Below are 56,826 nucleotides of genomic sequence, written 5' to 3' on the forward strand. Positions count from 1 at the left end.
AAACTCTGCAACGCTCGTTCCTATCTCCGAAACTAGCGCCCGCTACTACCTCCGCTTCACGTCCCGTGACGCCTGCGGTGTGCTCGCTAAGATCACGAAGATTCTTGCAGACAACAACATCTCTATCGAAACGATTATCCAGAAGAACGTGAACGACCCGGGCAAGGTGTCCATCGTCGTCATTACGGAAAAGACTCTCGACAGCAAGCTTTCCAAGGCTGTCGATGCAGTGAACTCTCTCTCCGAAATCGTTGAGAAGAGCCAGGTCATCCGCTTCCTCGCTTAATTAAAGGTCGTATATGATTCGCGCAACTACTTTGGAACGAGTACTTCTGATCCTCTCGGATTTTGCCGCTTTGTCGATTTGTTTCGCCTTGGCGTTTTGGGTTCAGTTCCATAGTGGCTGGATTGTAGATAAGTTTGACCCGAGCAAGACGTTCGAAAGCTATTGGCAGTACGGACTTGTCTTGAATATCGGGTGGCTTACTCTATTTACCTTTGCCGGATTGTATCGCTCCTGGTTGTTGCTTTCAAGAACGCACCAAGTCTTGCGCGTCCTCAGGGCCGTTGTCATTGGTGTGGTCTTGGTGATTGTCTGTCTTTTCGGTGCTGAATTCATGGGGAAAGTCTTCACGAACCAACCGCTCAGCGAAGGCTATCTCTATGGATCTCGGTTCCCGTGGATATTTATATATGGCGGTTTAGCCATTTTGCTTGTCGGCTTTTTCCGTATGCTCATCTATATCTTCTTGCGGGCTTTGCTCCGTTTGGGATATGGTGCGAACAACATCCTTGTGCTTGGCGCTACGGAAGCGGGCCGAAAGATTGCAGAAGATTTGGCAAAGACTCCAGCCCGTGGTCAGCGTGTTGTTGGCTTTGTCGATGAACGTTTCCAGGTGTTGCCGAAGACGTTTGCAAATGTTCCTATTCTCGGAAAGTATTCCGATTTGCCGGCTCTTGTCAAGAAGTACAAGGTCAGCGGCATTATCATTGCGCACGAAAGTACCTCTCCGCAAGAGATTATGCGTGTGCTCGTCTGGATTTGCGAACTCCCGCTCCACATTTATATTGTTCCTGAACTGTATAGCGTTGTGAATGGACGCTTCAAGGCTAACCTTGTTTACGGCTTTGAATTGCAGGAACTTTTTGCGTTTACGATGCCGCCTTGGCAGGTGCGTGTCAAGCGCATTATCGATATTGCTTTTGGCTTGTTCCTCGGGCTTTTGTCGCTTCCGGTTTGCTTGTTTGCAGCCATTGCGATTAAGCTAGATGACCATGGCCCTGTTTTTTATTCGCAGGAACGCATTGGCCTTTATGGCAAGCCGTTTACGGTCTACAAGTTCCGCACGATGCGTACCGATGCCGAAAAGTTCGGTGCCCAGTGGGCCACCAAGAAGGACCCGCGCATTACGCGAATTGGACGCTTCTTGCGCAAGACCCGCATTGATGAACTTCCGCAGATTCTTTGTGTTTTGAAAGGTGACATGAGCATGGTGGGTCCGCGTCCGGAACGCGCTGTGTTTATCGGCAAGCTCCGTGAACAGATTCCGTTCTACATCAGCCGCCTCAAGATGAAACCGGGCCTCACTGGCTGGGCTCAGGTTTGCCACCACTATGATACGAGCATCGAAGATGTGCAGATCAAGCTCCAGTACGATATGTATTACTACGAGAATATGAGCTTGCTTTTGGACTTCCAGATTCTTGTACGAACAGTTTACGTTGTTTTAACCGGAAAAGGCGCACAGTAATGTACGGCGATAATTCTACTCCAGTATTCCCAACCGAAGATGCTTTGACCATGATCCGCCTCGCTTTGGCGGAAGACGTTCGCACGGGTGACGTGACCAGTGAATGGACCATCCCCGCGGACCAGAAACAGCATGCCCGTCTCATCGCTAAAGAAGATGGCGTGCTCGCCGGCCTCCCGATTATTGAACTCGTGTTCCAGGAACTCAAGGCAAACGCCAAGGTGACGCTCCACAAGAAAGATGGTGACGTCGTGAAGAAGGGCGACCTGATTGCCGAACTCGATGGAACAACGCACGAACTTTTGACAGGCGAACGCACGCTCCTGAACTTCATCCAGCAGCTCTCCGGTGTGGCAACCGTGGCTCACACGTTCCAGGAAGCCTTGAAGGGCGGTAAGACCAAGGTTCTCGACACCCGCAAGACGATTCCGGGTTTCCGCACGTTGCAGAAGTACGCCGTTCGCGTCGGTGGCGGTTCCAACCACCGCATGGGCCTCTTTGACATGGTGCTTGTGAAGGACAACCACATTGCAGCCGCCGGTGGCGTGCTCGAAGCTCTTGAAGTCGTCAAGAAGAACAACAAGCAGGGCTTGATGGTCGAAATGGAAGTCGAAAACTTCGACCAGCTCCGCGCTCTTCTCAACAAGGGCGTTGACGTCATCATGCTCGACAACATGAGCAACGAAATGATGGCTGAAGCCTTGAAGATTATCAAGGAAAGCGGCGACAAGTGCCTCGTGGAAGGTTCTGGCAACATGACGCTCGAACGTGCGAAGCAGATTGCAACGCTCGGTCTCGACTTCATCTCTGTCGGTGCCCTCACGCACAGCGTCAAGGCCCTCGACATCTCGATGCGAATTTAATTCGAATTTGTTATGGCGGGCGTTGCCCCGCCATCTAGCTGTCATGCCCGATGCTGAATTGTCATGCCCGCCGGAGCCTGTGCTGAGCGCAGTCGAAGTAAGCGGGCATCTCCTTTATTATTCTCCTTTACTATATTTCCACTATACTGACGCTTTATGGGAGTTTTTATGCGTTGTTTAGTTACTGGTGGTGCTGGATTCTTAGGAAGTCACCTTTGCGAAAGACTTTTGAATGACGGTCACGAAGTCATTTGCCTGGACAATTACTTCACAGGCCGTATGGCTAACGTAGCCCACCTGCGCGACAACCGCAACTTTGAACTCATCCGTCACGATGTGACTGAACCGATTCTTTTGGAAGTGGACCGCATTTTCAACTTGGCCTGCCCGGCAAGCCCGATCCATTACCAGTTCAATCCGGTAAAGACCATCAAGACAAGCGTCATGGGCGCAATCAACATGCTCGGCCTTGCCAAGCGCGTGAAAGCCCGCATCTTGCAGGCTTCTACAAGTGAAGTCTACGGCGACCCGGCTGTGCATCCGCAGACCGAAGACTACTGGGGAAACGTGAACCCCATTGGCATCCGCAGCTGCTATGACGAAGGCAAGCGCGTCGCCGAAACGCTCTTCATGGATTACCACCGCCAGAACAAGGTCGACATCCGCATTGTCCGCATTTTCAATACATACGGCCCGCGCATGCTCCCGAACGACGGCCGCGTTGTTTCGAACTTCATTGTCCAGGCGCTCAATGGCGAAGACATTACCATTTACGGTGATGGTAGCCAGACGCGTAGCTTCTGCTATGTGGATGACCTCATCGAAGGTTTTGTCCGCATGATGAACCAGGACAAGATTATCGGACCGGTGAACATCGGCAATCCTGGCGAATTCACGATGCTCGAACTTGCAAAGGAAGTTCTTGAACTCACGGGTTCCAAAAGCAAGATTGTCTACAAGCCGCTACCGGGTGACGATCCGAAGATGCGCCGTCCGGACATCACGCTTGCCAAGAGCGCTCTCAAGTGGGAACCGACCATCCCGCTCCGCCAGGGCCTCGAAAAGACAATCGTCTACTTCGATAACTTGCTCAAGTCGAAGTAACCATTTATCTTAAATATTTGTCGTTCATTCTCTAGTTTAGGGGAGTCGTCGAGACTCCTCTTTAAATTTTTTGACAAAGTTTTAGTTTTTGCGAAAAAGAGAGAGTGATATGTTTCGCAAACTGTTGTCATCGCTGTTATTTTTGTCTGTAGCCGCTTGGAGCGCACCCTTGTTTTCCGACCAAACGCTTCCTGAAGATTCTATCAATGTCGAATATTTTATAACCAATACGACGTTTGAAGATACCCTTGAAATCGATGCTTTGAACAATCCCACGGAGCTTTCTCCGTTTATTGTTTTAGGTGAAATTTTCGGATTTAACGGGTTTATCTGGGCGTGGGACCGTTACGTTCTCGATAAGGATTATGCGCGCACCGGGCCTAGCTATTGGAAGCGCAATTTCAAGGAAGGTTGGGAATGGGATCACAATCATTGGGCGATTAATTTTTACGGGCATCCTTATCAGGGCTCTGTTTATTACAACCTTGCGCGTGGTGCAGGTTATGGATTTTACGCAAGCCTCCTGTTTTCTGCCATCGGAAGCTACACGTGGGAAATGTTTGCCGAGACGGAATACCCTGCGCCGAATGACCTTATTGCGACATCTATCGGCGGTGCCGTTTATGGCGAAGTTTTGTACAGACTTTCAAGAAAATTCTATGGTGTAGATGAATCATCTTGGTATAATCAAGTGGGGGCTTTTGGAATTTCTCATGCCGCTTATTTGCAAAGAAAGGTATTTGGCAATCGCGACGGCATCACAGGGAATACTCCGATGGACCTGTCTATTTTCTTGGGAACTGGCTCGCACTTTGGAAACATTTATCGCTACGGTGGCCGCAATGAAGATGACTTGGACCAGCGCTGGGACGATAAGCATGTCATGTACGGTGCCGAAATTGAATACGGCAAGCCGTTCCGGAAGGTTAAGCGTCCTTTTGATTACTTTACTTTGTTTACTCGTGGCGAAGTTGGCCCCGATGGAACGCTGTTTCAGCTTGACGTGACGGGCAAACTCATGAACGCCGGTGTTCATGGCCGTGGGCATTGGGTGGACTTTGCGACGTATCTCGACTATTGCACATTCTATGGCGACTTTGCGACGGTCGGTACAATTTCTATCGGTACAGGCATCGATTTCTCGCTTTGGCTTTTACCCTCGTTGCGGTTCCGCATGTACCACCAGATTTATTTCATATTGCTCGGTACGACGGACATGGGCTACGATGATCTAATTCGTGAAGTCCATCCGGATTATGAATCGAACATGGACAATTACCAGTACAATATGGGTGCAAAGTATGTTTTGGGTATTGAAGTTCTGATAGGCAAGAAGTTCCGGATTAAGAACAAGACGATTGTCGATGCGCTGCACACGATTCCGGGCTCGCTCCCGCACTATGGCGCCGATGGCTGGGACATGTTGCTGATGAACCACGCTTCTATGGAATACGATTTGACGGATAAAATTGCTATGGGCGGGCGCTTGGATGCTTATGCCAAAATTGCCGCCTATTCCTCCGAATTCTTTGAACCCATGAGCCGTGGCGTCTTCGCGTACACCCTGTACTTCAGCTATAAACTATTCTAAAAATCTAGCCTTGTTGTCATTCCGGCCTCCGAGCTCTTTGACCACTTAGAGCTTCAGCTCTTATGTGGTCATGATCCGCGAATGGGGACGGGGCGGAATCGCCATCTTGTATTAGAACATACTTCCATTTTCATTAATTGACGTTTTCTCAACTTTTTTCTATGATGTTTATATAATGAATGATCTTCCTTTACATAAAAATGCGAATATCCGCACTGCGGATTTTTCGATGTTGAATTTTTTGTGTCAAGCAAACGTGTTGCCCGATAAGATTGCCATGTTCAGCAGCCTTAAGGAATTCGGGCTTGAAAATTATGTAAAAGTTCAAGCGGCGGTGCTCCTCTTGGTGAAACGCGGCTCTGTGGATGTTGAACTCGATCTCAAGACTTATCACCTTGAAGCGGGCGCCTTGTTCGTCGTTTTTCCGGAACAGGTGTTGCGTGCCAAGAAGGCGTCAGAAGATTTTGACCCCATCTGCATTGCATGCTCCAAGAACATGATTGATGAACTGATCATTCGCTTTGATGACAATACGCGATTGATCTTAAGGTTCCGTGAAAATCCGTTGCAACAGCTCGACAAGGGCAAGTTTGAACAATTGAATGCAAGCTTCGAGTTCTTGAAGAAAAAGTTTGAAACGACGGAAACGAACGCTTGCCGCTTGCAGGTCCTCAAGAATCACTTGATTGGACTTTTGTACGAATGTATCGGCTTTGTCGATGAACCGCTCACGACGGATGTCGTCAAGAGCCGTGGCCAGGTGCTATTCGCGCAGTTCATTGATCTCGTTGTCGAAAAGCATCGCGAGCAGCATTCCGTGAAGTATTATGCCGATGAACTCGGCATCACGCCGAAGTATCTCTCTGCTGTCGCCGAAGAGCAGACCGGGAAGAACGCCAAGCGCTGGATTGATGAGCATATCGCGCTCGATGCAAAGGTGCTGTTGCGCTCGTCTTCTCGAGACATCCAGAAGGTCTCCAAGATTCTGAACTTCCCGGACGTCTCGTTCTTTGGCAAGTTCTTCAAGCGCCTCGTCGGAGTCTCGCCCAAAGCCTACCGCAAAACAACGGATTAAACTTTCATCGCATCGACTTGATTCACGATTGCGGTAACGGCTTCGATGTGCTTGTTGATGTTTTCTAGAATCACTTTTTTGTCATCGGTCATGTTAGGAATGCGCACGCCCGGGAACATCTCGTAAACTTGTTCGTGATTTTCAGGATATTTGCCGGTCGAAAGGTAATAGACTCCGTAAAGCAAGGGCAGGAGCGTTATTGTAGAACGCACGTAAATCTCGTGCGGATTGCGGTATTCCTTGAGGTAAAGAAAAAATTGGTGCAAATGCACGAGCAACCCGCGTAGTTCGCGTTCGCATTCCATACGCAGTTCCGCAAGATTTGGGCTGAAATTTGCAAGCGGCGATTCGCCACAAATCGTTACATTTCGGCTTTTGATATGCAAAAATTCCAGCGGGAACACATCTTGCGAGGTCTTGATTTCATAACGGGTGAATACGTGATTGAACTCGATGTTCTCGCGCTTTGCCTTTGCTGTAAGCTTCTGCAAAGGGAGCAAGTCTTCGACGGAATTGGACTTCAAAATAAAGCTGACCGTCCACGGAAATTCCAGCGCAGAATATCCTTCCATAAGGCAATCGCCGTGAATGAATGCCGATACGAGATTGTCGCCGAACGCTTCTTCAAAGAGCTTCGGCCATTCCGAATTCTGAAATTCTGCAACACTTAAAATCTTTCTCATAGGGAACCTCTAAATTACCAGCTTCCGCCGGAGCCGCCACCGCCAAAGTGGCCTCCACCAAATCCACCGCCGAAACCGCCTCCAAAGCCGCCTCCGCCAAATCCCCCGAATCCACCGCCGAAACCGCCGCGGTGGTGACCACGACTGCTATTGCTAAGGGCGTTTCCGAGCAAGAACCAGAGGCATCCGTTTCCGCGTCCGCCGCCGTTCTTCGAAACGAGCAAAAATAGGATCACGAAAATAATGAGTGCGAGTCCGAACGGGCTGCTTTCTTCTTCTTGCGGGAGCTGGTCTGTGTTGACCTCGATCGTAATGCCTTTTTCCTTGGCGACGACTTGCGCAATTTCCCAAGCGAGCGTTATGACTCCTTGACCGTATTTTTCAACCCTAAATGCAGGGACAATTGTCTTTTGCTGGAGCCGTTCCACGAGTACGTCGGGCAAGTAACCTTCGGCGCCATAGCCGACTTCGACACTGCGCCTGCGCTGCTTCATCGCCGCAAAAATCAGGACACCTTCGTTCGATTTACCGCCAACGCCCCAGCTTTCGGCAATGTTCAAGGCGTAATCTCTAAAGTCCGCATAGCCGATGTCATGGATGAGCGCTACCGCAAGCCCAAAGCCTGCTTTTCTGTAAAGCTCTTCAGAAAGAGCGTTGATGAACTGCACTTCTTGCTTTGTGAGCAGGCGGTCTTCATCAAGCACATAGCTATTCTGCGGGCGCTTGGGGAGTCCCGCCTTGTTCACCTTAAAACCTGCCGCAACCGGGATGGCGAGCAACAGAATGAACAATATCGATAAAATTCTTTTTGGCATAGAAAAAAGCCGCCAAACAGCGGCTTTGTAAAGATACATTTTTAGTTTGGAATCATTCCGACTACTTTCCGCAAATCGGCATCAGCTGCTTCTGGAGGGCGCTGAAGTCCGTCTTTCGGAGAGCGCTGATGGTTGCATCGACTTCGTTTCGGCCGACTCCCTTTGCCGTCGTAAAGAAGTTGATCTTGTCGCCCTTGATAGAAATGGTAAAGTCAAATGACGAAATGAATCCGAGCCTACCTCTAAAGGTATTCTCAATTTCAGCAGTGAGTTCCGGTGCTCCAGATTCTTCGTCCGTTGTTGTGAAGATGGACTTCTTGGAAAGTGCGTTTTCAAGGGCACTGCAAACATTGGCAATCTTGTCGCAGTTCAGCTTGACTTCGCAGCGGGCCTTGCGCACGTGATACGGAACTTCAAGAGCGCTTGCAAGTCCGGTCTTTTTCAAAAGTTCTAGCGGGAGGTTCGGTTCTACGATGATAACGTATGGACCCTTTTCGAAATTGACATTGCGCAATTTAAAGGAAACAGTACCGTTCTTTTGAGAGCGGCGTTCCGAAAGCGTCTTGCTCTGGCGGGCGATGATTGGGAAATTCGGAAGAGGTCCAAAAGAATCCTTGACGATAACTTCCCATGCCGGCATTTCCGATCGTGTCAGTTCAAAATTCTGTTCAGATGTTGTCATGATGGTGATGCTCGAAAGTCTTTCGACGAGGAGCTTTTCGATTTCCGGGAGGCCGTGCTGCAGGCGGTGGCTATCGTCGAGCGGGTAAACTTCTGCAAGCTGGAGCAAGTAGAAATTGTGTTCGTCGACTTTGTCTTTGGCCTCGGTCAAATCGTTGGCTGCATTGACATAGACTCGGTTTTCTATTGCTTTACGGGCAGACTTTTCAAGGTTTGCAATTTCTTGCTTGAGCGTTTTCAGGCGGAACTGGAGATCCGCGGTGAACTCGTCCATATCGAGTGTTGCTGTAGCCTTAAAGCCTTTATCCGCTTTTACGGGAACGACCTGGACGCCTTTGAGAACAACGTTACTCTTGACATTGTTTTTGGCTCTGTAAGTTTCGCCAAGGACGCTCTTACCGTCAGTGATGTCTTCGTACTTGGTCAGTGTCTGTGTTGCAGTAATCTGGGATTTGACCTGCTTTGCTACACCTGCAATAGCGGAGTTATTGGCATCTTCCTGGGAAATAGTGGATGTTGCTGTGTATGTAACGATTTTCCCTGCCATAGCTGGGATTACTGCGAGACAAGCACTAAGGATAAGGCTTTTGATGTTCATTACTAGTTCAGCTCCATTAAGATCAGCTTACGAGTGATGTTGTTTTTCTTGGTTTCGGCGATTGGCTTTAAAATCTGCCTAATCTTGGAATAAACTTCCTGGGAATCCTTGTACTTCAAGGGGTTCGCATAGACGACGAAGTCCAAAGTCTTTGCGGTCATGACATTGACTTTCACAGAGCTGAAGTTGCTCTTGAGTCCCTTCATGATGGCGTCGTGTAAATCTTCGGTCTGGCTGTCGGAGTATTCACCCTTGATGTTCACGACGACCTTGTACTGTGAACCCTTGGCGAGGTCCATCTTCCAGTAGCCGAGAATCTTCTGTTCCAGGCCCGGCATGGCTTTGCGGACTGCTGCGCCAATGTTGGAGTTCAAGTTGATTTTGGACGTGTGGCCGTTGTTGCGGACTACAGCCGACTGCGAACCGAGGAGGCGCGAAGTCGAAGTCTCGTATGCGGAGATGTCGACAGACACTTCGTCGTTTGTAACTTCTTGAGAGTACTTGATATAGACGTCGGCGTCCAGAGCGATACCTGCGAGATAGGAAAGGTCGTCTTCGGTATTGGCAATGTCGTTCTGCATCTGGAGGATGCCGGTCAGTTCAGCCTGACCTTCAACAGACTTGACATCGTAGTTCTTCTTGGTGAGGTAGCCGTTGATGGCATCTGCCGTGGTGCGGGAGTACGGGCTTTCGGCGGCGACTTCCGGTACGCCATCCTTGTTGATGCTAAGTGTCGGAGAAACCATGATGACCGGCTGGCTGATGTTCTGGGCTGCACCCTGGTCTACGTAAGTTTCGGTTGCTGCGTTAGCAGCGCTACCTGTGTTGAATGCCGTAGGTGTATTTGCGGTCGACTTTGTAGCAGCGGTTGCGGTAGATCCATAGCCGTCGAGCTCATTGTAGGCACATTCGGCTCTTTGGCGTGTTGCTGCGGCCTTCTGACGGGAATCGGAATCGTTGCGCTTTACAGCGTTGGGGGCAGAACAGGCCGTTTCGGCTAAAAGAAGTGCTAAGCAGAGCGATGGAATCAAGTGTTTCATATTGCAAAATCTCTTTAAAGGTTTCCTACAATTAGTATACAGATAATATACAATGTTTTGTGTTCCGAAGTAAACAAATAATACGATTTGTAAAATACTTTTTTTAGGAGTTGCTATCATAGTGAAAATTGGATATATATACCCATAGAGGCTACATTTATTTGTAGTTTAGAGAGTGTTAGAGAAAATCTTCACGTCAGTGAGGTTGAATATGAGCGAAAAATGGATCTGGCTGCCCGATTGGGCCTCGAATCTTGGTATTTGGGAAGATGATCTGATGGACGTAGCTCCTTCAGCAAACCATAACTATGTGCAGTACAGCCAATTGGCTGAGTTTTTGGAAAAGCCGGAGAACATTCCGGATTTCAAGAAATCGTCCACTGTCGTGGCATGGGGGCTTGGCGCTTTATCGCTGATGTGTTCTACCGCGGGTCCGCAAAAGGGGCAAAAGTGGATATTGCTTTCGCCGTATGCAGACTTCTGCGACGAGATTGGGAACTGGACGGTTCCGAACTTGCATTTTATGGCGCACCAGCTCGAGACGACTACGGAACCTGCGCTCAAGGCGTTCCAGGAACTTTTTGAAGAAGATTTTGGCGACTGGCAGGATGACTGGTTCGACGAGGCCAAGAAGTACGATGCCGAATCGCTAGCCAAGGGCTTGATGTATCTAGCGTCGCACAAGGTGGAATCGGTAATCCCGAACAGCGAGAATATTCAAGTGCTTTATGGGCGACAGGACACGGTTGTTCAGCCGGAATGGACGTTGAAGCTCAAGGAATTCTTGCCTAATGCAGAATTCAAGGAACGCCCTAAGGCCGGCCACTGGCCGCCGATGCTGTTGCTTTGAGAAGTCCTTTATGCTGTCATGCCCGCCGGAGCCTGTGCTGAGCGAAGTCGAAGTAAGCGGGCATCTCCATTTTCACTTAACAAGAAGGAGATGCCCGCTTTCGCGGGAAAGACATCATTGAGTAAGGTTTGCTATAACTTATTTTTCAATTTTCCAAGCGCAAACAGCGCTACAAGGTAAATCGCAAAGAACCACAGCAAGGCTTTTTCGAAACTTTCACCGACAGATGTATAGAAGGTGCTCCTCGTCTTGAGGGGCATTTTTCTTTGTATGACGCGTTCTTCGAAAATGTTCGTGTTCTGATCGTAGTGGCCATACTGGTCGATGAATGCTGAAACGCCGCTGTTTGCAAGGCGAGCGACTGGATATCCGTAGGTAACTGCAAGGTGACGTACGATGTTCAAGTGCTGGAAAGGGGCCGTGCTGTGGCCGAACCAGCCGTCGTTCGTGATGTTCACCATCAGGCGGGACCCTGCACGGATGGCATCGCGGATGATGTCTCCGAAAATGGCGTCGTAGCAGATATAGGGCGTCCAGTTGTAAGGGCCGTAAACAGGAGTTTCTTTGCCGGGGACAAAGTCGCCTTCGCCAAGATCCACGTAGTTCAGGATGGGGAACACATCGTCGAATGGAATGCGTTCGCTAAACGGTACGAGGTGCTTTTTGATGTAGCGCTTGGGGAAATAAGGATCGCCCGGTGTAAAGAGGAACGAGGCGTTGTAGATCTCGAATCGGCGCGGGTTGTTGAGGTCTTTCGAAACTCGCTTGAAGTCAAGTGCTCCGGTGAGGATGCTTGCGTTTTTCACGTCCGCCATGTGATGCAGGCGGTTGATGACTTCCGGCTGTCTACGGATGTGGTCCGGAATGGCTGTTTCGGCAAGGAGTATTAAGTCGGCGCCGTTTGGCGTGCTGTCCATGGCCATGCCGAACGTCTTGGTGACGATGGAATCGAATCGGGCCTTGCTCCACTTGGCGCCTTGCGCAATGCTTGGCTGCACCATGGCGATGGATGGATTTTCAGGAGCGTTTGCGTTGTAGTATGGTGCTGCTTCTGGTGCTGAAAGTACGCTACTTCCGTATGTCAGAAGAACCATGAAAATTGCGAACGGGATTGCAAATAGTGCGAGCTTTTTTCGGCCCTTCTGCAAGAAGGCGTAAGCGACAATCTGGTTCGAGGCGACAATGAGAATGGTGTAGCCGAACACACCGATGATGGCGAGCGCCTGGATCAGTTCAAGATGATTGCCGAAAGTGTAGCCGAGATGGCTCCACGGGAAAGCGAAGTCACCTGTTGTGCGCACCATTTCGATTCCTGCAAAGAAAATGGGGAAGAATGCAAGCAGGTAAGCTTTGCCTTTGATCTTTAGATTCTTGGCGGTGGAGTAAGCAAATGCGGCGAGGACATTGAACAAGCTTAAGTAAGCGATGAGGAGAATGAGCCCAAGGAAGATGAGTCCAGAAGGGGCTGTCTCTACGTTCATCACATTGCGGATCCAGTAGTAATTGATGGTGTTGTAGACCATGCTTGCCCAGAATGTGGCAAAGACTGCTGTTTCGCGGTTGTACTTGTTGAGCATGATGAACCACGGCACAAGTAGCACGAGCATGGCGGGGCCAAGCGGCAGAGGCGGGAATGCAAAAGCGACAAAGCCCCACGAAATTGTGGCGAGTGCAAGTGCGATGCGGGCATTTTTCTGCTTAAAGAGCTTCACGTTCCAGCGCGCAAAAAGCGAGAACCAGTAAAGCATCATCGGGATGAACGTCGTTACAATCTGGTAAAGCCCCGCATGGCTGCGCGTGAGGTAATCCAAGGCGAGGAACGCAAAGACGATGATGCCGTATGTGTTCATGAACCGCGCAAAGGGGCGGCGGGCGTTCTTGAAAAACAGAAACGCGATGGCTGCAACGATAGGCAAAAGCTGCGGAAGCTGCGTGTAAAGCCCCGGCGTATCCGGACGCAACAAGAACAATACGAATTCAATCGCAACAAGTACCGCGACGTAAACCTTGTATGCCCGCGGAAGAGATTTAAGCTTGTTTAGTAACTGGTCAATGGTCATTAGTTATTAGTTGGTAGTCGTTGGTGCATGTCATTCCGTGCTTGTCACGGAATCGCCTTTCACGAATTACAATCCACTTTTATCTTGGGGATTGAACACGAGCACAAATTCGCCTTTCGGCGGATGGGCCTTGAAGTGCGCAGAAATTTCCGTCGGCGTTCCGATGAGGTGTTCCTCGAACTTCTTGGTGAGCTCGCGCATTAACGCAATCTTGATATCGCCAAAGACAAGCTTGATTTCTTCGACGAACTTGTCGATGTTGTGCGGGCTGGCGTAGAAAATCTGCGTCGCTTCTTCGTCTTTCAACTTCTCGAGCAAGTGGATGCGCTGGGCGCTCTTCTTGGGAGAGAAATACTGGAACGTAAAGTGGTCGGTCGGCATGCCGCAAGAGACGAGTGCCGTAATCATTGCGCACGGGCCCGGGATGGCACGCACGTCAATGCCTTCGCGGACGCATTCGCGCACGAGATTGAATGCCGGGTCTGCAACGCCGGGCGTTCCTGCATCGCTTACGAGTGCGATGTCGCCGGTGTTCTTCAAGAAGTCGACGTACTTGGGCGTGACCTTTTCTTTGTTGAAGTCATGGTAGGCTTCCATCGGCGTCGTGATGCCGTAATTGTCAAAGAGAATTCTCGAATGGCGGGTGTCTTCGGCAAGGACGAGGGGAACTTCTTTAAGGATGCGCACAGCGCGGTAGGTGATATCTTCCATGTTCCCGATGGGAGTCGCTACGATGTATAAAGTGTATGACATGATGTAAAAATAGATTTTAGACGAGAGACGAGAGACGAAAGACGAAAGAAAAATAGTGATTAGCGGTTTGTAGGCGGTAGGAAGTAGGAAGAATGTGTCATCCTGAGCGAAGTCGAAGGATCTAGTTAAGTGCCGAAGTCTCTTTGTGGTATTTAGTAGTGCGTAGACAAGAATTTACTGGATTCCTCGTCCTAACGGACTCGGAATGACGTTTCTACAATTTGACTCGGAATGACGAGTTGCTAATAATCGCTCACGCTGTTTAAATCGGTGAGTCTGTTCGCGTTAAGCTCAAATGCCAAGCGCTGAACGAGCTTGCGGTGCATTTCGCTAGAAGCCTTGTTCACGAGGTCTGTACGGAGATGCCCATATAAAATGGCGTTAATGTCTTGCTGCTCAATGAATTCCACATGGCGAACGAGCGTTCCGTTGCAAAAGACTCGGGCCGAAAGAGCGTAGGTCCAGGATTCGTTGACGGGGAGGATTGGCCACAGTGGAATGAGCAATCCGATGTTCCAGGCGGAGTTAGGCTCGTTCTGCTTTACCGTTGCCTTGATGGTCGCTTCGCCGCGGCAGGATTCTCGTGGGAAATCTTTTTCGCTTGCTGTTTTTGTGTAGGCGCGGAGCAAGTCTTGGGAGAGCTCCAGCGTGTCGCCTCTATAAACGAAGGGGATGTTCCCGAAAAAGCTGTAGCTTTCGTCGGTCAGCGGGATCCCTTCGAGGTCGCCTTGCGTGAGTTTCATGGAGCAACCCGAAAGAACCGTTGTCAAAACGGTTGCGATACACAAAAATTTGACGATGGAGCGCATGTCTCAAAGATATAAAAAAACGAAAGCGACTGATTTTATTAAGATTGATGCTATGGATTTGCCTGCTTATTTTATTAGTGACGCCCATTTGGGAATCGAGCCGCCGGGAGCAGTCCCCGACCGCGAACAGAAATTGATCCAATTGCTTTCTTCCTGGAAGGGCAAGGCGAGCCATGTCGTTGTCGTTGGCGACCTTTTTGAGTTCTGGTACGAATACAACTACTATGTCGCATCGGCGCATTTCGACCTGTACCGTGCCTTTGCGGAACTTGTAGAATCCGGTGTCGAAGTTCACGTATTGCAGGGAAATCACGATTTTGCGTATGGTGATTTTTTCCCGAAACGCCTCGGCGTGGCGGTCCACAAGTCCCTGGTTCTCGAAATTCAGGGCAAGCGTGTGTATTTGACCCATGGCGATGGCGTTCCGAAATCTGATCGGGGCTACCGCTTTATGCGCAAGGTTCTCGATTTGCCGCTCAACCGCTTCCTATTTAAGCAAATCCATCCGGACTGGGGCATGGCGCTAGCCCGCTTTGTCGGGCGCAACAGTCGTAAATACGGCGAGAGCCGCGTCATTAAGGTTGATGAATATCTGGAATGGGGCGACCGCATGCTTAAAAAGGAACATTGCGATTTCTGCATCCACGGGCATCACCATATTTCGGGAATCTGGAACACTCCAAACGGCATTGTCGCATCTCCCGGAGAGTTTATAAAAAAGCCCGCCATCCTCTGCTTGGAGAATGGCGGACTGAAATTGGTTTCGCTTTAAGCTATTCAGAAGCTTCGCTTGCTCGGCCTTCGGTGGATTGAACCATCTTTTTGCTGGAGTTTTCACCCCAAAGCTTTGCTACAAGGTCGATGCTTGCAAAACTCTGCCAGTATTCTTCTACCCAACACCAATGGTGGACTTCACCTTTTTCGTCGGTAATCGTCCAGTTCTTATGTACCGAGAAGGTCATTTTCTGAGCTTGCGGGGTATAGTAAGGATCGGACGACGGTTCCGGTTCGATGGTAATTGTCCAAGTCCTGTCAGCAGTGCGCTTGTAGATAGCGACATTGAATGCTATAAGCAGGGCTAGAAAGATGAGGGTCCACTTAAAGTTCTTCTTCGTCAGCAAGTATATCACAAGGAGAACGAGTAATATACTGAGAGCTGCGAAGTTGTAATGGGTCGGATAAAACACTTTGAAGACTTCAATCATTTTATCTTACCTCTAGAACTTTTGAAGATTACTTTTTCTTAGCGGCCTTCTGCTGTGCAACAAGGGCGGCAACGCTGAACGTGAGGACGTTCTTGTCGACCTGGCTTTCGGTACGGAAGCTCTTGAGCGGAAGAGCGATGCCGTGAGAAGAAAGCGTGCCCATGAAGGATGCATTGGCGTGGCTAGCGATGGTACGGACGTTGATGAAGCCCTTGTTCTTGCTGAAGGTAAGCTTGAAAGTCTTCTTGGCTGCATCGTATTCTGCAACCATGGTCTTGTTTTCCTTCGTGTTGAGGGCGTTCTTGGTGTTGTGGTCGAAAATGATGGTACCACGAGTGTCGATGGAAAGCATCGTCTTGTTGCCCACAGCGTTACGGCATGCGAGTGTGGTCCATTCGCCCTTCTTCTTTGCGCCCTTGGCGGTGAAGACATACTTGTTGCCTTCCTTGACGAGGGTGTAAGCACCAGTTGCTACCTGAAGACCGATAGCGTTGAATGCGCCCTTGAAGTAAAGGAACTTGGACTTGGAGCCGATGATTCCGTTAATGAAGCGGAAAGAAGTGGACTTCGGGGTCTTAATCGGCGTGATGGCAACACGCTTGCCAACCGGGTCGACTTCGACGTCAACATAAGGACCTACATCGACAGTGCGGCCATCTTCAGTCTTTGTCTGAGTGGCAAGCTTGTCGAGCTTGAGAGCCTTGACAGCTTCTTCCGGGAATCTGATGAAGCCGCGAACATCCATTTTAACGATTACGTTTTCCATTTACACCTCTTTTGTTTGTTTTTTGATTGACGATAAAATAAAAATTAAAGTCTCAAATGTCAAAGATTTTCACGAAAAAAACATGTGCAAATGATAAAAATAGTTTTTTCGTAACCAATAACATTTGTTGTATAAAAAATAATAATAAAAAAGTAAAATGTTGCAACAAATGAAAAAAAATTCTCTTTATTTGTTATTTATCACGTTTTGGATGGCTTCAGATAGGGTTTCTGAGGCTCGCTTTGATAAATTAACGCTCCCGAAAGCTTGTTGAACAGCGCTTGTTCTATCGTTGAATCGGGCTCTATCCGATAGGATAACTATGTTATTTGAGGTGGAAATGTCGTTTTTTTCGATTTTTAGGTCTGATCGGACAAGGAATTTTGGGTAAAGGAGACGGTATTTGTCAGAAATGGCGTCTGCAATGCTCCAAACTGGGTCAATCAAAAGTGTAATATTCTCCTTTTTGACCATTTTTGTCGCTAAAATGGCGCCAGTACCGCGCCCGGCGATGACTTTTGGGGCATTGCCGTTTATCTGTGTTGCGCATTCGTAGATCATTTGCGCGTCAGTGACAAATGTCTCTTGCGACGGAGTTCCTTTATTCTCGCCGCTTCCGCGGTAGTTGAATGTGGTGGCTGCGTAGCCCGGGAGGCTATCGAGTTCGGCTAGGAACTGGGCGGCGTCTTCGTCGGCGTCAGGGTAATAAAGCAGGATGTTATTCTGTTTGTTTCCGACAACAAAACCTTCGAGAACGGTGCCGTCGTCGAGTGTGCAGCTGATGCTCTTTGCCTTATCTGCAATGGCGGTGCGGGCTTCGTTGTGCGTGATGGCGCGCGGGTATGCGTTACGGCGTTCGGTCAATGCCAGGTAAAATACCATACTTATATATATAAGGAGGAGTATTCCCGCGTAACGTAAAATGCGACTGAGTGTTCCCAAGGCAAGTTCTTTTATTTTCATAGCTGATAAGATAGTAATTAGTTGACGATGTGCATTTGGCCGTCATCCTGATGCTCGTCATCCTCGACTTTGTCATCCTGACGCTGAAAGCGGAAGGATCCAGTGATTGTTTGCATCACCGTCATCCTGAACCCTTTAAGGGTGAAGGATCCAGTGAAGTCTTGTATATGAAATATAACTGGATGCTTCGGCTGCGCCTCAGCATGACGAGAATCAAGATTGCCTGACGTTTTGCCGTCATCCTGATGCTCGTCATCCTCGACTTTGTCATCCTGACGCTGAAAGCGGAAGGATCCAGTAAAGTCTTGTTGTTGGTGGAGTGTGACTGGATGCTTCGCTGCGCTCAGCATGACGGGAATCGAGATTGCATGACGTTTTGCCGTCATCCTGAACCCTTTAAGGGTGAAGGATCCAGTAATGTCTTGTATTGAAATATAACTGGATGCTTCGGCTGCGCCTCAGCATGACGGGAATCAAGATTGCATGACGTTTTGCCGTCATCCTGAACCCTTTAAGGGTGAAGGATCCAGTGAAGTCTAGTTCTTGAAATATAACTGGATGCTTCGGCTGCGCCTCAGCATGACGAGAGTCGAGCCGCCGCATTTGGCGTTATACGGCCGTAGGCCTATAACGCAAAAGGACTTCCGGTGGAGTACAACCGGAAGTCCGAGGGATGGGATTGGGTGTTCCTTTAAATTAAGCAATTTTTTTTGAAAGCGTATCACCTAAAAAACAAAAAGTGTTCTCGAAGTGTTCTTTTTTGTCGAATTTAGAATGGAATAGGGCTTTTTTTCGGTACGTTTTCAAAAATAGGTGTTCCCAAAAAATTCAAAAAAAATTAGATTTCTTATTGATGAACGTATATGCCTACTACAATTATCGAAAGTACCTCCAGGACTACTACGAGTACCGTAAGTCCGTGCAGAGGTATTTCTCGTACCGGTCTTTTGCAAAGAAGGCTGGGTATTCCTCGTCCGGTCTCTACCTGGATTTGATCCGCGGCCGCAAGTCGCTCACTCCGCAGATGCTCCCGAAATTTATCGCAGCACTCGGGCTTAACGAAAGGGAAGGTCGTTACTTCACCTTGATGGTGGACTTCACTCATGCGACGACCGCTTCTTCGAAGCAGCAGATCTTCGACCAGATGTCTGCGCTCCTTCCGCGTACGATCAAGAACTTGACCAAGAACCAGCAGGAATACTATAGCAAGTGGTATTACGTGGTTGCGCGCGAAGCTCTTGCCGTGTTGAAAATCAACGACAAGAACATTCAGGAGCTCGCACTCTTCTTGAATCCGAAAATTTCTCTCCCGCAGGCAAAACAGACCATCCAGCTTCTTCTGAATTTGGGACTTATAGAGCTTGGCGATGATGGATTCTACCATTCCGTAAACAAGGCAATTACGAATGGCAGTGAAATCGCCCCGCTTTTCGTTCATCAGTTCCAAAAGCAGATGATTGATTTGGGTAAGGATGCGCTAGATCACTACAGTACGGAACGTAGAAATGTATCTTGTATGACGATGAGTGTGTCGGCGCAGGGATTGGAACGAATCATTAGCAAGATTGATCTGTTCCGTAAGGAAATCGTGGATATCGTCCGTTCGGACGAAGGTGAATCCATGGTTTGCGAACTGAACATCCAGTTCTTCCCGCTGAGCAAGGAAAAGTTGGCTCTTCCGCCTGAGGTCGATGATGGGGAGGGTGAAGATGAAGTTTGCTAAGTCGTATATAGGATTGCTTGTCGCAGTTTGCGCTTGCATGTTCGCTTGCACGAGCGAAAACGGTCAGTTGACAGGAACTGTTACGGACACGGGTAACACGATTGCGCTTGGTGGCGTGGTGACTCGTACCGATGGTTCTCGTGCTGTATCAGCCATGGTCCGCATTGCGCGTGAACCGTCTGTTGGCGATACTCTTGCAGAAATGGATTATATCGAAACGGTGACGAACGAGCAGGGCATGTTCTCGTTTGATTCTGTAATGTCTGATACGTTCCAGCTTGCCGTAATCGATGCCGAGTACCAGGAAATCTCGTACAAGCCGCGTGCTACCGTGACGAAGGGCAAGAATGGCACAGTGTTGGATAGCATCCAGCTTGAAAAGGCTGCCGTGTTTAGCAGTGTGCTCATGTATGAAAATGTGGTCGAACCGTCTGTGGTAGTCGGGGACCATTTCAAGGTCTACATGCCGGGCACTCCGTTCTCGCAGAGCGTGTTTGCTGGTGATTCGTTCTCGATGCTTATCCCTGCCGGTGAATGGTGGCTTGGGTTCTGCCCGGGCGATCCGCAGATCGTGGCTCGTCTTGCCGATTCCGGTGTTGCCGATACGTTAATTTATCGTACATGGAACATGGATGGCGAAGTAAAGTCTGGCGATACGATTTCTAAGGGCCCGTTCATCTGGAGTACGACGATGGAAGTCGATACTTTGATCAAGCTCGAAGAAAAGAAGAGAGAACGCGCTTACTTGTCTGGTACGGTCTTGTGCGGTGATACGGCTTGCGCAAATGTTCAGGTCCAGATGATTACCGATTTGTACGGCTTTGAATTTGTCGAAGGCGATTCCATTGGCTTTGTGATGCAGACGGTGACCGATGATTCTGGACGCTGGGTGATGCCTGCTCCGGAAAAGGTCCCGCACGACAGCTTGCGCATGGAATACCGCTTGCTCGATGAAGAGGGCGCCGTTGCTCTTGCCGGTGTGAGCCGTTATGTGCTTGCAACGGAATTCAAGAAAAAGGATACGCTCTCGATTGGCGAAACGAACCTCTTGAAGCCTTCTGTGCTGGTGAGCGGTGTCAAGCTTGCCTTTGACGGCACTGATACGACGCTGTCTGATAATTGCATGGCAAACAGTGTGGTTGTTGGTTTGAAGGGTACGAGTCATTTTGTGAGAGAGATGGTCTGCAATATGTTGAAGATTGTCGATCTCCCGGCTGGCGGACATGATATAGTTCTTTATTCTGGTGACCCGAAGGTTTTGAAGGCTCTCCAGAATGCAGGTGTTGCTTTTGACGATTACGTGAGATCGGCTCATGTGCAGTTGCCGAAAAACGATACTCTCGACCAGCAATGGATGACTTTTGAGCCAATAACTTTACAAACTGAAAAATAATTTTCAATAACCCCTTGCAAAAGTGAAAATTATTTTCTAAAATTGGTGCGCACTGATGAGCTATGGTGTAACGGTAGCACAACAGATTCTGACTCTGTTTGTCTAGGTTCGAATCCTGGTAGCTCAACTAAAAACTCTTTGCTCTTACTCCTGAGCAGAGAGTTTTTTATTTTTTGAACATGGAATTTGATGTTTGGTTTAAAACATCTCTCGTCTGTAGGCTCGCTGAGCCGTTCTTTCGTCTATATTTGTGTCATGGAATTTTTCGACTACTTTGAAGAGGTTTATGGCGAACGCTGGCCTGCGTTGCTGGAATCGCTGAAGGGCGAGGGCTGTGCTACAAAGCTCCAGTTTGATGACGCCTTGGAACCGTATTTTTTGGACGAGGCTTCGGTGTTTGCGGCTAAGGCGCTTGCGGTAGAGCCTGGAATGGATGTGCTTGACATGTGCGCTGCTCCGGGCGGCAAATCGCTCGTGATTGCCTCGATGCTCAAGGGCGAAGGTTCGCTCCAGTGCAATGACCGCTCGCCGGATAGACGTCTCCGCTTGCAGCATGTGCTCGAAAATTCCTTGCCGGAGTCTTGGCGTTCGATTATCAACGTCACGGGCTACGATGGCGTGAAGTTCGGCATGCACAAGAAGGAATGCTACGACCGCATTTTGCTTGATGCGCCGTGCTCTTCGGATAGGCATGTGCTGAATTCGCCTTCGCATTTGGAGGTGTGGTCGGTGAAGCGCGTGAAGCGCTTGTCGGTGGAACAGGGCTCGCTCCTTGCATCGGCGGTGGATGCGCTTAGACCTGGAGGCGAACTGATTTACGGGACTTGTGCGCTTTCGCCTCTTGAAAACGACGCCGTGGTCGCTAAAATCTTGAAGAAACGCAAGATGATGGAGTTTGTTCGCATTGAGGACTTGCCTGAGGGCGCGGACCGCACGGAGCTCGGCGTTCACATACTGCCGGACAAGACCCGTGGCTGCGGACCCATCTATTGCGCGAAGATGAGAAAGAAGTGTTAGGTGAATTGTCATCCTGAGTGAAACGAAAGATCCAGTAAAGTTATTTGCTAGAAATAACTGGATTCCTCGTCCTAACGGACTCGGAATGACGTTGTAGTGAAAAATAATCGTTTATAATTGCTATATTTCCTACTGGTATATAGGAGAATTTTTTATGGCAGCTTTGAATCTTACTGCAGAATCCTTTGACAAAGTTATTTCTTCGGGTCAGCTTGTGCTTGTTGACTTCTGGGCAACCTGGTGCCGTCCGTGCATGATGATGGGCCCGGTGGTCGAAGAACTTTCCAACGAATTCGACGGTCGCGCAATCGTTGCAAAGATCAACGTCGATGACGAAGGTGTTTCGGACATTTGCGCTCGTTTTGGCATCACGAACATTCCGAATATGAAGTTGTTCAAAAACGGTGTCGAAGTGGGTAACGTCGTCGGTGCAGTGCCGAAGAATACGCTCAAGAACGCTATCGAAAAGAATCTCTAATCGCTTTGGAAAATGCGTTTGAAAGAGCTCGGTTTGATGTACCGGGCTCTTTGTTGTTGACGGCTTTTGCCAGTTTTCTACATTTGGAATATGCTCACGAAACGTTTAATTGTCTGCTTGGATGTCCGTAACCGCAAGGTCACGAAGGGTGTAAAGTTTAAAGGTAATATCGACATTGGCGATCCGGTTGAAATGGGTGCGCGTTATAGCGATGACGGTGTCGATGAACTCGTTTTTTACGATATCACGGCGAGCGCCGAAAACCGCCCGTGTGACATGGAAATGATTCGCCAGATTGCAAAGCGCGTGTTTATCCCGTTTGCAGTGGGTGGCGGTATCCGCAACTTGGACGACATGCACGAAGCGCTCCTCGCAGGGGCCGAAAAGGTGAGCGTGAACAGCCTTGCTGTGCTCCATCCGGAAATCATTGCCGAAGGCGCAAAGGCGTTTGGACGCCAGTGCATCGTGCTTGGCATGGATGCGAAGTTCGTGGGCGTTTCGGACAAGATTCCGAGCGGTTACGAAGTGTTTATTCGCGGTGGTCGCCAGGCGATGGGCATCGACGCTTTGCAGTGGGCAAAGCGCGCCGAGGAGCTCGGCGTTGGCGAAATCTGCTTGAACTCCATTGACACTGATGGCGTTAAGAACGGTTACGAACTCACGATTACCGACATGATTGCAAAGGCGGTTCAGGTGCCTGTGATTGCAAGTGGCGGTGCTGGAACTCCGGCGCACATCGTAGACTTGTTCCGCAAGACGAGTGCCGATGCGGCACTGGTCGCGTCGATGGTGCATTTTGGCGATTATACGGTCCCTGGTATCAAGGGCGAAATGCTTGCTGCCGGAATCCCGGTGCGCAAGAAGATGAACGGCGAGGTGTAAGATGAATCCGGAAGTTGCCGTCAAGATTTTTGAAGCCGGCAAGAGTGCAGGGGCTGACTTTGTTGAAATTTTTGAGGAAGAGACCCGCAGTTCAAGCCTCGGCTTGAAGGACCGCCAAATTGAAACCGCGACCGCGGGTACCGAGTACGGTATCGGCGTTCGCCTTTTGTACGGGACGGAAGTCCTGTACGGATTCACGAGCGACGACAGCGAAGAAGCTCTCGTGAAGCTTGTGAAGACGCTTGCGTTCGGGCGCATCGCCGCAGCAGCGGGGGCGGAAGGCTCGGCTGCAAGGCCTTTTGAATTTGCTCCTGAAAAGCGCATTTGCGATTATAATTTTGGCGCTTATCAGGATCCGCGCGTGCTCGGCCAGGCCATGAAGCAGGACTTCTTGTTCCGTGCGGATAAGGCGGCCCGTGCGCTCTCGCCGAAGATTGCTCAGGTGGGCGCCAGCGTAACCGACAGCTGCACTTCGATTTCTCTTTTGAATAGCGAAGGCTTGCATCTGGAAATGACTCGTGGCCGCTTGCGTGTAAACGTGAACGTGACGGCAACGGACGGCACGGAACGCTTGACGACGCACGAAGCTCCGGGTGCTCTTGGCGGTTATGAACTTTTAGCAAACTATTCTCCAGAAGCTTTGGCAACGGAATGTGGCGAGCGCGTGCTGCGCATGCTCGATGCCGGTTACATCACTGGTGGCCAGATGCCGGTCGTGATGGGCAATGGCTTTGGCGGCGTGATTTTCCACGAAGCATGCGGCCATCCGCTGGAGACAGAATCTATCCGTCGCAATGCAAGCCCGTTCTGCGGAAAGCTTGGTGAAGCGATTGGCCAGCCCTGCCTTACGGCCATTGACGATGGTACGATGGACGGCGTGTGGGGTAGCCTCAAGTACGATGACGAAGGAACGCCGACGCAGCGCACGACGCTTATCGAAAACGGCATCTTGAAAACGTACATGAGCGACCGTGTGGGTGCTATGGAAGTGGGTGTGGAACGCACCGGAAGTGCTCGCCGTGAAAGCTACAAGTACGCACCTGTAAGCCGTATGCGCAATACGTTTATCGCTCCGGGCAAGGATACGCTCGATTCCATGATTGCAAGTGTGGATAATGGTCTCTATGCAGCCCGCATGGCTGGCGGTTCTGTGAACCCGGCAACGGGTGAATTCAACTTTGCCGTCGATGAAGGTTACGTCATTCGTAATGGCAAGATTTGCGAGCCGGTTCGCGGTGCAACGCTTATCGGTAAAGGCCACGAAATCATGCCGCGCATTAGCATGGTCGGTACGGACTTTGAACAGGCTGCAGGCGTTTGTGGAGCCTCTTCGGGACACGTGCCGGTGACCGTCGGCCAGCCCTCCATTAAGGTGGACCAAATTCTCGTCGGTGGACGATAATACAAGACTTGACTGGGTTGGGCTAAAGCCCCCAACTCTTTGGCTCGGTTATAAAAATGAGCCAGCTCATTTTTGCAACACTCGCCTTCTGAGTTGTCCTCACTTCGTTCGGAATGACGGTGAAGCATCGTCATCCTGAACGGCAAAACTGCTCGTCATCCTGAACGCGAAGCGTGAAGGATCCAGTTATATCTAGTTTGTAGAACAAGATTTAACTGGGTTCTTCGCTGCGCTCAGAACGACGAGATTATAACTTTAACTGGATTCCTCACTTCGTTCGGAATGACGGAGATGCTACGGAATGACAGAGTGCATAATGGAAAAGCCCTCGCAAGAGGGCTTTGGAGTATTATGGGTTGTCAATACAAGTAAAGTACAAAACCATTTCGAATAAAACAAGAAAAGCATGTAAAAAAGAAACAACGGCATCTCGTGAGAGGTGCCGTTGTTTTGGTGTATGGGATGTTTGGTTTTGTATCCATAAAATAGTTTAAATTGGAGTATTAGTGGTGTTTTTTGGAACATTTCCGATGTAAAGGTTTACAACACTTACAACGGCCTACAACACTGATTTTTCGGCGATTTTTGGGTAAAAAACGATGATTTTGCCATATATTTTCTAATTTGAGGCAATGAATTCATTTGAAAAAGAGGCTTTGTACGAGCTTTTGCGGATTGCCGTTGGTGCAAACGACGCTACTCACTGCTTGACGCATACGCTTGATGCGGAACAGTGGCTTGAATTGCATTCTGTGTGCCTGAAGCAGCAGATTGTTGCCGTTGTCTACCATGCGATTTGCCGTTTGCCCAAGGAACAGCAGCCCCCGCTGGATATTGCGTTTCAGTGGGCGAGCGAAGCGGAGACGGTTAAAGGGCATAACCAGCATTTGAATGCCGAAACAGCTCGTCTTACGGGGCTTTTTACGGCACAGGGGTGTAAAATGGCCGTGCTTAAAGGCCCTGCCAATGCAAGGCTTTACCCCGAACCTGCGATGCGCCATGCCGGCGATATCGACTTGTGGGTCGAGGGCGGCCGCAAAAAGATTCTGGAGCTGTTGCCCAAGATGGGCTTTGCGATTAACCCCAAAGACCTGCTTTCGGAACACCATATCCATTTGAATTGCAAGAATCGTAGTGTCACCGTCGAAATCCACTACAAGCCTTGTTCCGGTAACTTTAATCCGTTCTCGACGAGCCGCCTCCTCCGCTTTTTGGACCGTGAAATCCAGGATGTAGAGCTGGTGCCCGAAGGTTTTTACGTGCCGTCGATGAAATTTGCGCTTACGATGCAGCTTGCGCATATTCAAAAGCATTTTTTGAAAAACGGCATCGGGTTTAAGCAGATTCTCGATTACTATATACTCCTGAAGCATTCCTCCGTGCAAGACCGGCGTGATGTGAATGCGCTGCTGTCTTCTTTAGGGCTGTTGCGGTCTGCGGGCGCCTTGATGTGGGTCTTGGAGCGCGTCTGGGGGCTGGGTGAATCGGAAATGATTTGTGCGCCAGACCGAAAGCGTGGCGAAAGGATGCTCGACGAAATTTTCAATGGGGCGAATTTTGGCAAGTACCGCAAATTGGAGCGGCGCGAAGTGCAAGTCCACTTTTTGGTACGGTGGCTAAAGCGCAAATCGCGTGATTTTAGTTTGTTCTGGTTTGCGCCGTCCGAAGTCGCCTGGATCTTTTTTGACTACCTGAGGTCTTTTTTCCGGTCTGTTCCGGTCCGCATCAAGATGCGGCGTCTCTCGCTGTGGGATGTTTTCCATTAGGCTTTTTAAAATACGACTGGAACTTTTTGTTCCGTTTTGCGAGGGGTAAAGAAAAAAAACTTACAAAAAGAGTACGTAAATACGTGTTTTATATTGCAAGTAAGAATATTTTAAACTATTTTTCTTGCTAGAATTTCAAAAGAAGGATGAAAAACAATGAAAAAAATACATCTGACACGTTTTGCCGCTATGGCAACAGTCGCTCTGATGGGTTCAACCGCAGCCTGGGCTGCATCCGGTACTGGCTGGAGCACCAGCGAAAGCACGTTGACGTTGCAATCGAACACTAATGATGCAGTCTCGATTTCAGGAGGTGAGTTCTCAGGGATAAACAAAATTATTGTGGCCCGTGGCGCGGCATCTGCAGAGTACTCAACTCTTATGCTTCCGGCAGAAGTCAATATTAGTGAAAGCGATGAAATTACAGATGTTTATGTCCCGACTGGCTATGTAATGGATGACAAAACATTGGACTTTTCACGAGTAGAATCGGGTACGATTAGTGCCAATACGCCCTACCTTGTACATGTTACAGGTTCGCCTGAATCCTTTACATTTACAAAGTCCTCTGGCACCTATAACATAGTGGCTCCAGAAAAAAACGAATATTCTACCACATTGGAACGTTCTTGCTGGGATTTCACTGGCTCTTATGCAAAAAAATATTGGGCAACAGCACCTGCTAATATTTATGGATATGCTGCAGCGGCAGGTGAAAATTATGGTGCCGGTCAGTTTGTAAAAGTTGGTGAGAATGTGACTCTTCCTCCGTTGCGTGCATACTTGACTTGTACAAATAAAGGTTTTGGTAAGTCCTCTACAGATAACGTTTATGATAATCTTCCTGACGTCATCAAAGTTCGCTTGCTGGACAAGAGTGGCGAAACGTTGTCCATCGGTACGATGAACACCAGAACCGGTGAAATCCAGATGCAGGACCGCTATTACGATCTCAAGGGCCGCAAGCTTAACGGCAAGCCTCAGAACAAGATCATGTATGTCAACAAGAAAGTCATTAAGCACTAATCCAAAGGAGATTTATCATGAAAAAGCAATACGAAACTCCTAAGATGAACACCATCGATTTTGAATGCAAAACAAACCTTTTGGCAGGTTCTTGCGGTGGTCAGACTATTGATGCTCCGACAATTAGTAATGGACTCCTGGGTCTGAATCTCGACGAAATCGACAATAACAAGGCTTAAGCCTTGAATCAAACAGTCAACGGAATGTTCTGTGAACTCCTGCGAGTCGCTCTCGGGCTCTCGCAGGTTTTTCCGTATATACCGACCGACAAGGAATGGCAATCGCTCTATACAATGGCGCATCGCCAAACACTGTTAGGGGTCGCTTATAACGCCATAGCGCGTTTACCCAAGGAATCTCAACCGCCACGTTTGTTAATGTTGCTTTGGGCAAGAGATGCCGAAGCTATCCGCGGCAAGAACCGCCTTTTCTATCAGGAATCGGCCCGTTACACGCAGCTGTTTGCTGAACGTGGGTTCCGCAGCGCCATCTTGAAAGGCCAAGCCAACGCGCGCCTGTACCCAGATCCGCTTTCAAGGCAGCCCGGCGATATCGACATCTATGTTCCTGGCGGTTTCGACAAGGTCCTAGAGTTATTGCACAGTCTAGGGATTCAAAACCTTGAACATGTAACTCCAAATTATCACGACATTGAATTTGTAGACGAAAAAGGCGTGCTTGTAGAAGTCCATCACAAGCCCACGTCTGCAACATATGCCGTCCGCTTGAACAAAACCTACGACGAAATCCTGAAAGTCCTCGAACCAGAGCTTGAGAACCTGACGCTTACGCCCGAAGGCTTTTACAGCCCAAGTATCCGTTTTGCGCTACTGATGCAGCTCGTTCATTTGTACAAACACGCCTTGCTTTCTGGAGTAAGCCTTAGGCAGTACATGGATTACTATATGCTGCTGACGCACTCGACCGAGGCGGACCGTCAATACACATGGGAATTTGCCAAAAAAATCGGTATGCGGCAGGGTTGTGCTGCTATTATGGGTGTCTTGGGGCGTGTTTTCAAGTTGCCACAGGATAAAATGCTTTGCAAGCCCAGCAAATTCTTTAGCCGAATCCTGTACCGCGCGACATTTGCCGAAGGCGACTTTGGAGCTAAAAAAACATACAAACGCAATGTGTTCAAACGCTGGATCAGCGACCGTTTTAATAACTTGCGCATATTGCCCATAGCTCCTCAATATTATATTTACAAAGAATCTAAATATTGGATCAATACCATTTCGCTTATTCCCGAGCGTATCCGGCGTCGGAAAATTGCTCTTTAGTTTTCTTGATAGCTCGGAAACGATTCGGTTAAGCTGTGAAGATTACTAATGAATAAGAAATTTTTTAAAGTTGCTGACCATGTTTTTTGTGTCGAGGCTTGCGATGAATTGCTCTCGCAAATGAGCAATTATGCGCCTTTTGAGGTGGATTTTTGCGATGCGAGCTGTGAAAAGCCTGTGTTTTCGCTTGCTGTGCAAGAGGCTTCTGCGCCAGCGTTTACCGAGGAAACCCGCCAAGAAGATGAGGGCCAGTCCATTGTATGTGGGCGTACGGCAGAAGGCTTGCCGGTATTTGACTTTTGGCTTTTGGATAAGTCGACGGGCGTGCTTGTTTGTGAAAAGGATTTTAAGCACGCGGTACTGTTTTTAGGCGAGAAATGCGATGGTGCGGCGATTACCGGAATGCGCCAGTTTGCGCTGAACAATGCGATTATGGTCTTGTATGCTCTTGCGACTGCGGGGCTTGACACTGCGTTGTTCCATGCGGCGTGCGTGTGCTACAAGGGGCGTGGCTATTTGTTCTTGGGCAAGAGCGGTACGGGCAAAAGTACGCATGCAAGGCTTTGGCTCAAGTACATTGAGGGTACGGAGCTGTTCAATGACGATAACCCTGTAGTGCGTTTGTTCGAAAAAGACGGCAAAAAGGTTGCGATAGCTTATGGCTCGCCGTGGAGCGGTAAAACGCCTTGCTACAAGAATGTCAAATTTGAACTGGGCGGTTTTGTGCTTTTGTCGCAGGCTCCGTTCAACAAGATTTCCCCGTTGAAAGGTGTGTCTGCGTATGCGGCGATTATGCCGGGAATTTCGGGAATGCGCTGGGACAAGAAAATTGCCGATGGTTTGCACCTCACGCAAAACGGGCTTGCCTCGAATGTACCGATATGGCATTTGGAATGCTTGCCGGATGAAGAGGCTGCAAAGCTTTGCTGCCAGACGATTGCTCGTGAGATTCAATGATGGATTCCGCGAAAAAAAGTGATGCGCTCATCATGGCCGAGGCGATTCGCCTAGTGGGCGAGGGCGTGAGCGTTACGTTCCCGGTGAACGGTCGTAGCATGTTGCCGTTTATCGTGGGCGGCCGCGATAGCGTGATTCTGGAAAAGCCTGTGGACCTGCGCGTAGGCGATGTGGTGCTGGCGCATGCAATCCCGGATAATGTCGCGCATTTGGAAAATGCTGAAAAACATTATGTTATCCATAGAATCGTTGCACTCTCGGGTGATGATGTGGTCCTCATGGGTGATGGAAACCTGGTGCAGCGGGAATACTGCAAGCGGTCTGAGGTCTATGCCAAGGTGGTTTGCGTGGTCAAGCCGAACGGAAAAAAATGCTTGCAGAGCGCGTGGCGTTCTCGGATTGCATCTAAAATATGGTATATTCTTTTGCCAGTGAGAAATTATTTACTTTGGATTTATAGAAAGGTGAAAAAATGAAAATTAAGAACGGTTTTGTATTGCGCGATGTGTGCGGTGAACAGGTTATCATGGGCGAGGGCATTGGTGCCTTGGATTTTGGCCGCCTTTTGTGTTTGAACGAAACGGCTGCATGGCTTTGGAAACAGGCCGAACAGCAAGGTGATTTTACTGTGGAATCGCTTGCTCAGGTGCTTTGCAACGAATATGACGTGAGCGAAGAACAGGCCAGGGTCGATGTCGCTGCGATTGTCGGTGAATGGCAAAAGGTGAACGTGCTCGAATGAAGTATGTCGCTTGGCTGTGGCGCGGAACAAAAGATGTTCGCGTAAATATCGTCATCCGCATTTTGGCGGGGACCGCGCGCGTAGCGTGTGGCCTTTTGATGATATGGCTCAGCAAGCGGTTTATCGACGAGACGATTCGCACCGGGACGCAAGACGACATTTTGCAGATGATTTTGTTCTTGGTGCTTACGGTTGTGGGGACGATTGTCCTTAGGCTTCTGTATTACTACATGACGGCCGCTGCGACGGTCAAAAAGACGAATGCGCTTAGGCTGTTCTATTTTGGTACGCTGTTCAGGCGTAAGCTTTTTGATGGCCATGAACTGCATTCGGGCGATGTGTCTTCGAGGCTTTCGAAGGATATCGAAACGGTATCGACTTCTATTATCGATACGATTCCGCAGATGGCGGTGACCGGAATCCAGCTTGTGGGCGCGTTTTTGCTGATGCGCTGGTTCGATGCGCGGTTGGCGTGGGCGCTGTTGCTGCTGACCCCTGTGCTGGTCGTGGTAGGGAAGCTGATTTCTCGGCGCTTGCGTAATATGACGCTTGAAATTCGCGAAGGCGAAAGCCGCATCCAGATGCAGGTGCAGGAGGGCGTGGAATACAACGCCGTGTTGCGCTCGCTCGAAAGCGAAAACTGGGTGCTGGAACGCCTTGGTTTAAAACAAAATAAGCTTGAAGGCGATGTCCTGCGCCGGACGCGTTTTACGGCGGTGGCTCGGTTTGCGATTGGCTCTGCGTTTGGGCTTGGGTACTTGCTTGCCTTTATTTGGGGCGGCCTTGGGTTGCGCAATGGGACGATTACGTTTGGCGTGATGACGTCTTTTTTGCAGCTGGTCGGGCAAATCCAGCACCCGATTTTGACGTTGCTTGGGATGGTGCCGCAGCTGGTGCATTCGACGGCTAGCATTGACCGCTTGGATGAACTGGAAAAAGGCGCTGACGAGACTCCGGGGGAATCGCGCGCGGAAGAGCATTTGGGAGTGCGCGCGGAATCGCTGTCGGGAATGTGCCCTGAAATGCGCGCGCGGCTCGGGTTGCGCTTGGACAACGTAAGTTTTGGGTATAAGGGTGGGGACCGCGAAGTGGTATGCGGGTTCTCGCACGATTTTAAGCCGGGGAGCAAAAACGCTATCATGGGCGAGACGGGCAAGGGCAAGACGACGTTGTTTAGGCTTTTGCTTGGGTTTATCAAGCCCGATTTTGGTAGGATTGAACTTTATACGGAACGCGAGAATGTGGCTGTTTCGGAGGCGACCCGTTCGAATTTTGTGTACGTGCCTCAGGGCAATACGCTGATGAACGGCTCCGTGCGCTATAATCTGCAACTTGCAAAACCGGCTGCGACCGATGACGAGATGAAGCGTGTCTTGCATATTGCCTGCGCTGAATTTGTGAATGATTTGCCGAACGGGCTGGACTGCGAAATCGGCGAACGCGGGCATGGACTTAGCGAAGGCCAGGCTCAGCGTATTGCGATTGCTCGTGGGCTTTTGCGCCCGGGCAGCATTTTGCTTTTTGATGAAATCAGCTCGTCGCTGGACGAGGCGACCGAGGCGGAGCTTTACCGTCGGCTGTTCGAGGCCTTCCCGGAAAAGACTATGCTTTTTGTGACGCACAGGACCGCCGTTTGCGAAATGTGTGACGAAACCGTAAGGTTATAAGTCTGCTGTGATAAGTGTGTAAGGAGGTTCCCGCTTTCGCGGGAATGACAGAAAGGGTTGTTTCAAAAAAATCCTCTGAATCGTTGCTTTTGAAACGCTGGCGTGTTATTTTTTGAATAGGGATGGTTTTTGGAACGGCTGAAAAAGCCGTTTTTTCGCTGAAAATCGCGATTTTAGGGAGCTAGGGGCGTTTTGGCACGCCATTTGCATAGGGTAAGGCGTAAAAAAAGAAAGAAGGTCTATTATGTCAGATTTTACTAACGATGCAGAAAAGGTCTTGGCCAAGGCGCAGAGCTTGCGCGACCGCTGTTCGCACTCCTATTTGGGTGCGGCTCATTTGGCCGTTGGTCTTGTTGAAGGCCCTGATGCAACCCTGAAGAAACTCTATAAATCTAAAGGGGTGAAGACCTCGGAACTCCGAGGCCGTTTGGAACCGTTTGTCCAGAAAATCCCGCGCATGGAAGGCGTAAACCCGGATGTGGAACCGGATAGCGACTTGAACCGTATTTTGCGTGCCGCTGTGCAGGCGGCTCGTCAGGTCAGCCGTATGGTAACGCCGGGCGATTTGCTCGTGGCTTTGATGAAGTTCTCGGGCGACCGTGGACTGGCGAAGGTCTTTGAAGATGCTCTTGGCTCGACCGAAGTGGTGGAAACTTGGCTTTCAGATCCGTTTGCGGGTGCCGCAAATGCCGAAGAACAGTCTCCGCTGAAACTTTATGGCCGTGAACTCGTGGAAATGGCGGCTGATGGAAAGCTCTCGCCGGTGATTGGCCGTGAAGAAGAAATCCGCCGTGTGATTTTGATTTTGAGCCGTAAGACAAAGAACAATCCGTGCTTGGTCGGTGAACCGGGCGTGGGTAAGACGGCTATTGTTGAAGGCCTTGCCGAACGTATTTACCGCGGCGACGTGCCGGATGCGTTGAAGGGCAAGAAGGTCTTTGCACTTGATTTGTCTGCCTTGATGGCGGGCGCCAAGTACCGTGGCGACTTTGAAGAACGTCTCAAATCTGTGATTGATGCTATCGAAGAAGATGGCAACACGCTTATGTTCATCGACGAACTCCACAACATTGTGGGGGCGGGCAAGACCGAAGGCTCGATGGACTTGGGCAATATGCTTAAGCCGAAACTTGCTCGTGGCGAACTCCATTGCATTGGTGCAACGACGACTCAGGAATACCGCAAGTACATCGAAAAGGATTCCGCTTTGGAACGTCGATTCCAGCCGGTGCAGGTCTCTGAACCGAGCGAAGACGAAGCAATTTCCATCTTGCGTGGCATTAAGGATGGCTTTGATGCGCACCATGGCGTGCGTCTGCACGATAACGCGCTCGTGGCTGCTGTGAAGCTTTCGAACCGTTACATCAGTGACCGATTCCTCCCGGATAAGGCCATTGACTTGATCGACGAGGCGGCAAGCCTTGTGAAAACGCAGATGGATACGGTCCCGGAAGCGCTTGATACCTTACAGCGTAAGGAACTCCAGATGAAGATCGAAGAGCAGGCGCTTTCGAAGGAAACGGATGAAGCGAGCGTCAAGCGCTTGAAAGAACTCCGTGAAGACCTTGCCGTGACCGACGCTGCCGTCAAGCAGATGCAGGAACGTTGGCAGGACCGCCGTGCCGCATTTGCCGAAGTACAGGACTTGAAGAAATCCTTGAAGGCTGCAAAGGACGAGATGGAACAGGCCGAAGCCCGTTACGACTTGAACCGTGCTGCTGAACTCAAGTACAACAAGATCGTGAACATCGAAAAGGAACTGGCTCAAAAGACCGAAGCGCTCCGCAAGAGTGCCGAAGAAGGTGGCTTGAGCGAAGAAGTGACCGAAGAGACGATTGCGCTTGTGGTGAGCCGTTGGACAGGCATTCCGGTGACAAAGCTTTGCGAAGGCGAAAAGGCAAAGTTGTTGCACTTGGACGAACGTCTGCATGCTCGCGTGATTGGCCAGGACGAAGCTGTTGAAGCCGTGTCCGAAGCGATTTTGCGTAACCGTAGCGGCCTCTCCCGTGAAAATGCGCCGATTGGAAGCTTCCTCTTCTTGGGTCCGACGGGCGTGGGTAAGACGGAACTTGCAAAGGCATTGGCTGTGGAACTTTTCGATAGCGAAAACGCACTTGTCCGTATCGACATGAGCGAATACATGGAAAAACATAGCGTTAGCCGTTTGATCGGTGCTCCTCCGGGATACGTGGGCTATGAAGAAGGCGGTCAGCTGACCGAAGCTGTGCGTACGCATCCGTACTGCGTGATTTTGCTCGACGAAATCGAAAAGGCGCACCCGGACGTGTTCAATACGCTGTTGCAGGTGCTCGATGACGGTCGTTTGACGGACGGCAAGGGTCGTACGGTGAACTTCAAGAACACCTTGATTTTGATGACCTCGAATCTGGGTGCCGAGAAGTTCCGCTTGAGTGCGGCTAACGCCAAGAACGGTGAACCGCCGCAGGTTGCGCTTGCGGATGTCGAAGCCGACTTGCATGCATTCTTCCGCCCGGAATTCTTGAACCGTTTGGACGAAGTGCTTGTGTTCCAGAGCCTCTCGAAGAAGCAAATTCGCGAAATCGTGAAACTCAAATTTGCGGATTTGGCGAACCGCGCTGCCCGTCAGGACTTGGTGCTTACGCTTTCGGATGCGGCACTTGATGCAATTGCGGAAGGTGCTTACCAGCCGGAATTTGGCGCACGCCCGATTCAGCGTTACATCGAACGCAACATTGAACGTCCGTTGAGCCACGCTATACTCTCGGGAACCGTGAGTGCGGCAAAGCCTGCCGTGGTGGACTACAAGGACGGAATGTTTGTAGTGAAGTAATAGGTGGTAGACAGAGGCGTCATCCTGAGTGAAGAACCGTTAGGTTCGTATCGAAGGATCCAGTAAAATTATTCGCTAGAAATAACTGGATTCCTCGTCCTAACGGACTCGGAATGACGTTGCTGCTCACTGCGGCGAAGTTGCTATAAAGCTGTCATAACGTAAAGAGCAATGGTCTTACGATCATTGTTCTTTTCTTGCATGACGCCCACGTCGAAGTCGATACGGACGTGCGTACCGCCAAAGGTAAGTTCAATCTTCGGGATAATGTCAACCATGAAGTCGTCCTTGAGGTTACCCACGCTAGCCGATGAGGTGACTTCAAGGAACATGCGGAGAACTTGTCCGAACACGATTGTCGGAATCATGGATGCCGAGAACTTTACGTAGCCGTCTTTGCCGGTTGCACCGTCAAGGAAACCTGCGCGGAGTTCGTAGTAGTTTGCGAAGCACTTCGCGATAAACTGTTGCGTGCCGATGGTGAATGCCAAGGCGCTTTGGCTTGTTTCACTCAAGTCGAGATAGCCGTCAAATGCGATGAAAGAGCTTGGCTTGTAGCGGTAACGGACGCCAATGTCCAAGGCGGTGTTGATTTCTTCGAGCTGACCATAAGTGTTGATGTCGAGTTTTGCACCGACGTCGAATTCTTTGTTGAGTCTAGTCGTGAAGTTGATGGGGAAAAGCACATCGGAATTGAACGGAGAGCGGATGCCGACACCGACGCCAATCTTTGGGGATGGGCGGCTTTCGGGGCCAAAGTTGTAGCGCATGTCCCAGAAATGGTCCACTGCAAAAGCATTTGTTACTAAAATCGCAAATAGCAGGCAAAGAATGTGTTTCATGTCCATCAAAGTTAGATAAATCGTTTGGTAAAAGCTAAATTTACACGCGTTAAAATGGAGGTATTTGTGGTCGAACCGCGTCCAGAACTTTCAAAACTTTCCGATTACGTCCCGGGCAAGTCCATCGACGAAATTCGTGAACGTTATGGTCTTAAGAATGTTGTAAAGCTTGCGTCTAACGAAAACCCGTTAGGTGCTTCCCCGAAGGCGGTGGAAGCGTTCCACGAAATTGCAAATTCGTTGCACTTGTACCCGCGCGGCGATGCTCCGAAGCTCATTGATGCCATTGCAAAGATGTATGGCGTTTCTACCAACCAGATTGTGATTGGTAACGGTTCCGATGAAATCATCGATATGGTGGGCAAGGCTTTTATCCGCCAGGGTGACAATTGCGTGGGCATCACGCCGACGTTCTCCGTGTACAAGTTTACGACGCTTTCGAACGGTGCTGATTTTATTGGTGTTGGCGAAGGTGACGAAAAGGCTTCGCTGGATAAGCTCGCTGCTGCAGTCAATGATAAGACTCGCGTGGCTTTCATTTGCAACCCGAACAACCCGACCGGTCACTATTACACCGAAGCAGAAATTCGCAGCTTCCTTGATAAAGTGCCGTCGAGCGTTCTCGTGTTCTTGGATGAAGCTTACGCTGAATTTGCTACGGCTGCAGATTATCCGAAGATGGCTCCGCTGCTTTCGGAATACCCGAACTTGTTCCTCAACCGCACTTTCAGCAAAATTTACGGTTTGGCTGGGCTCCGCGTGGGTTATGCGATGGCAAGTGTTGAAGTTGTCCGCGCCATGTGGAAAATTAAGCCGCCGTTTGACGTGAACCAGGCTGCTCAGGTGGCTGCTGTGGCTGCTCTTTCTGATACGGCTCACGTTGAAACGACTCGCAAGAACAACGCTATTGGCTTTGAATACTTGAATCGCGAACTTAGTGCGCTTGGCTTCAAGGTTCTCCCGACGCAGGCAAACTTTATTTGCGTGCACATCGGTGAACGTGCTAAGGAACTCGTTTCGTTCTTGGAACAGAACGGTATGATCGTTCGTGGCCTTACGAGCTTTGGCATGCCGGAACACATCCGCATCACGGTCGGCAAGCCCGAAGAAAACGAACTCCTCGTTTCGCTTGTCAAGAAGTGGGTCGGCTAGGAGCTTGCTATGGAAAATCGCGAAATTGCAAAGGCCGGTGTCTCTCCCGAGAATCTGGAACTCTTGAAGATTGCGCTCAAGACGGCGGAACTTGCCGAAGAGAATATCCTCAAGTTTTACCAGAACGATGTTGGTGTCGAATGGAAGGCGGATAAGACTCCCGTGACGATTGCGGACAAGGGAACGGAAGAACTCGCCCGCAAATTCTGGGCGAAGGAAACTCCCGGCTTTGGCGTCATTGGCGAAGAATTCGGTATTGAAAGCCCAGATGCGGAATACCAGTGGGTGATTGACCCGATTGACGGCACCAAGTCGTTTATCCATGGTGTGCCTTTGTTCGGAACGCTGATTGGCCTTTATCACAAGAATGTCCCCATTGCGAGCGTGATTCGTTTACCGGCAATGAAGAGCGCTGTGTGGGCGGTGAATGGCGGCGGTGCATTCTTGGACGGTCGCGAAGTTCATGCTTCGAAAGTTTCGCAGTTGAGTGATGCGCTAGTGCTTTCGGGAACGGTAAACACGATGGAAGATAAGGGCTTTGGCGAAGGCTTTACGAAACTCCGCCGCAGTGCCCGCTTGCATCGCGGTTGGGGTGATTGTTACGGCTATTACCTTGTGGCTGCTGGCCGTGCCGAAATCATGGTGGATCCGGTTGTTTCGCTGTGGGACATTGCTCCGTTCCCGCTCTTGATGAAGGAAGCGGGCGGTAAGTTCAGTACCATTGACGGTAAGACCGAGCTCTTTGATGCCAACGGCAAGCCGACGGCTCCGATTTACGAGGGTTTCACGAGCATCGCGACGAACGGGCTGTTGCACGACGTTGCACTGGATTGCCTTACACGTCATTGAGCAACCATGTTTCTGCATCACTCGGCTTCTTCGTCATTCCCCTAACGGGGCTTGACTGCTGCGGTTATCCAATACGAACGCAAGCGTTCGTGCTGTTCTAACCTTGCATGTCATTCTGAAGGCTGAAAGCCTGAAGAATCTAGTTAAATTAAGTAACCACAAGATTTGACTGGATCCTTCGCTTTGCTCAGGATGACGGTGAGTGAGGTGTTTCGGGATGACGAAGTGCAAAGCGTGTCAGTATGATGTCTTTACCACATCGTTGTATAGCTTACTGAATCAGGGACGAACGTGAATGTTATCGTCCCTTTTTTGGCGGTGTTGATGTAGGGAATGTGGAGCGAATCGAGGCGGTCGGTCACTTGCTTGTGCGGGTGTCGGAACCTGTTCTTGCGGCCACTCGGGATGATGGCGTACGTGGGGGAAACTGCTGTCACGAACGGCACGCTGCTGGATGTTTTGGAGCCGTGATGCCCAAGCTTTAGCACGTCGCTTTTCAGATAAGCGTCTGTTTTCAGAATTTCTTTTTCGCCTTTGACGGTGAGGTCACCGGTGAGGACGGCGGAATGCCCAAGCCCCTTGAGCCGAAGCGTGATGCTCCCTTCGTTGGCTTCGACGCAGATGTCGTTTCGCGGGTGGAGCGTTCGCATTTCAAAGTAGTTTTCTTTCCACAGAATGCCGCGATGGATGTTGCGGATGGGGACGTTCCTTTTGCGGGCTTCGCTGAGGACTTGTTGCCAGTCGGGTTTGCTTTCTTTCATAGAACAATCGCTTGTCCAGAGTTCCTTGACGGGGAACATTTTCAAAATAGATTTGGCACCGCCGAAATGATCCTTGTCGGGGTGCGTGATGATGAGTGCGTCAAGTTCGCTTACGCCGATGTGGTGCAAAAACGGAACGATAATGTCTTTGCCGGAATCTTGGCGGCTGTTGTCGCCTGCATCGATGAGAAAATGTCTGCCAGATGGCGTTTTGACGAGGTGGCTATCGCCTTGCCCGACATCAATGGTCGTGAGCGTCCACGACGGGTGCAGAACTTCGCAGTAGCTTTCAAATGCAAATAATGTGGCGGCGACTAAAACGCATAAAAATGCATACTTGCGGGCGATGTAATTCTTGTTGCAAACCGGCAAAAGCAGAATTAAGAATCCGAGCGCGAGCAGTACCGCAGGCGAGAATGGCCCGACGGTCATCGATGCGGCTGCAGAATCCGAGAGTATTCGCGTCAATAGCGAGGCCAATCGCAAAAAGAATCTCGCGGCTGCACAGAATGTTCCGCAAATAAAGTCGATGGGCGAGAGCTGTGCGAAAAGCCCCGCCTGCATGCCGAGCGAAATGGCAGGCACAACGATAATGTTTCCGAACCATGCGAATGGCGAAAGCGTCTTGAAATGGTGAATGAGGAATGGCGCTGTGGCAAGCGTTGCACAAAGCGTCACATACGTGGGGTCGATGGCGAACGCTTGAACCTTTTGCCAAAGCTTGTTTTGCTTGAAACTGTCGTGCAAAAGCTTTGTCGGGTTGTGCGGTGTGCCGATGATAATTCCTGCGGTGGCGGCAAAAGAAAGTTGGAATCCCGGATTCCAGATGACGCTTGGCTCTGGCAAGATGATGAGGAGCAACGCGACACCCAAGCTGTTAAGTGTATTCGCGGGTTTCCCGAATAAAGTGCCAATTTGCGGAATGGCGAACATCATGACCGCACGGCGAACAGCTGGCGAACCTCCCGTGACGGGAACGTAAATCGCGAGAAGCGTCACGGCGATGATGATGACGATTTTATGCGGAAGTCCTGTCGCTTTCAAGAAAATCATGAGCATTCCTGCGAGCAAAACGACGTGAAAGCCGCTAATCGCAAGCACGTGCACAAGGCCTGACCGCTGAAAATCACTCCGCAGCACTTCTGGAATGCCCGAGCGGTCACCCGCCAATAGCCCCATCAAGAGTCCTGTTTCGGCAGGGTCGAGGAACTTTGCAAATCTCGCCTGCATAAATTGCCGGAACTTAAAAAAGCTCCGTTCAAACGTCCAATTGCCGGGATACGCTTTCCAATGCTTGAATTTGCCATAAGCGGCCAAATTTTGCGATTTTAGCCAGTTTTGCGTATCAAAAGCACCGGGCACGCTCGGTGGCGTCACGGGGTACCATGAAGCCTCAAAACAGATGGAATCCCCCGGCAAGGGGAGGTCCGGCAAGTTCCGCTTCTCGGTCAGGCGCACTTTATACTCCCCGCGCGCACTCTCGCGAGCTATTTCCTCGGCATTTGCTGAAACATTGATAATAAACGCTGTCCCTTTGGGCCGTGGGAGCCTAGATTCGACTTTCCCGCACCCGGAACTACCGATTGCGTCGATTTTGCTAACTATCTCACTAGTAAATTGCTCGTTCGATGACCCTAAAATCCCCGGAATTCCCTCGTGAGCGATAATTCCTGCTGCCAAAGACACAAAAATCACCCATTGGATGTGCCGCCTAAAGAAATGTGTGAATAAAAGCACTATTCCAAGTAGGAATGTGGCGAAATTTGGCTTGTCTATGGAGACGATGGTTGATATGACGGTGATGGCGCTTATTAATGCGGGTTTCCCGTCAAGAGGGGCTAAAAGGTCCTTAAATGCGAAAAATATTTTTTCTTTGATATTTTTTTTCATTTTCGTATAACTTTTGTATTTTAAGTGGGTCTCTACTTTTTATACACGCATTAAAGGTGTTGTTGGGTTCGCTGTTTATGAAAATTCTTTGTAAAAAAGTGTGGATATTGGGGCTTTTGTGCATTTTATGGACAAGCTTTTTTACATCATGTTCTGAAACAGTTGAAGCAAGTGGCGAAAGTACCTTGTTCCCAGCGGTAAACCAGTCGATTGATTTTAAACTATATCCCAATGACATGGCCAAAAATGATTCTGCCGCGGCGCATCTTGCCCGTGGTGTCATGTTGATGGTTCACCCTGAAGCCGCTTATACGCTATCTTTTGATATCGATCCGACCCAACCGACGCCAGAATTGCAATTGTTCCGTACATACGAAGTGAATGGTCGCGAAGGTTACGTGAATTTCACAAAAGTCCGTACTTTGATGCCTACAGTTGTCGGAAACCGCTATGTCTATTCGTTTACTTGTCATGAAAACAAGATGTCGATATGGGCTACGACGCTTGGTGTCGATGGAAAGTATTACGAAGGAAAAGTGGAAAATGTCCGTTTAAATGGTGTCGGCACGAATAGCACTCATTTTTCGATCAACTTAATTGTCGTGGGAGCCATGGAAAAGACCAAGGACGGGTTGAGCATAGAAGAATTTTCGAGCTATTTGTTAAGCGCTTTCCGTGAGAAGTATTATGGTGTAACGATTGATACGCTCTATGTCCGCTATGCCAATACTCATCCGACTTTAGGGTATAAGTACCCGGCTGAGATTCCGTGGGTTGCTGGAGAAAGTTCGGAGGATATGTTTGTCAGCGAACTTGCTGGATGGCCTGAGGATAACCTCCGCAATGCGTTGAATATCATCATGGTGCATAGCATTAGCAAAAATGAAATTATGGGTTTTGCGCACCTGTTTTCGGGAGTGCTTGGCTCGGGCGATGAAAGTTCTGTTGTAATTGGCGAGCATGTTCGAAAGACGGGTGGCGGCCTTGAGTTGCTTTCTGCCTATACTATTGCAATGACGGCGATCCATGAATCGGGGCATTTCTTTGGGCTCAGACACACTTCTACGACAAGAAGGGATTTGAGCCATGAGACGGAAAGCGGTTTAATGGTGTTGTCTGGAGACTTGTCGAATATGGAAGATGGTCTGACGGATACGCCGTTTTGCATAGATGTCTTCCGTAGCACCCTTTATAAGACTGCGGGTGTTGGCGATGCCGTTTACAGGAACAGTATTGGGTGCTTGGCGAAATCCGGCATTGAAACTTGCCCTGATGTGAATAATATTATGTTCCCGATAACGGTTAGCGACACGATAGATGTTATATTTACGGAACAGCAAATGGAAATAATTCGCTCTTCTTTGATGATTTTCCCGCACTAAAAAATGAAAGCTTCTCAATTTTCTGAAAATGCGCAACTGATTGCGTTTGTGTTGCAGAAAGGGTCTGAATGGAACCCGGACGTTATTGAACTTCTTGAAAAGACTTGGGGACCGATCCGCCATAAGGGTCGCCTTTTTGCTTTTGACAAGACGGATTACTACAAGCCTGAAATGGGCGATGACTTGTATCGCGGGGTTGTTTCTTTTGAAAAGGAAATCCCGCCGGAGACGATTGCCGAAGAGAAAGAACGCAGCAATGCGCTTGAACTTACGACCGCTTCGGCCGAAGCTCCTGAACTTCGCCATGTAAACATTGATATCGGCTACATGGATATGGATAAAGTCGTGCTGCCGAGCTACAAGCGTGGCCCTTTCAAGCTTTATGCGGGCAAGGGCGTGTGGCTTGATATGCTTTTGACGTATGCCAAGGGCGTTTTCCACTCGACTGCTTGGGCGTTTGATGATTTTGTACGAAATCCCTATCAGCACGATTTGCAACTTATCCGCGAAAAGTTCAAGAAAGCGCGTAAGAGCGCGTAGTCGCCCAAACGTCATTACGCAATCGAATAACGTCATTCCAAGTTCAGTTGGTAAAACGTCATTCCGAGTTCTGTTATTAAAACGTCATTCCGAGTCCGTCAGGACGAGGAATCCAGTTATTTCTAGTGAATAATTTTTACTGGATGGGGCTAAAGCCCCAACTCCTTGGCTCGGTTATGCCCATGCAAGCATGGACGCAACACTCACTTTCTGAGTAGTCTTCGACTTCGGGCAAAGCCCTTCGCTTAGGATGACGTCTAAATTCGAACTTCTAAAAAACTCTTTAAATTCTCATCTCTAAATCTTTTTATATTGCTCTTTGATGAAAAAGAAGCCTTTACTCTTGGGCCTTTTGGCCTTTTCGTTTATTGCATGCTATTCTCCTGATCCGTTCAAGGCGGATTCTTCTGACGATTCGGATTCCAGTTCGGAATCTGCTGTCGGAAAAATTTATCCTGTAGATGGAAACAAGAATGAAAGCGAGCAGGTCTGCAATCCGTCTGTCAGTAACGATACGGTGAATTTCCCGGGATCGATGCTTTGGCTTAACTTTGATGAACTTAAAGTGAAAAAGCATGATGATGGCTATTCTTTAACCGATGTGGCGGTTCATGACCGCTTGACTGTGTCTGATACGGCAAATAATGTGGTGTGGTATTTGATGCGCGATCTCTCCAAGGGAGAATGCCAGTTCCAGGATCCGGAATGGACGACTCATGCCGATTACATTGTGGCTTTGCGTGGCTATGATATTCATGGCAGTAAGGCTTGCGAAGATTTGGACTACGGTATTTTTGCGGTTCGCACGTCGGACAAGGAAAAGTTCTGGTTCTACGAAAAAGGCAATGTTGTCGATGCGGCTCCGCATGTGTGGGTTGAACCATCCGCAAAAGCGGACGAAGATGGCGACGTGAAAACGGTCGAAGGTTTCTTTGGCACGAAGAATGTTCGCCTCACGTATGTTGACGGCGAAGGCGGCGCACAAGAAATCGTCTATGTCGATTATTCCAAGGGCTCCAAGTCCAAGGCCGTTCGCCTCGAAAAGCCGGAAGGCCGCGAAGACTGGAAAATTGACAGTCCTTTAATTTCGCCGGATGGCAAGTTTGTCGTTTATAACATGTACGAAGGTGTATTTAGCTGGGAAGCCTATATTCAGGAACTTCCGACATCGACGTCTTCGACTAAGGCTATTAAGATTCCGCGCACGAAGGACATGATGTCCGAGCCTGCACAGCCGCACTGGTTTGAATGGAATGGCCGTCTTTTTGTGCTGTGGGCTGAATTCCCGCAGGGTTCCCAGATGCTGAACACGAACAACTTGACGAACCCGTCTGTCCAGGATGGTTCTGTGGGCCGCACGGTCATGCGTGAAATCCGTTTGACGGCGGGCGCTCCTGCGGACCTCGCTGCAGAATGGGTTGGCGAAAATCGCGTGGTGGCGACGATTCCTATGACGGGTGGCCGTTCTCCCGATGGCGCGTTCTTGGCGACTGGTACTAACAACGCATATTTGCTTAAGCTCCCGTGAGGTTCGACATGAAAAAGAATTTTTGGATTGAAGGCTGTTCTTTAGTCGCGCTTGTTGCGGTTGCTTTTTATGCTGGCTTTAATTCTCCTGTGGCGCCTGCGACTCCGTGGCAGTCCATTGGCGGTTGCGGTGCTGGCGGTTCCGGTGGCGGTTCTGGCGATGGCATCAAGTGGATTGGCCAGGGCGTTTCGGGTGGTTACCTCGAAGCCGAAGTCTTTACGAAGTACAACGTGGGGCAGAATTTCTCGGCCCTCTCGGTGAATCCGCACTTTTCGGTCAAGCCGACCTGGGATACGAAGGTGGGTGTCTCGATTCCGCTCATGAGCCATCAGGGTGAAGTGCAGTACCGCAGTAACCGTGCTCCGGTGGACCGCAGTACGGGCGGCCTTGGCGATATCTCGTTTGATTTTTCAAAGACTATCGGCAGTGGCGGTGCGGCTTCGCTTTCGGCGTCGCTTACGATTCCGACGGGCCAGTACGATATCAAGCGCGGTACGGACGCTTCTCAGGAAATTTTGCCGAGCAGCTTCCAGAAGGGTAGCGGGCTTTACTCGCTCACGCTTGGCTGGGACTATAGCCGTGATACGGACAAGGGCATTTGGCTCTATAGCTTGAGCTATACGCACCCGTTTGCAATGCATCTGATCTCGGGTGAAAATGAATTCAACGATAGCTACTGGAAAAACACCAAGAAGCATGGCGACCGCTTCAAGTATCGCTTTAAGCCGTATGGCGAAAATGACCTTGGCGCGTTTACGCCTCCGTCTATTGGTGGTTCCATTGCTTATGGCTATCGCGGTCGCGAAGGGATTGTGCAGTCGTTTGGCTTGAACTTCTCGGTGCCGCTTGGCGTAGCCTGGATATCCTCTGAAAAGGAGGGCGTCTACGACCCAAAGCCGGATCCGGATCACCAGGCATGGTCTGTTTCTCTCGTGTATGGCTTGGAATTCTCGAACCCGGATTTCCCGGTGTTCTTAGCGTTCTCGTTGCCGATTCATGATAAGGCGGGTGGCGCAAATGCCAAGAATGAATACGACGAAAGCCCGATGAAAAAGTGGAACGCTCCGGACTGGAAGGACTTTGGACAACAGTGGACTATCGCTGTTGGCGTGAAGGGAAGCTTCTTCTAATTGCGTTACGCCCTTGGGTGGGTTTTCTTGAAGGCTTGTTTGAGGCGTTCGGCGTTCACGTGCGTGTAGATTTGCGTGGTGGAAATGTTCGAATGCCCGAGCATTTCCTTGACGCTCATAATCTCGGCGCCGTTCTCTAGCAAGTGCGTGGCAAAGCTGTGGCGCAGTACGTGCGGGCTTGCTTTGCCTTCCCAGCCGATTTCACGGAGCAGGTCGTGGATATCGTTTCTTAAAGTGCGGATGTCGTAGGGCTTGCCGCCTTCGCTCAAGAATACAAAGCTTGTAGCGCTTGGGGCGTGCCCGGCTTCGATTTCTGCTGCTTTGAATTTTTCAAGCCATAAGGTGAGCGCATCTGTAATGGGGACGATTCGCTCCTTGTTGCCTTTACCGATGACGCGGACTAGTTTTTCTTTTATCTGTAATTGATTCCAGCAGAGGCTTTGGCATTCCGAAATGCGGAGCCCCGAGCCGTAAATGAGCTCGAGTAAGAGCCTTGCGCGGACTTGTTTCAGTGTCGGCTTTTCGGGCAATTCAGGGAATTTTTCTTCGGCGAGGTCCTTTTGCCCGAGAAACTGCACAAGGCGTTTGGGGCGCTTGGGCATGGGGACTGCTTCGGCGGGATTTTTCTGCAAAATCTTGGAACGCACGAGGTACTTGCCAAAGCTTTTCAATGCGGCGAGGTGCTCGCAGATGCTTGTGGGCGCGAGTTTCTGCTTGATCTTAAGTTCCCAAACAAAATTCTTGACGCTCATTTCGGTGAATGCTTCGAGTGGAGTGTTGTCGGCAAGTGTTGCAAGGTATTTTTCAAGCGATTTTCGGTATGTATCGACAGTCCTTTCGGAATACCTGCGCTGTGTTTGCAGGTATATCAAAAAATTTTGGATGTATTCGTCTAAAAGCATTGTTCTTCGCTGTTTCCAAAAAGAAAAATAATCTATCTTAGTTGTCACCAAATGTCTTTTTTGAAAAATTTTATATCTCTGCGGACTTGTTTCCTTGCCTGTGCGTTTGTGTCATCGGCTTTTGCTGCTGACCGCGTTGTGGGCGCGAATGCGACTCTTGATATGGAGCCGGGTGCTCGCTCTGCGGCCTTGGGTTCTGCAACCTTGGCTGTCGAAGGGGATTACCTGGGCCTCGGCACGAATGCTTACCAGCTTTCGCTGGCGAAGTACATGTGGGCTTCGTTCTCGCATACGGCTTATTACGAAGATACCAAGTACGATTACGCGTCGATGGTCATTCCGCTCCCGAAAAAACAGGGTATAGGAGTTTCGTTCTCCAGATTCGGTGCCGATGATATCCCGTATATCAGGGATGGCGAACCTGTGCCCGAGGGCTCGAACTACAATACGCTTTCTATTGCGGACTGGGTGTTTTCTGTGGCCTGGGGTCGTCGGTTTATAGACCGCCTCGACTTGGGTATTGCGTTCCATGTGCTTTACCGTGATATGGACCAAACCGGCTGGGGTTTCCGTGGCGATGCTAGTGCGCGTTACCAGATCATGGACGATTTTTACGTATCCGGTCTTTTGAAGGGCTGGACATCGTCTGCGGCGACTTGGGAATCGGGGGAGTTCGAATATTCTGCTCCTGAATTCTATTTGGCTTTGAGCTACGGCTTGCCGGTGGAATACCTCTATGGCAAGTTCAATTTCTATTGGCAGAGTGCTGGGCTTTTCCATCACGAAGCAAGAGATCTTGATTTTGACGAAGACACTCACGGTGGCGAGCGCATTTGGGAAGACCCTCTGGATTGGCTGTCTGGTGGTCGTGGTGGTGTCGAATTTGCCTTTGACTTTGGACTCAAGCTGCGAGTCGGTCTCAGTAGCTTTACGACTTTCAAGAGTGTAACGGCGGGTGCCGGTCTTACGATTGCAAATTTCCTTGTGGTGGATTACGCGTTTGAATCGCATCCGGTGTTTTCGCCAGTGCATCGCGTGAGCATTAGCTTTAGCCCTTACCTCTTTGGCCATAAGCCGAGAGAAGAAGGTCACTTGAGCAAGACCGATGCCGCAAAGAAGCTTGTAACGGAAGAACCGGAATATTTGCCGGCAGAAGAATACGTGGAAGAACGTATTCAGGAAACGCCAGTTCCGGTTGAACAGACGCCGAAGGCTCCCGTGAATCAGTCCGTTCCGGCTCCTGAAAAACCGGCTGTGACGGCCCCTACAGCGCCTGCAACTCCGATTGTAGAAACTGACGATGAAATATTGGAATAGAGGACTACATGATGACTGAATCAAAAAATGTGGGTTTATTCCTTTTGCTTCCGGCTCCGCTCAATCCGATTGGAGCTTTTGATGCAGAATCTTTCAAGGCAATTTTCCGTACGGCAATGGCGGAAAATGATGAAGTCAAGTTTATTGGCGTAGACCTGTCTGGCATTGATTTTGTTTATAGCGATGCGTACAATGCCTTTATGCAGTTCCATCAGGAACTTTCCAAACGGAACGGGACGTTTGCCGTGCTCGCAGACAAGGAATCGCTTGCAAAAAGTCTCAGGAAGGTTGGGCTCGAACGCTTTATCCGCATTTTCATGAGTGCAGATGAAATGGCTGCGTATGCACCTGTTTCTGAAACTCCTGTCGCACCGGCTGCTGTCGAGGCACCTGTGGCATCGCAGCCTGCTCCGGCACCTGTTCCCGAAGCTCCGGTTGTTCCGCAACCGCAGCCGCCTGAACCGAAAATTCTGGATTCCAATCCGCTTGTGGATGAGGCTCCGTCTTCGAAGGGAACTCTCATTGCCGTAGTCGTCTTGTTGCTGATTGCTGCTGCAGTTGTTTCTTATCTGGTCTTGTAATCGATGGCTGTAGAATTTTCAGAATATCAGGGCAAGCGAAAGAGAAAGCGTGAACACCGTAGATTCCCGCTAATCCGAATTATCATTGTCTTTGCCTTGATCATTGCCGCCTATACGAATGGCTGGTTCCGTATGCTGGTGGATAAACTTCCACTGCCCGGAAACGAAGAACCTGTTGCTCCGGTTGTCGAAGACTGGATTGCAGGCTGTACAGCGTATGACGGAACGCCTTTTGAACTCAAGGATGGCTTTGCACAGTGTTCGTGGATTGTAACGGATTCTCTTGCGCTCCCGAATACGTTCTTGCGCTACGTGAAGAATTTGTCGGGTGATGGCGCCAAGATTCATTGGGTTGCCTCCAAGAAGGACTTTGGCGATGCGCTCCTTGTCGTTCTTGAAGATTCGACGCGCAATGTGTTCTTGCATATGACTCGGGAAGATTCCTCGAAGGTCTGGATTTCGAGTAAGACCGGTTGCCTTTTCCCTGGGCCGTGTCCCGATGTCCCGCTTGGATGGTCGGCTCTTTCGATTGTAGACAACTTTGACTTTGAAGGCCAGGAAGCGTTAATTTCTGCTGATGTATTCAGTGGCCTTGGCGAAGCTCCTGTTTATCCTGTGCTTCCGGGGATTGTTCTTGAGGCTGGGCGCGATTCGCTTGGCATGTTCGTGGAACTGAATCACGGGAACGGAATTACGTCTCGTATGTTTGGCATTGGTTCATGGAAAATGGCGCCTGTTGTCGGCAAGACTCTTGGAGTCAAGGATGCGGTTGGTCGCCTTTCTCCGCAGGATAGTTCTTCGTTCTTCTTGACCATTCGGCAGAATGGATTGTTTGTTCGCTGGAGAGATTTCTATAAATCGACTCATCCGGTGGACTCCGCCCAAATTGCCAACTTCAAAAAGAATTTGCCGTTTTGAGTGAGTTTGTATGAATCGTAAACCTGTGGCGTTGAAATTCCCTGCTTGCTTGTTGTTCCTTTTGGTGTCTTCGATATTGGCGCTTTTTTCGTCGTGCGCGCAGGATGGCGATGGCCCTCTCGACGTGATGCCGAATGGAAAATCCGTATCTGGCGAGGGATTTTTCCTTGGTGCGACACTTGACTCGGGCAAGACGGTTCACCTGATTTCGGATACGCTTTACATTACGCTTTCGCAAATTTGGTCTTTTTCAAATTGCTCGTTGACCTCGATTGACTTGAATTATTCTTTCGAGGATTCGGTGCTCGTCTTTTTGCCGAAGGTGAATATCAAGGTGAATACGGATGACTGCCCGTCGCCAATGTACCGCCCGGATTCGACTTTTAAAATGTTGACGGGTCGCGGCATTTCGCCGAACATTACAAACATCATCATTAAAAATCACTTGGATTCGCTCTTGGATTCCATCAAGCTCCGCCGTGGAACCATTGAACGCGACACGTTTAAAATCTTTGTGGATTCTGCTTTTGCGAAACCTTCCGAGTTGCCGCTGCGAACAAAGAAGTCTCCTTCGATTGTCCGTGTGCTGGATTCGCTTACGCCGCAAAAGTTTTACTGGAGAACGCTCCGTGCAAACTGCACCATGCGTGTAGACATGTGCAATGATGTTGTTGCCGATACGGTTTACCCCACAAGTTGGAGAGAATCGGATACGGCACTTGTGCCGGTGCGTTATGCTTGTGCTTCTGAAGATTCCACGTACTGCCTGAATTCTAAATGGGAATACGATTCGACATCGCTTGGCAAGGTGAAGGAACGTCTCGATACGGTATGGCATATGAGCACGTACTACGTTGAAGACATTCCCTCATGTGCGATGGTGAATAAATTCTCGCATACGGCGCTTCTTTATAAGGGCGATATGACTTTTATTCGAGAGCTTTTTGTTCCCGATGAAAATGAACGCTCTTGCGGCCCTTCGACAAAGAAGGACTGGGTTGCATTTGACCTGGCGACAGATAGCCTTGTGGTTGAATCTGAAGAAGGTCCTTCGATAGATAGTTTGTATAAAGTTTGGAAATCGGCGACTGTCGCGCGTGATACGCTTGAAGCCGAATCGACGGAGTCAAAATGATTGAATATACCTTTGTTGCTGAAATCCCTGAAGAAGATAAGCCGATAATTCTCGGAAGTAAGATTTATAAGCAGTGGCTTGAAGCTTCAGAGAAAAAGTTCAAGATTACAAAGGTGCATTTTGCTTCGGTCGATTACTTTAGCAAGCGCCATGAACCGCTGTTTATCAAGCTGAATGCGACGGCCTTTTTGCCGGATGGAAAGCCGGTTCACGGAATTGTGCTTGTGCGCGGCCATGCTGTGGGCGTGCTTGTTGTGCTCCATTGCGAAGGCAAGCGTTATTTGCTCTTGGTGCGTCAGCCGCGATTTGCAATCTCGGAAACGGATTCACTTGAAATCCCGGCGGGGATTCTCGACTGGTCGGGCGATTTCCGCAAGGTGGCTCTCTCGGAACTCGAAGAAGAAGCGCAAATCAAGGCGAAGGACTCCGAACTGATTGACTTGATGGACTTCTGGTATAAGGGCAAGAGCGAAGGCTTTGCCGGAAGCTGCGGCCTGTTGGATGAACGCATTCGCCTTTATGCGATTGAACGTAGCGTGACGCGCGAAGAGCTTAATGCGATGGATGGCAGGAACCAGACCTACACGGATGAAAACGAATGGATCCGTACGGAAGTTTTGCCTTACGAAGAAGCCGCTCACCAGTTTATCGACGGAAAGAACTTTATTGCTCTGTTCCTCTACGAACGCTGGCTTGAAGCGCAGAAAGTGTACTACTAATTAGTCGCTAATTACTAAAAAATCGTATTGTTAATTGTAAGTCCTGCGAAGAACAGGATCAAGTAGCCGTACCAAAGGCCCGTTGTTACGTAATTCAGTACGCGCTTGTACTTTTTCGGCTCGTCCTTATTCTTTTCCTTGATTCGGATAATGTTCTTTTTGAGATAAAAAACGCAGAGTGCAAGTCCGCCGATGCTGATAAGGATGAGAAGTACGTAAGCCATATTTTAAATATAGCATAATGTGAGAGTCAACGAGAGGCGCGTCAACAAGTTTGGCGTTTTTGACGCGTGTTTATAAAAAAGCTAATTTTTGGATATGAAACGATTACTTTTGATTTTGCCTATTTTATTGTTCTTCTATTCATGCGCTGATAACGGTGCACAAGCGGAGGATAAATCCGATAAAAAATCCCGCTTTCAGAAATATACTGACTGTGTGCCTCGTTCCCTTAAAAAGAGTTCTGCGCTTGCTAAGGAGGGCGGGTATACTGGCGCCTTGACATTGGATGTCGTTATTCGTGATTTTCAATCGAATCATCCGGACTTTGAAAACTTTTCAGAAGTGGCTGCTGAACATTTGGATGATGTTTATAATTACAAGACTTCAACTGGTACGGCGATGAACCTTAATGGTTATGATGTTACGTGGTACAGTAATGCCCCGTATCATTATACCTGTGGTAATGCTTTGCTTGGTAGTGGGGTGCAGATTGGTGCTGATGGTCTTCCGATGATGGTAAATCCTGCGTTGCCTGCGTACTTGCAGACGGTTTCTTCGGAAAAGGCCTTGGAGTATGGTGATTGTACACGACATAATCTGGGATCTTTTCAGCAAGGTTACAAGAATGCAACGGATGATGTAAGTGGTTATAAGTGTGTCGCAGGGGATATGACTTGGTCAAATCCGGTTATTTATACGCCGGGAATGGTCTCTCCGCATTTGGCTTTTGCTCCAGGTGCTAGTAGCGAAATTGATATGCTGAATGACGTGAAAATTTTAAAAGCGACGGAGGCATGTGATAACCAGTACTTTGAACAGTGGTATGCTGATGTTCCTGGTGTAAACAAGCGTATCAACACGACAATGGATATACCGAAAGATCCAAATGGCACCAAATACTTTATTTTTGAACAAAATTACAACAATGGTGGTTTCTTTCCGCTGGATAGCATTGATCCTGTGACAAGGTCATGGATTAGTGCCAAATATCCGGATCAGTTTGACCCTCAGTCGCTTTCTATTTATTGCCCGCCTTTTGACTATCAGTATGCGCATACTCAGCAGGATGCGTGGGGACAAAATACGTATAAGCTTTGCCAGTCTTGGCTGAATTATGGTGGACCGCGTGCTGTAAATTCAGCGGGATCGGGCCTAAGTGCTGCTGCTCTGGCAGCTGCGGAAAATGGTAAGCTTGGCTTACAGCACTTGCGTAATTATGGATTTACCATGATGGGGTATGCTAAATTTAAGTACAAATTATCGAATCAGGTTCCGTTGCCAGAAACATTTGAATTTGTCGGTGATGATGATATGTGGATTTTTGTGGATGGCGTGCTCGTTGTGGACTTGGGCGGAACGCATGCGCCTGCCCCAGGTAAGGTTGATATTAAAGTCCTTGCCTATAATAACCACGGTTGCCATGCGGGTGAGCCTTTAGCCGCTTACTCCAATTGCGCTGGTGCCTCTGATGTTACTGGCTGGGCCGATGATACTTGGCATCACTTGCATATTTTCTATGCAAATCGTCAGTCCGATGGTTCTAATGTTTATATCCGTTCTTCTTTGGCCGAAGTCGCTCCGACTCGTTTTGGCTATCCCACGATAAATAATGTTGTTACGAAAGTTGATAAGAATGGTAGTGCCGTAAATTCGATGTACCTGAATACGCCATTGAGTGACGCTAGTGTAGCAAATATTATGAGTTTGGGGTCGCCGTCGTTGCTGGTGATGCGCGAGACCAATGTGAATGGCAAAATGCAGACTGTTGTGAATGGTTTTTATATCACTTCCATAAAGGATCCGATTGATAAGGGAGCCGATGGTTTTATGTATCAGTTTACGGGAGTCTTGAAGGATGCTGCAGGTAACGTCGTTGATGGTGGACTCTTGGCAGATGACCGCATCGCTTTTAATGTGCCGTATAGCAAGGGCCTTGATGATGATGGCAATGGCGGAAACTTCTCTAATGATGTCTGGAACCAGATTATGTCCTGGAGCAAGCTCATGACTTTCGTTGTAACATCGTCGTCTGGGCAGCAAGTGGAACGTTTTGAAGAAATGGAATGGTGGGCCGAAAATCTCTATTCCTCAGAACGTGTGGATAATCCAAAGAAACCTGAAGAAAATCCAGAAATTGAATACTGTGAAGATTGATAGTTTTTGGTGAGAATAACATTAATTTGAATATGAAATCTCTAGCGAAAAGTGGCACACGGGATTCCCGCAGGCCTTGATCTTTTGATAATATGGATAAAGTTTTTCTGTAATTAAAGTATTAGCTTAAACGAAAAGACCCCTTTCGGGGTCTTTTTTTGTGTATTGAAAAAACTTTGTTACTTGCTTTGCGCGAGGCTTTCCTTGAGTGCTAGAATCTCGGCTTCAGGAAGCTTGGATATGCGTACGACCTTTTCAACGGAGTCGCCTTCTGCAAGCATGGCTTTTGCCATTTCACGACGTTCTTCGTCTGCTCTTTTGCGTTCTTCGGCTACTCCTTCAGAATGACCTTCTGCACGGCCTTCTGCAAATCCTTCGGAATGTCCTTCTGCACGGGCGTGCTTCTTTTCAACGTACATTTCGTAAAGACGGTCGCTCATAGCCATAGCCTCACTTACAAGAAATTCTTCTGTAAAGATACTCAATTCGGCCTTTTTCTGCAATAGAGCGAATATGGATTCACTTGGAACAGCAATAGGGTTTTCGTTGTTGAGTCCATCTATAACTCGAAGCCATTGTGCGAGGAGGCTTTGGTCTGAAGCATAGTTCCCTTTTATGAATTTGGGAATTTCAACAAGCGTGACTGTCTGTTTCTTGAAAAATTCTTCGTTATCTTGGTTTTTAAGCCTGATGCTATGTCGATAATTTTTAGAATCGGGGAAACCGTTGAACATTTGCAGACTAATGAGGTTTAAATCGCGAAGCCAGTAGCTATCTCCGCGAACCTTGCTTGCTATTGTATGTTTTGCGGTATAGAAAACAAGTCGATCGCTGTATGTTTCGTCTTCTACGTGCTGGACCTCAAGAACGATGCGCTCAAGACGCTGGTTTTCTGCAACAATATCTGAGGTTGTTGTTTTGCTGAAAGCGCTATTTACGGCTGGGTTTACGAAGGTGAGGTTGTCGATACAGTCTCCGCCATCCAACTTGAGAATTGCATTCAGGAAGTTTGCTGTCATTTCCATGTTTTCGGGATTTCCGAAAATCATCTTGAAAATCGTGTCGTTGTAAATATAGGCGTACTTGTATTTTTCACGGTATTCCATAATGCACTTATGGGTGTCGCCTCCTTGCTTATGTGTTTCGCTGATGTCTTTGAGCATTGCTGCGTATTGTTCTTTATTCATAGGACTCCAAATTCGCTATATAGCGGAGGATATGTGTACGCTAAAAAACGTACACGCTTTGTGTATTGTTATTGGTTAGTTTATTTCAAAGCCGACAATCTTTATAACGGTCGGGATATGTATCGCAGCGTATTCCGCATGGGTTTTCCAAGGCAGGGGTGGTCAAGCCGCCGCTTCCGTCAATACCGGACCTACGACTGCGAGAAGGAATGTTCCCGCCCGTGGATGCGTACGCCTCTGTCAGCGGGTCTTTCTCGTCGTAATAGTGAAAATAGATAAAGCGGAGTAGACGTGCAATAGGTCGCGTTGCGGGGCCTTATACCCCCTAATTCATATAATTGCAGTTGCCTAAGGGCAAAAAAATTTCTCTATTTGGTGTGTACTGACGTTCGTGGGTTCAAATTTGGCTTGAACGAGCCGGATTCGGGTCCGAATACGAACGCCGTTTATTGTAAGAGGTTTATTTGGTCGCCCAAGAAAAACTGAATTCTCTCATTGCCGATGCATGCAAGTCCGCATCTGTTACGCTTGTGGAAGCTGATGTGTTCCGTGCTGGCAAACGCAAGACATTGCGAATCTTTATCGACAAGCCCGAAGGTGTTACTATCGATGACTGCACGAACGTGAGTCATTTCCTTTCGGATGCGCTGGACCTGGATCCCGAGTTGATCGAGGGCGCTTATACGCTTGAAGTTTCTTCTCCGGGAATAGACCGCCCCCTCAAGTCTATGGCGGACTTTGAACGCAACAAGGGGCGCCTGCTCCGTGTGACACGCTCGACGGGCAAGCCAGTGACTGGTGAACTTTTGAATGCCGACGAAGAAAATCTGACGCTCAAGCTCAAGGGCAATGCCGGCGAAATCGTCATACCGCGGTCCGAAGTGCTTTCGGCCAAGGTCGAAGTAGAAATTAAATAGGAAGGTCAACTATATGAAGAACGAACCGAAAGTAAACTTGCTCGACGTACTCAAGGAAGTCGTTGAAGACAAGAGTGTCGATGATTCCGTGATTTTGGACGCCCTCAAGAAGGCTCTTATTTCTGCGGCCCGCAAGTATCTGCACATCGAAAAGAAGATCAACGTCGATATCGACATGGAAACCAACGAAGTCCATGTGTTCTTGAACGTCGAAGTTGTCGATGACTATCCGGACTACGACCCGAACATGACTGCCGAAGAAGTTGCTGAAATGGACGAAGGCTATATGCTCGTCGATGAAGCTCGCGACTTCAACGAAGATGCTCAGGCAGGCGACAGCCTTTATATGGAACTCCCGACCTCCTCCTTTGGTCGTCAGGCTATCCAGACTGCAAAGCAGCTCTTGACCCAGCACATCCGCAGTGCCGAATGCCAGCGCATCATGGACATCTACCGCAGCCGCATCGGTACGATCATCAACGGTACGGTGCTCCGTTTGGAACAACGTAATGTTATCGTTGACCTTGGCAACAAGATTGAAGCTGAACTCCCGGCTCGCGAACAGATCCCGCACGAACGCTTGACTCAGGGCGCTTCTGTGAAGGCTGTGATTGCACGCGTGGAAGAATCTACGAAGAGCGGTGCTCAGGTTATTTTGTCTAGATCCAACGCTGACTTCCTCAAGGCTTTGCTCCGTCAGGAAGTTCCGGAAATCTACGAAGGCACTGTCGAAATCAAGGCTGTTGCCCGTGACTCCAAGAATCGCCGTGCAAAGATCGCTGTTTACTCTCGCGATGAGAAGATTGACCCGGTTGGCGCTTGCGTCGGCATGAAGGGTGCTCGCGTACAGACGATTGTCCGCGAACTTGGCAACGAACGTATCGACATCGTTCATTGGGACGAAAACTTCGACGTGTTCGTTCAGCGTTCCTTGGCTCCGGCATCTGTCCTCAAGATGTTCCCGGTTCCGGATACGGACCGTATCGTGATCATCGTGGATGACGAAAACCTCGCTCAGGCTATCGGTAAGGGTGGCCAGAACGTGGAACTCGCCGGCCGTTTGGTGGATCGCAAGCTTGACGTTCATGGAGAACAGGAATGGTCTCAGATGGACGAAGAAGCCAAGAACAACATCCTCGCTCCGAACTATGAGGATGAAAGAAGAATGAGAGCGAAGCGTATGGACGAAGACAGAAAGGCAAAGGCCGCAGCTGTCAAGAAGGACGTGAACGCTTAAAAACTTTTGCGCAGGGCAAATAGTTTAACGGAAGAATAAGAAAAGGAATTGAATAGGCTATTCATGACGAATGAATCTCAAATGAAACCTAAGGATTGGGCAGATGCTCATGGATTGAAGGTTGATGTGGTGATGAAGCTGCTCCGCGATGCAGGCGTTGCAGTTCGTACCCATATGTCCAAATTGGATATGGCAGACTTTGCTAAAATCGAGGATGCTGCCGCTGCCGAAAAACAGAAGCAGGATGCCCGCAACAAGAATCTCAAGAGGCCTACAGCTTCTGAATCTGATTCTTCCGCTTCCGCTCCTGCAAAGAAGAAGGAAACGTCGGTTGCGACGAACAGACTTGGCTTGAAGGTGAGCCTCAAGAAAGGCCCGGGCGCCCGCAAGGATGCTCCGAAGCCTGTCGCTAAACAGGATCCGAAGTCCCCGGTCGCAAAGCCCGCTGCTCCGGCTGCCGTAAAACCGGCCGCCCCGGCACCTGCACAAGTTGCTCCGAAGCCTGCCGCACCTGCTCCGGCTCAAGTCGCTCCTGCCGCTCCGGCACCGAAGCCGGCAGCACCTGCTCCCGCACCTGCCGCAGCACCTGCTGCTCCAGCCGCACCGGCTGTAAAGCCCGCCGCTCCTGCACCGGCCCCGGCACCTCAGGCAAAGCCTGCCGCCCCGGCGCCTGCACAAGCAGCTCCGAAGCCTGCTGCTCCTGCTCCG

54 protein-coding genes and 1 tRNA gene (2 of these 55 only partly in view) are annotated in these 56,826 nt (G+C 49.4%); 39 read left to right on the forward strand and 16 right to left on the reverse strand.

The annotated features are described in order from the left end of the window. The 6 genes from CRN95_RS06135 to CRN95_RS06160 all read left to right on the forward strand — a co-directional run. Positions 1-286, forward strand: the end of a protein-coding gene (locus CRN95_RS06135; protein ID WP_014546893.1) for a homoserine dehydrogenase. It extends 1,004 nt beyond the left edge of the window; only the last 286 of its 1,290 coding nucleotides appear in the window; its start codon lies beyond the left edge, outside the window; the stop codon is at positions 284-286. 13 nt (positions 287-299) lie between these two features. Next, the gene (locus tag CRN95_RS06140; RefSeq protein ID WP_088630675.1) at positions 300-1,751 is read left to right on the forward strand and encodes a sugar transferase; all 1,452 of its coding nucleotides are present in this window, start codon (positions 300-302) and stop codon (positions 1,749-1,751) included. Beyond that, positions 1,751-2,614: a carboxylating nicotinate-nucleotide diphosphorylase gene (nadC, locus tag CRN95_RS06145; RefSeq protein ID WP_088630674.1), complete on the forward strand. Its 864-nt coding sequence runs from the start codon at positions 1,751-1,753 to the stop codon at positions 2,612-2,614. The genes CRN95_RS06140 and nadC overlap by 1 nt, the downstream gene beginning before the upstream one ends. A gap of 168 nt (positions 2,615-2,782) precedes the next feature. Next, positions 2,783-3,718 carry a UDP-glucuronic acid decarboxylase family protein gene (locus CRN95_RS06150; protein ID WP_097020378.1) on the forward strand — a complete coding sequence of 312 codons (936 nt, stop codon included), beginning with the start codon at positions 2,783-2,785 and terminating at the stop codon, positions 3,716-3,718. A gap of 109 nt (positions 3,719-3,827) precedes the next feature. Beyond that, positions 3,828-5,309, forward strand: a complete 1,482-nt coding sequence (locus tag CRN95_RS06155; RefSeq protein WP_097020379.1) for a DUF3943 domain-containing protein — start codon at positions 3,828-3,830, stop codon at positions 5,307-5,309. 229 nt (positions 5,310-5,538) lie between these two features. Then, on the forward strand, positions 5,539-6,384 hold the full coding sequence (locus CRN95_RS06160; RefSeq protein ID WP_235002904.1) for a helix-turn-helix domain-containing protein: 846 nt from the start codon (positions 5,539-5,541) through the stop codon (positions 6,382-6,384). Here the strand turns inward: CRN95_RS06160 and CRN95_RS06165 are convergent. From CRN95_RS06165 to CRN95_RS06180, 4 genes are all read right to left on the reverse strand, one after another. Then, positions 6,381-7,067, reverse strand: a complete 687-nt coding sequence (locus tag CRN95_RS06165; protein WP_097020381.1) for a hypothetical protein — start codon at positions 7,065-7,067, stop codon at positions 6,381-6,383. The genes CRN95_RS06160 and CRN95_RS06165 overlap by 4 nt on opposite strands. Positions 7,068-7,081: 14 nt before the next feature. Further along, a complete protein-coding gene (locus CRN95_RS06170) occupies positions 7,082-7,882 on the reverse strand; it encodes a YgcG family protein (protein WP_097020756.1) in 801 nt (266 codons plus the stop codon). 61 nt (positions 7,883-7,943) lie between these two features. Continuing rightward, positions 7,944-9,110, reverse strand: a complete 1,167-nt coding sequence (locus CRN95_RS06175) for a hypothetical protein (protein WP_235002905.1) — start codon at positions 9,108-9,110, stop codon at positions 7,944-7,946. Positions 9,111-9,163: 53 nt separating this feature from the next. Continuing rightward, the gene (locus CRN95_RS06180) at positions 9,164-10,201 is read right to left on the reverse strand and encodes a hypothetical protein (protein WP_097020383.1); all 1,038 of its coding nucleotides are present in this window, start codon (positions 10,199-10,201) and stop codon (positions 9,164-9,166) included. Positions 10,202-10,412: 211 nt separating this feature from the next. Here CRN95_RS06180 and CRN95_RS06185 point away from each other — a divergent pair, with 211 nt between their 5' ends. Then, positions 10,413-11,051 (forward strand): alpha/beta fold hydrolase, encoded by a 639-nt coding sequence (locus CRN95_RS06185; protein WP_097020384.1) that lies wholly within the window; start codon positions 10,413-10,415, stop codon positions 11,049-11,051. 131 nt (positions 11,052-11,182) lie between these two features. Here the strand turns inward: CRN95_RS06185 and lnt are convergent, their stop codons facing one another. The 3 genes from lnt to CRN95_RS06200 form a co-directional block, all read right to left on the reverse strand. Beyond that, the gene (gene lnt, locus CRN95_RS06190; protein ID WP_097020385.1) at positions 11,183-13,111 is read right to left on the reverse strand and encodes an apolipoprotein N-acyltransferase; all 1,929 of its coding nucleotides are present in this window, start codon (positions 13,109-13,111) and stop codon (positions 11,183-11,185) included. A 66-nt stretch (positions 13,112-13,177) separates the two neighbouring features. Then, complete coding sequence (rsmI, locus tag CRN95_RS06195) at positions 13,178-13,864, reverse strand: 16S rRNA (cytidine(1402)-2'-O)-methyltransferase (protein WP_097020386.1); 687 nt, start codon at positions 13,862-13,864, stop codon at positions 13,178-13,180. Positions 13,865-14,106: 242 nt separating this feature from the next. After that, complete coding sequence (locus CRN95_RS06200) at positions 14,107-14,673, reverse strand: hypothetical protein (protein WP_088630662.1); 567 nt, start codon at positions 14,671-14,673, stop codon at positions 14,107-14,109. A gap of 52 nt (positions 14,674-14,725) precedes the next feature. Between CRN95_RS06200 and CRN95_RS06205 the strand changes: the two genes are divergently transcribed. Continuing rightward, positions 14,726-15,445, forward strand: coding sequence for a UDP-2,3-diacylglucosamine diphosphatase (locus tag CRN95_RS06205; RefSeq protein WP_088630793.1), 720 nt, complete (start codon positions 14,726-14,728; stop codon positions 15,443-15,445). 1 nt (position 15,446) lies between these two features. Here the strand turns inward: CRN95_RS06205 and CRN95_RS06210 are convergent, their stop codons facing one another. From CRN95_RS06210 to CRN95_RS06225, 4 genes are all read right to left on the reverse strand, one after another. Then, a complete protein-coding gene (locus CRN95_RS06210) occupies positions 15,447-15,878 on the reverse strand; it encodes a hypothetical protein (protein ID WP_088630661.1) in 432 nt (143 codons plus the stop codon). Between the two features lie 28 nt (positions 15,879-15,906). Continuing rightward, a complete protein-coding gene (locus tag CRN95_RS06215) occupies positions 15,907-16,644 on the reverse strand; it encodes a hypothetical protein (protein ID WP_073423275.1) in 738 nt (245 codons plus the stop codon). A 186-nt stretch (positions 16,645-16,830) separates the two neighbouring features. Continuing rightward, positions 16,831-17,526: an alpha/beta hydrolase gene (locus CRN95_RS06220; protein WP_235002906.1), complete on the reverse strand. Its 696-nt coding sequence runs from the start codon at positions 17,524-17,526 to the stop codon at positions 16,831-16,833. A 98-nt stretch (positions 17,527-17,624) separates the two neighbouring features. Further along, positions 17,625-17,993, reverse strand: a complete 369-nt coding sequence (locus CRN95_RS06225) for a hypothetical protein (protein ID WP_097020388.1) — start codon at positions 17,991-17,993, stop codon at positions 17,625-17,627. 467 nt (positions 17,994-18,460) lie between these two features. On the opposite strand from CRN95_RS06225, the gene CRN95_RS06230 reads away from it, so the two are divergent. The 16 genes from CRN95_RS06230 (at position 18,461) to CRN95_RS06300 (ending at position 34,755) form a co-directional block, all read left to right on the forward strand. Further along, the gene (locus tag CRN95_RS06230) at positions 18,461-19,330 is read left to right on the forward strand and encodes a TIGR02147 family protein (protein ID WP_097020389.1); all 870 of its coding nucleotides are present in this window, start codon (positions 18,461-18,463) and stop codon (positions 19,328-19,330) included. Continuing rightward, positions 19,317-20,723 carry a hypothetical protein gene (locus CRN95_RS06235; protein ID WP_088629438.1) on the forward strand — a complete coding sequence of 469 codons (1,407 nt, stop codon included), beginning with the start codon at positions 19,317-19,319 and terminating at the stop codon, positions 20,721-20,723. Before CRN95_RS06230 ends, CRN95_RS06235 begins: the two co-directional genes overlap by 14 nt. A 56-nt stretch (positions 20,724-20,779) precedes the next feature. Next, a tRNA-Gln gene (locus tag CRN95_RS06240) sits at positions 20,780-20,850 on the forward strand. Between the two features lie 128 nt (positions 20,851-20,978). After that, positions 20,979-21,740, forward strand: a complete 762-nt coding sequence (locus CRN95_RS06245) for an RNA methyltransferase (protein WP_097020757.1) — start codon at positions 20,979-20,981, stop codon at positions 21,738-21,740. A gap of 154 nt (positions 21,741-21,894) precedes the next feature. Then, entirely contained in the window at positions 21,895-22,218 is a 324-nt protein-coding gene (trxA, locus tag CRN95_RS06250) for a thioredoxin (RefSeq protein ID WP_088629436.1), read from the forward strand. A gap of 90 nt (positions 22,219-22,308) precedes the next feature. Beyond that, on the forward strand, positions 22,309-23,100 hold the full coding sequence (gene hisF, locus CRN95_RS06255; protein WP_088629435.1) for an imidazole glycerol phosphate synthase subunit HisF: 792 nt from the start codon (positions 22,309-22,311) through the stop codon (positions 23,098-23,100). A gap of 1 nt (position 23,101) precedes the next feature. Then, complete coding sequence (locus CRN95_RS06260; protein ID WP_097020390.1) at positions 23,102-24,502, forward strand: TldD/PmbA family protein; 1,401 nt, start codon at positions 23,102-23,104, stop codon at positions 24,500-24,502. Positions 24,503-25,134: 632 nt separating this feature from the next. After that, the gene (locus CRN95_RS06265; RefSeq protein WP_097020391.1) at positions 25,135-26,268 is read left to right on the forward strand and encodes a nucleotidyltransferase family protein; all 1,134 of its coding nucleotides are present in this window, start codon (positions 25,135-25,137) and stop codon (positions 26,266-26,268) included. A 156-nt stretch (positions 26,269-26,424) separates the two neighbouring features. Next, the gene (locus CRN95_RS06270; protein ID WP_145993967.1) at positions 26,425-27,294 is read left to right on the forward strand and encodes a hypothetical protein; all 870 of its coding nucleotides are present in this window, start codon (positions 26,425-26,427) and stop codon (positions 27,292-27,294) included. 17 nt (positions 27,295-27,311) lie between these two features. Continuing rightward, positions 27,312-27,473, forward strand: coding sequence for a hypothetical protein (locus CRN95_RS14810; RefSeq protein ID WP_159462284.1), 162 nt, complete (start codon positions 27,312-27,314; stop codon positions 27,471-27,473). A gap of 24 nt (positions 27,474-27,497) precedes the next feature. Next, positions 27,498-28,577 carry a nucleotidyltransferase family protein gene (locus CRN95_RS06275; protein WP_097020393.1) on the forward strand — a complete coding sequence of 360 codons (1,080 nt, stop codon included), beginning with the start codon at positions 27,498-27,500 and terminating at the stop codon, positions 28,575-28,577. Between the two features lie 48 nt (positions 28,578-28,625). After that, a complete protein-coding gene (locus tag CRN95_RS06280; protein ID WP_097020394.1) occupies positions 28,626-29,534 on the forward strand; it encodes a hypothetical protein in 909 nt (302 codons plus the stop codon). Next, positions 29,531-30,010, forward strand: coding sequence for a S26 family signal peptidase (locus CRN95_RS06285; protein ID WP_200816185.1), 480 nt, complete (start codon positions 29,531-29,533; stop codon positions 30,008-30,010). Before CRN95_RS06280 ends, CRN95_RS06285 begins: the two co-directional genes overlap by 4 nt. Continuing rightward, positions 30,007-30,276, forward strand: coding sequence for a PqqD family protein (locus CRN95_RS06290; RefSeq protein WP_097020396.1), 270 nt, complete (start codon positions 30,007-30,009; stop codon positions 30,274-30,276). The genes CRN95_RS06285 and CRN95_RS06290 overlap by 4 nt, the downstream gene beginning before the upstream one ends. After that, a complete protein-coding gene (locus CRN95_RS06295) occupies positions 30,249-31,943 on the forward strand; it encodes an ABC transporter ATP-binding protein (protein WP_097020397.1) in 1,695 nt (564 codons plus the stop codon). The genes CRN95_RS06290 and CRN95_RS06295 overlap by 28 nt, the downstream gene beginning before the upstream one ends. 244 nt (positions 31,944-32,187) lie before the next feature. Further along, the gene (locus CRN95_RS06300; RefSeq protein ID WP_097020398.1) at positions 32,188-34,755 is read left to right on the forward strand and encodes an ATP-dependent Clp protease ATP-binding subunit; all 2,568 of its coding nucleotides are present in this window, start codon (positions 32,188-32,190) and stop codon (positions 34,753-34,755) included. A gap of 143 nt (positions 34,756-34,898) precedes the next feature. Here CRN95_RS06300 and CRN95_RS06305 read toward each other — a convergent pair whose 3' ends face one another. Then, positions 34,899-35,597 (reverse strand): hypothetical protein, encoded by a 699-nt coding sequence (locus CRN95_RS06305; protein WP_145993968.1) that lies wholly within the window; start codon positions 35,595-35,597, stop codon positions 34,899-34,901. Between the two features lie 66 nt (positions 35,598-35,663). Here CRN95_RS06305 and hisC point away from each other — a divergent pair, with 66 nt between their 5' ends. Together hisC and hisN are read left to right on the forward strand one after the other, a co-directional pair. Beyond that, complete coding sequence (gene hisC, locus CRN95_RS06310; RefSeq protein WP_097020400.1) at positions 35,664-36,749, forward strand: histidinol-phosphate transaminase; 1,086 nt, start codon at positions 35,664-35,666, stop codon at positions 36,747-36,749. 9 nt (positions 36,750-36,758) lie between these two features. Further along, positions 36,759-37,598: a histidinol-phosphatase gene (gene hisN / locus CRN95_RS06315; protein ID WP_097020401.1), complete on the forward strand. Its 840-nt coding sequence runs from the start codon at positions 36,759-36,761 to the stop codon at positions 37,596-37,598. Positions 37,599-37,849: 251 nt separating this feature from the next. Here the strand turns inward: hisN and CRN95_RS06320 are convergent, their stop codons facing one another. After that, positions 37,850-39,817 (reverse strand): DNA internalization-related competence protein ComEC/Rec2, encoded by a 1,968-nt coding sequence (locus tag CRN95_RS06320; RefSeq protein ID WP_235002907.1) that lies wholly within the window; start codon positions 39,815-39,817, stop codon positions 37,850-37,852. Between the two features lie 668 nt (positions 39,818-40,485). Between CRN95_RS06320 and CRN95_RS06325 the strand changes: the two genes are divergently transcribed. From CRN95_RS06325 to CRN95_RS06340, 4 genes are all read left to right on the forward strand, one after another. Further along, on the forward strand, positions 40,486-41,631 hold the full coding sequence (locus CRN95_RS06325) for a zinc-dependent metalloprotease family protein (protein ID WP_235002908.1): 1,146 nt from the start codon (positions 40,486-40,488) through the stop codon (positions 41,629-41,631). A gap of 3 nt (positions 41,632-41,634) precedes the next feature. After that, positions 41,635-42,171 (forward strand): DUF4416 family protein, encoded by a 537-nt coding sequence (locus CRN95_RS06330; RefSeq protein ID WP_097020404.1) that lies wholly within the window; start codon positions 41,635-41,637, stop codon positions 42,169-42,171. Between the two features lie 322 nt (positions 42,172-42,493). Beyond that, on the forward strand, positions 42,494-43,699 hold the full coding sequence (locus tag CRN95_RS06335; protein ID WP_235002909.1) for a hypothetical protein: 1,206 nt from the start codon (positions 42,494-42,496) through the stop codon (positions 43,697-43,699). 8 nt (positions 43,700-43,707) lie between these two features. After that, entirely contained in the window at positions 43,708-44,829 is a 1,122-nt protein-coding gene (locus CRN95_RS06340) for a hypothetical protein (protein ID WP_097020405.1), read from the forward strand. Positions 44,830-44,834: 5 nt separating this feature from the next. Here the strand turns inward: CRN95_RS06340 and CRN95_RS06345 are convergent, their stop codons facing one another. Then, a complete protein-coding gene (locus CRN95_RS06345; RefSeq protein ID WP_097020406.1) occupies positions 44,835-45,731 on the reverse strand; it encodes a tyrosine-type recombinase/integrase in 897 nt (298 codons plus the stop codon). Positions 45,732-45,791: 60 nt separating this feature from the next. Between CRN95_RS06345 and CRN95_RS06350 the strand changes: the two genes are divergently transcribed. From CRN95_RS06350 to CRN95_RS06370, 5 genes are read left to right on the forward strand one after another with little or no spacing between them, the layout of a single operon-like run. Then, positions 45,792-47,048 carry a hypothetical protein gene (locus CRN95_RS06350; protein WP_145993969.1) on the forward strand — a complete coding sequence of 419 codons (1,257 nt, stop codon included), beginning with the start codon at positions 45,792-45,794 and terminating at the stop codon, positions 47,046-47,048. 8 nt (positions 47,049-47,056) lie between these two features. Beyond that, positions 47,057-47,629 (forward strand): STAS domain-containing protein, encoded by a 573-nt coding sequence (locus CRN95_RS06355; protein ID WP_235002910.1) that lies wholly within the window; start codon positions 47,057-47,059, stop codon positions 47,627-47,629. 3 nt (positions 47,630-47,632) lie between these two features. Beyond that, positions 47,633-48,547 carry a peptidase M23 gene (locus tag CRN95_RS06360; RefSeq protein WP_088629415.1) on the forward strand — a complete coding sequence of 305 codons (915 nt, stop codon included), beginning with the start codon at positions 47,633-47,635 and terminating at the stop codon, positions 48,545-48,547. A gap of 10 nt (positions 48,548-48,557) precedes the next feature. Continuing rightward, the gene (locus CRN95_RS06365; RefSeq protein ID WP_097020408.1) at positions 48,558-49,682 is read left to right on the forward strand and encodes a hypothetical protein; all 1,125 of its coding nucleotides are present in this window, start codon (positions 48,558-48,560) and stop codon (positions 49,680-49,682) included. Then, entirely contained in the window at positions 49,679-50,401 is a 723-nt protein-coding gene (locus CRN95_RS06370) for an NUDIX domain-containing protein (protein WP_097020409.1), read from the forward strand. The genes CRN95_RS06365 and CRN95_RS06370 overlap by 4 nt, the downstream gene beginning before the upstream one ends. Positions 50,402-50,415: 14 nt before the next feature. Here CRN95_RS06370 and CRN95_RS06375 read toward each other — a convergent pair whose 3' ends face one another. Beyond that, positions 50,416-50,625 carry a hypothetical protein gene (locus CRN95_RS06375; RefSeq protein ID WP_097020410.1) on the reverse strand — a complete coding sequence of 70 codons (210 nt, stop codon included), beginning with the start codon at positions 50,623-50,625 and terminating at the stop codon, positions 50,416-50,418. A 94-nt stretch (positions 50,626-50,719) separates the two neighbouring features. On the opposite strand from CRN95_RS06375, the gene CRN95_RS06380 reads away from it, so the two are divergent. Next, on the forward strand, positions 50,720-52,777 hold the full coding sequence (locus CRN95_RS06380; protein WP_097020411.1) for a fibro-slime domain-containing protein: 2,058 nt from the start codon (positions 50,720-50,722) through the stop codon (positions 52,775-52,777). A 179-nt stretch (positions 52,778-52,956) separates the two neighbouring features. On the opposite strand, the gene CRN95_RS06385 is transcribed toward CRN95_RS06380, so the two are convergent. Then, entirely contained in the window at positions 52,957-53,964 is a 1,008-nt protein-coding gene (locus CRN95_RS06385) for an Rpn family recombination-promoting nuclease/putative transposase (protein ID WP_097020412.1), read from the reverse strand. A gap of 464 nt (positions 53,965-54,428) precedes the next feature. Here CRN95_RS06385 and rimP point away from each other — a divergent pair, with 464 nt between their 5' ends. The 3 genes from rimP to infB all read left to right on the forward strand — a co-directional run. Beyond that, positions 54,429-54,881, forward strand: a complete 453-nt coding sequence (rimP, locus tag CRN95_RS06390) for a ribosome maturation factor RimP (protein ID WP_014546932.1) — start codon at positions 54,429-54,431, stop codon at positions 54,879-54,881. A gap of 13 nt (positions 54,882-54,894) precedes the next feature. Continuing rightward, positions 54,895-56,118 carry a transcription termination factor NusA gene (gene nusA, locus CRN95_RS06395; RefSeq protein ID WP_088629410.1) on the forward strand — a complete coding sequence of 408 codons (1,224 nt, stop codon included), beginning with the start codon at positions 54,895-54,897 and terminating at the stop codon, positions 56,116-56,118. A gap of 81 nt (positions 56,119-56,199) precedes the next feature. Next, on the forward strand, positions 56,200-56,826 hold the beginning of the coding sequence (infB, locus tag CRN95_RS06400) for a translation initiation factor IF-2 (RefSeq protein WP_235002911.1). 2,472 nt of this gene lie beyond the right edge of the window; the window shows 627 of its 3,099 coding nt (coding positions 1-627); its start codon is at positions 56,200-56,202; its stop codon lies beyond the right edge, outside the window.

It is taken from the genome of Fibrobacter sp. UWB16, from assembly GCF_900215325.1.
Lineage (GTDB): Bacteria > Fibrobacterota > Fibrobacteria > Fibrobacterales > Fibrobacteraceae > Fibrobacter.

What these genes read in the sequence shown, in the direction of transcription:
- CRN95_RS06140 (WP_088630675.1), top strand. Translation starts at nt 300, where the DNA reads ATGATTCGCGCAACTACTTTGGAACGAGTACTTCTGATCCTCTCGGAT.
- nadC (WP_088630674.1), top strand. Translation starts at nt 1,751, where the DNA reads ATGTACGGCGATAATTCTACTCCAGTATTCCCAACCGAAGATGCTTTG.
- CRN95_RS06150 (WP_097020378.1), top strand. Translation starts at nt 2,783, where the DNA reads ATGCGTTGTTTAGTTACTGGTGGTGCTGGATTCTTAGGAAGTCACCTT.
- CRN95_RS06155 (WP_097020379.1), top strand. Translation starts at nt 3,828, where the DNA reads ATGTTTCGCAAACTGTTGTCATCGCTGTTATTTTTGTCTGTAGCCGCT.
- CRN95_RS06160 (WP_235002904.1), top strand. Translation starts at nt 5,539, where the DNA reads ATGTTGAATTTTTTGTGTCAAGCAAACGTGTTGCCCGATAAGATTGCC.
- CRN95_RS06165 (WP_097020381.1), bottom strand. Translation starts at nt 7,067, where the DNA reads ATGAGAAAGATTTTAAGTGTTGCAGAATTTCAGAATTCGGAATGGCCG.
- CRN95_RS06170 (WP_097020756.1), bottom strand. Translation starts at nt 7,882, where the DNA reads ATGCCAAAAAGAATTTTATCGATATTGTTCATTCTGTTGCTCGCCATC.
- CRN95_RS06175 (WP_235002905.1), bottom strand. Translation starts at nt 9,110, where the DNA reads ATGGCAGGGAAAATCGTTACATACACAGCAACATCCACTATTTCCCAG.
- CRN95_RS06180 (WP_097020383.1), bottom strand. Translation starts at nt 10,201, where the DNA reads ATGAAACACTTGATTCCATCGCTCTGCTTAGCACTTCTTTTAGCCGAA.
- CRN95_RS06185 (WP_097020384.1), top strand. Translation starts at nt 10,413, where the DNA reads ATGAGCGAAAAATGGATCTGGCTGCCCGATTGGGCCTCGAATCTTGGT.
- lnt (WP_097020385.1), bottom strand. Translation starts at nt 13,111, where the DNA reads ATGACCATTGACCAGTTACTAAACAAGCTTAAATCTCTTCCGCGGGCA.
- rsmI (WP_097020386.1), bottom strand. Translation starts at nt 13,864, where the DNA reads ATGTCATACACTTTATACATCGTAGCGACTCCCATCGGGAACATGGAA.
- CRN95_RS06200 (WP_088630662.1), bottom strand. Translation starts at nt 14,673, where the DNA reads ATGCGCTCCATCGTCAAATTTTTGTGTATCGCAACCGTTTTGACAACG.
- CRN95_RS06205 (WP_088630793.1), top strand. Translation starts at nt 14,726, where the DNA reads ATGGATTTGCCTGCTTATTTTATTAGTGACGCCCATTTGGGAATCGAG.
- CRN95_RS06210 (WP_088630661.1), bottom strand. Translation starts at nt 15,878, where the DNA reads ATGATTGAAGTCTTCAAAGTGTTTTATCCGACCCATTACAACTTCGCA.
- CRN95_RS06215 (WP_073423275.1), bottom strand. Translation starts at nt 16,644, where the DNA reads ATGGAAAACGTAATCGTTAAAATGGATGTTCGCGGCTTCATCAGATTC.
- CRN95_RS06220 (WP_235002906.1), bottom strand. Translation starts at nt 17,526, where the DNA reads ATGGTATTTTACCTGGCATTGACCGAACGCCGTAACGCATACCCGCGC.
- CRN95_RS06225 (WP_097020388.1), bottom strand. Translation starts at nt 17,993, where the DNA reads ATGACGGCAAAACGTCATGCAATCTCGATTCCCGTCATGCTGAGCGCA.
- CRN95_RS06230 (WP_097020389.1), top strand. Translation starts at nt 18,461, where the DNA reads ATGAACGTATATGCCTACTACAATTATCGAAAGTACCTCCAGGACTAC.
- CRN95_RS06235 (WP_088629438.1), top strand. Translation starts at nt 19,317, where the DNA reads ATGAAGTTTGCTAAGTCGTATATAGGATTGCTTGTCGCAGTTTGCGCT.
- CRN95_RS06245 (WP_097020757.1), top strand. Translation starts at nt 20,979, where the DNA reads ATGGAATTTTTCGACTACTTTGAAGAGGTTTATGGCGAACGCTGGCCT.
- trxA (WP_088629436.1), top strand. Translation starts at nt 21,895, where the DNA reads ATGGCAGCTTTGAATCTTACTGCAGAATCCTTTGACAAAGTTATTTCT.
- hisF (WP_088629435.1), top strand. Translation starts at nt 22,309, where the DNA reads ATGCTCACGAAACGTTTAATTGTCTGCTTGGATGTCCGTAACCGCAAG.
- CRN95_RS06260 (WP_097020390.1), top strand. Translation starts at nt 23,102, where the DNA reads ATGAATCCGGAAGTTGCCGTCAAGATTTTTGAAGCCGGCAAGAGTGCA.
- CRN95_RS06265 (WP_097020391.1), top strand. Translation starts at nt 25,135, where the DNA reads ATGAATTCATTTGAAAAAGAGGCTTTGTACGAGCTTTTGCGGATTGCC.
- CRN95_RS06270 (WP_145993967.1), top strand. Translation starts at nt 26,425, where the DNA reads ATGAAAAAAATACATCTGACACGTTTTGCCGCTATGGCAACAGTCGCT.
- CRN95_RS14810 (WP_159462284.1), top strand. Translation starts at nt 27,312, where the DNA reads ATGAAAAAGCAATACGAAACTCCTAAGATGAACACCATCGATTTTGAA.
- CRN95_RS06275 (WP_097020393.1), top strand. Translation starts at nt 27,498, where the DNA reads ATGTTCTGTGAACTCCTGCGAGTCGCTCTCGGGCTCTCGCAGGTTTTT.
- CRN95_RS06280 (WP_097020394.1), top strand. Translation starts at nt 28,626, where the DNA reads ATGAATAAGAAATTTTTTAAAGTTGCTGACCATGTTTTTTGTGTCGAG.
- CRN95_RS06285 (WP_200816185.1), top strand. Translation starts at nt 29,531, where the DNA reads ATGATGGATTCCGCGAAAAAAAGTGATGCGCTCATCATGGCCGAGGCG.
- CRN95_RS06290 (WP_097020396.1), top strand. Translation starts at nt 30,007, where the DNA reads ATGAAAATTAAGAACGGTTTTGTATTGCGCGATGTGTGCGGTGAACAG.
- CRN95_RS06295 (WP_097020397.1), top strand. Translation starts at nt 30,249, where the DNA reads ATGGCAAAAGGTGAACGTGCTCGAATGAAGTATGTCGCTTGGCTGTGG.
- CRN95_RS06300 (WP_097020398.1), top strand. Translation starts at nt 32,188, where the DNA reads ATGTCAGATTTTACTAACGATGCAGAAAAGGTCTTGGCCAAGGCGCAG.
- CRN95_RS06305 (WP_145993968.1), bottom strand. Translation starts at nt 35,597, where the DNA reads ATGAAACACATTCTTTGCCTGCTATTTGCGATTTTAGTAACAAATGCT.
- hisN (WP_097020401.1), top strand. Translation starts at nt 36,759, where the DNA reads ATGGAAAATCGCGAAATTGCAAAGGCCGGTGTCTCTCCCGAGAATCTG.
- CRN95_RS06325 (WP_235002908.1), top strand. Translation starts at nt 40,486, where the DNA reads ATGGCCAAAAATGATTCTGCCGCGGCGCATCTTGCCCGTGGTGTCATG.
- CRN95_RS06330 (WP_097020404.1), top strand. Translation starts at nt 41,635, where the DNA reads ATGAAAGCTTCTCAATTTTCTGAAAATGCGCAACTGATTGCGTTTGTG.
- CRN95_RS06335 (WP_235002909.1), top strand. Translation starts at nt 42,494, where the DNA reads ATGAAAAAGAAGCCTTTACTCTTGGGCCTTTTGGCCTTTTCGTTTATT.
- CRN95_RS06340 (WP_097020405.1), top strand. Translation starts at nt 43,708, where the DNA reads ATGAAAAAGAATTTTTGGATTGAAGGCTGTTCTTTAGTCGCGCTTGTT.
- CRN95_RS06345 (WP_097020406.1), bottom strand. Translation starts at nt 45,731, where the DNA reads ATGCTTTTAGACGAATACATCCAAAATTTTTTGATATACCTGCAAACA.
- CRN95_RS06355 (WP_235002910.1), top strand. Translation starts at nt 47,057, where the DNA reads ATGATGACTGAATCAAAAAATGTGGGTTTATTCCTTTTGCTTCCGGCT.
- CRN95_RS06360 (WP_088629415.1), top strand. Translation starts at nt 47,633, where the DNA reads ATGGCTGTAGAATTTTCAGAATATCAGGGCAAGCGAAAGAGAAAGCGT.
- CRN95_RS06365 (WP_097020408.1), top strand. Translation starts at nt 48,558, where the DNA reads ATGAATCGTAAACCTGTGGCGTTGAAATTCCCTGCTTGCTTGTTGTTC.
- CRN95_RS06370 (WP_097020409.1), top strand. Translation starts at nt 49,679, where the DNA reads ATGATTGAATATACCTTTGTTGCTGAAATCCCTGAAGAAGATAAGCCG.
- CRN95_RS06375 (WP_097020410.1), bottom strand. Translation starts at nt 50,625, where the DNA reads ATGGCTTACGTACTTCTCATCCTTATCAGCATCGGCGGACTTGCACTC.
- CRN95_RS06380 (WP_097020411.1), top strand. Translation starts at nt 50,720, where the DNA reads ATGAAACGATTACTTTTGATTTTGCCTATTTTATTGTTCTTCTATTCA.
- CRN95_RS06385 (WP_097020412.1), bottom strand. Translation starts at nt 53,964, where the DNA reads ATGAATAAAGAACAATACGCAGCAATGCTCAAAGACATCAGCGAAACA.
- nusA (WP_088629410.1), top strand. Translation starts at nt 54,895, where the DNA reads ATGAAGAACGAACCGAAAGTAAACTTGCTCGACGTACTCAAGGAAGTC.